A 57671-nucleotide genomic window follows, 5' to 3' on the forward strand; every position below is an offset into this window, starting at 1 on the left:
GGATCGGTGGGGCGGAAGAAGTCGGTGAGGAGGGTGGCGCACTCGCGTGCCAGTACGCCGTTGATGACCTCGGGGCGGTGGTTGAGGCGGCGGTCGCGCAGGGCGTCCCAGAGGGAGCCCGCGGCGCCGGCCTTGGTGTCGAGCGCGCCGTAGACGACGCGGTCGACCCGGGCGAGTACCGCGGCGCCCGCGCACATCGTGCACGGCTCCAGGGTGACGACGAGGGTGCAGCCCGTCAGCCGCCAGTCGCCGCCGCCCAGGGTGTGGGCGGCGGCGCGCAGGGCGAGTATCTCGGCGTGCGCCGTCGGATCCCCGTACGCCTCACGGGCGTTGTGGCCCCGGCCGAGCACCGCGCCGTCCGGTCCCAGGACCACGGCGCCGACCGGCACGTCCCCCGTCCCGGGCGCCTGTGCGGCTTCCGCGAGCGCCAGCCGCATGGGCTCGTGCCAGGGGTCGCGTACGGGGTCGCCTTCGAGGCCGCCCTCGGGGCAGGCGCCCAGGTCCGGGGGGATCTCCGGACCTGGGCGGGGGGACGCGGCGGTCGGCCGGTCGTCGTGCGCGGGGGTCATGGTGACAGTGTCGCGCCTGGGGTGTGATGGCTCAGCGGACGGCCTCCAGTACATCTGTGCAGCCGAGCGCGTCGGCGACCTCGCTCAGTGCGTCCTCGGGAGAGAGCGAGAGCAGTACCTTCTCTTCCATCCCGAGGTCGGAGAGGAGTTCCGCGTCGCCCAGCGGCCCCGCGGGGGCGGTCTCCGCCTCGGTCGCCGCTGCGCGTTCGGCCGCTCCGTCGTCGTCCTCGCTGCCCTCCGGTTCCCCTTCCTTCGTACCGTCCAGGTCCACGAGTTGGTCGAGGGCCGACGGGTCTTCCGGCTGGCGGCCGAGCAGCTCGTCCGAGAGCAGTATCTCGCCGTACGAGCTGCGCATCGCCGCCGCCGCGTCCGAGACGAACACGCGCGGGTCGTCCTCGCCGTCCACGCGGACGACACCGAACCACTCACCGTCCTGCTCGATGCAGACCAGCACCGTCTCGTCGTCTGTCGTGGCCTCCCGGGCCAGGTCGGCCAGGTCGGCCAGGGTTTCCACATCGTCCAGCTCTGTGTCGCTCGCTTCCCACCCGTCTTCGGTGCGCGCGAGCAGCGCGGCGAAATACACCGTGACTCTCCCACTGATTCAAGATGTGCCCGAGTGCTGACGAGGACCATGCCCCCGCCCCATCGGAATCGTGGCAGAAACCCGCGCCGTGCGAAGGGTCTTCGACAGTGCGTCGTCGCGCTGTTTCCCCGACTGTTGCCCGAACGTTTACCCAGGCGCTCGCCTGCGACGACTCACTGTGACATCTTGCGACTCACAGCTGTGGGGGCCGGGGGCCGCCCGGCGCGGCGGCAACCTGGCAGCGGCCCTGTTCCGGCCTGCTCCCGCGGCTCCGGCTCACCAGCGGAACGTGCGCATCCGCAGCGCCTGCCGGCGCCTGCGGGCCGCCCGTGAGCGGCGCGGGTGGACACGCTCGCGCAGCTCTTTCGCCTCGTTCAGCTCGCGGAGGAAGCGGGCGCGGCGGCGCAGCCGCTCGGTGTCCCCGCTGCGGTCGCCGTCCGGGCGGCGGTCCGTGCCCGTGCCGGGGCTCGCGCGGTGGTCGGGGTCCGTACGGACATGCGAATCCGTACGCAGGTCCGGACCCGGCCCCGGACCCCGACCTGGACGCGGACCCGTGCCCGGACCCGTGCGCAGATCTGGGCGGGCATCGGTACGCGGTTCCCTGCGGACGTCGATACGTGGATCTGCGCGGACGTCGGTACGCGGGTTCGCGCGGAGATCCGCACGGGTATCCGTGCGGCGGTCCTGGGCCGCGCGGAAGTCCGCTTCCCGACGGGGCCGGGAGATCTGTCCCGGCTGCCGGCGCGTCTGCTGCCCGGGCTCACGTGGCTCTGACATATGCACACCTCCGGTGTACTTGCCCACTTTCCCTGGTCCGCCCGGTGTACGCCAGTGCGCCCCGGCGTATCCGGGTGCCCCGTGTACGCGCCTGCACAGACGCGTACGGGCGCATGCGGGGGCGTACTTGGGGGCGTACGGGCGAAGAGGGGTAGACGTGGACCGGCCGCAGGGCGGACGTGGGCGGCCGACAGCAGGGCGCACCGCTTCGGGTACCGGCGGGTTCCACCGTGCGCGGCCTCGGATACTGTCGAACCATGCGGATCCACGTCGTCGACCACCCCCTGGTCGCGCACAAGCTCTCCACCCTGCGCGACGCGCGCACCGACTCACCGACCTTCCGCCGTCTCGCGGACGAGTTGGTGACGCTGCTCGCGTACGAGGCCACCCGCGACGTACGCGTCGAGGAGGTCGGGATCACCACACCGGTGACCGAGACCACCGGCGTGCAGCTCTCCCGGCCGCGTCCCCTGGTGGTGCCGATCATCAGGGCCGGCCTCGGCATGCTGGAGGGCATGGTGCGGCTGCTGCCGACGGCCGAGGTCGGCTTCCTCGGAATGATCCGCGACGAGCACACCCTGCAGGCCTCGACGTATGCGAACCGCATGCCCGACGACCTGTCCGGGCGCCAGGTCTACGTGCTGGACCCGATGCTGGCCACCGGCGGCACACTGGTCGCCGCCATCAAGGAGCTGATCCGGCGCGGCGCCGACGACGTGACCGCGCTGTGTCTGCTCGCGGCGCCCGAGGGCGTCGAGGTCATGGAGCGGGATCTGGCCGGTACGCCGGTGACCGTGGTGACCGCCTCGGTGGACGAGCGCCTCAACGAGCAGGGCTTCATCGTGCCGGGCCTGGGCGACGCCGGCGACCGGATGTACGGGACGGCCGGGTAGGGCGAGGCAGGGGTAAAGGCGGGACCCCGGGCAGGGCGGGAGGACCCGCACGGCAGGGAGGTCCGGTCGGGCGCCGGGCGGGCCGGGCCGTGACCGTGGAAGAGGGGCCGCTCAGCAGGTGGCTCCGGAGGCCGGGGCGGACTTGCCCGGCCGGGGCGAGGAGCCGGTCAGCTCGGCGAGGGCCGCAGTGGCCGCCTTCTTCTTCGCCAGGCGCTCGAAGCCCTTGCCGAGGACGAGATCGATGTCCTTGCCGTCGCGCTCGTCGTACCGGGTCCTGGTGTCCTCCAGCTGGGTGCCCAGCACCTGCAGGCGGTCCGACGTCGTCGCGCCGGGGGCACCGATGAGGACGCCCGCCTTTTCGACCTTCTGATCGAACTCCGCGGGGGCGTTCGCGACCTTGCCGATCTTGAAGCCGCGCTTCTTCAGCTCCTCGGCGGTGTCCTTGGCCAGGCCGCTGCGCGAGGTGGCGTTGAGGACGTTGACGGTGATCTCGCCGGGCTCGGGGAGACCGTCGCCGCCGGCCGCGTTCCTGCCGCCGGCGGCGGCCTTCGCGGTGGCGGCCGGGGAGGCGCACTTCGCGTGTTCGGCCGGGCGGCCGGCGGCGGCCTTGCCGGGGCCGGGGTCGCCTCCGGAGAAGATGTCGACGAACTGGAGCGTGCCCCATCCGAGTACCGCGACGGCCAGCCCCGAGGCGAGTGAGGCGGCGATGATCCGCCCCCGCCTGCGTGGCCTGCGCATCCGCGGGTAACGGTCACCCCTGATGCGGTACTGCCCGCCCAGCCCTGGGGGAGTGAGCATGCTCATGTGCGCAGGGTAGTGGCCGCAGGCTGAACTGCCTACTAGATGATCAATGGCTCCTCGATACGCCTACAAACACGTACCCGAACGGGGGAATGTGTGTGTCCCGAGCGTGCGCTTCGGCCTGCTTCGGCCCGGTTCGAGGACGCGGCTCAGTCCAGTTCGAGGACGCGGGCGTGCAGCACCTGGCGCTGCTGGAGCGCCGCGCGCACCGCGCGATGCAGCCCGTCCTCCAGGTACAGGTCGCCCTGCCACTTCACGACGTGGGCGAACAGGTCGCCGTAGAACGTCGAATCCTCCGCGAGCAGAGTCTCCAGGTCGAGCTGGCCCTTGGTGGTGACGAGCTGGTCAAGGCGCACCGGGCGCGGGGCCACATCCGCCCACTGACGGGTGCTCTCCCGGCCGTGGTCGGGGTACGGCCGCCCGTTTCCGATTCGCTTGAAGATCACACGGAAAGCCTACCGGGCCACCGGTACCGGGCGCAGCCCTGCGCCGCTGGTGCAATCCGGATGATCTCCGGTTGAGTGGGGAGAAGGTGGGCAGGCCGTAGGTGGACGGTGAAGAGCGCTTGCCTGCGGGCCCGGTGGTGTGCCCGTCGCGAGCCCAGTCGATCGACGCCCCGTTGTCCACAGGCTGTGGACAACGGGGCGCGTTGTTGCACGGGTCGGCGGATCAGCGGATGAGGTGTGCGCCCTTGTACGGCCCGGTGACCGGGCGGGATGCCGGGTCGGAGCCGGAGCCGGAGCCGGAGCCGGAGCCCGAGCCCGAGTCGCTGCCGGTGTCGGCCTCGGTCTCGGGGGTGGTCAGGCGCGCGGCGGCCGGGCGGTCACTGCCGTGGGGCAGTCCGCTGGTGTCCCAGGCGTAGTGACCGACCGCGTTGGCGATGGCCTTGACGTTGAGATCGAACGCGCGGGTGTTGATGTTCTTCAGGGTGTCGCAGGCCTGGTGGTAGCAGCCGTCGTACGCCGCTCCCGCCGTGCCGCCCCACAGCTTCTGCTGCTCGGCGGTCTTGATCCCCTCGGCGCCGGTGAACGTGCCACCGGCGGGGATGCCGGCCTCGATGAACGGACCGTAGTCGGAGCGGCCGGTGAAGTCGGAGCCCTGGGTGGTCGCGCCGCGGGTGGCGAGGAAGTCCACCAGGTCCTTCTCCAGCGTCGCCGAGCCCTCCGGGCCGGGGCCGGCGCCCGTGCTGTCCGAGTCGTCGCCGTCGTAGGCGAACAGTCCGTAGTTCGGGCTCGCGATCATGTCGAAGTTCAGATAGAGCGAGATCTTCGCGCGCTCGGCGGCGGGCAGCTGCTCCACGTAGTGCTCGGCGCCGAGCAGGCCCAGTTCCTCGGCGCTCCACAGCGCGAAGCGGACCTTGTTGGCGTGCTTGCCCTTGTGGTCGGCCCTGGCCAGCTGCAGAGCCGCCTCCAGAATGCCTGCCGAGCCGGAGCCGTTGTCGTTGATGCCGGGGCCCTCGGGGACGGAGTCGAGGTGGGCGCCGAGCATCACCGTGTTGTCCGGGTCGCCGCCGCGTGTCTCGGCGAGCACATTGTGGGTGGTGCGCTGCTCCTGGTGCTCCCGCACCTCCAGATTGACGACGACGTCGGAGGAGCGGCCCTCGGCGACCTGCTCGGCGAGTGCTTCGCCGTCCGCTTCGGTGATGCCGCCGGTGGGGATGCGGGCGGCGTCCGGGCTGCCGAGGGTGCCGTTGAGCGCGCCGCCCTCGTTGTTGTAGATCACCGCGCCGACCGCGCCCGCGTCGGCGGCGGCGGCCTGCTTCTGCGCGAACGAGCAGCCGCCCCGCTTGATCAGCGCGATCCTGTCGTCGTACGCGCCCTGGGCGTAGTCGCCGGCCTCGCACCCGCTGGAGCCGTCGGCGTCGACCGGTACCGCCGTGACGGGCGCCTCGATGCCGCCCTCCGGGGTGCTCTTCGTGTACGTCATCAGCGTGATGGGGACGTCACGCTGGTCCTCGCCGAGCACCTTGAGCTTCTCGGCGAGCGTCTCACGGTAGGTGAACTCGAACTTCTGGTACGTGACCTTGTAGCCGGCCGCCTTGAGCAGGGCCCCGGCGTAGCGCGCGGAGCGGTCGTGGCCCTTGGAGCCCGCGCCCCGGTGACCGTCGCTGAGCTTGGCGATGGCGCTGAGGGCCGTCAGATGCTTCATGGCCCCGCGCCCGCTGGTGCGCCGGACCAGCTTTCTGGCCAGCTTGTCGGCCTCTTTCGCGGACTGCTTGACCGGTTTCGGGGACTTGGCGAGGGGGCGCGGGGCGGACGGCTCGGTGGCGGTGGCTGCCGTGGACGAAGCGAGGAGCAGCGGGGTGGCCAGGGCGGTGGCGGCGAGCGCCGCCATGGATCTCCTGCGCAGCGTGTGCGGGGAGCGGGCGGAGCGGAGCGGTACGGACACAGTCGTGGTCCTTTCGGGGAACGGCTGTTCGACGTGTGGTGCTCTGGGCTCTCTGGTGCTCTGCGGTGCTGAGCTGGGCTGGGCTGTGCTTTTCTGTGCTCCGAGGTGCGGTGCTGTGCTCTGCGGTGCTCTCGGCGTTCCGGTCCGGAGCGTCCGGCATACGGACGCGCGGACTCGGTGAGAGGGAAGTTAGCGGGCGCCGGGCCCGGAGGGAACGCCTGTGCGTGTTCTGCCGGTGCCGCTGTGTGCGCGGTGTCGGTGCTGCTGCGGATGTCTTCCCGGCCGTGGCGCACGGGTACCGCACCGGCACTGGTGGCTCGGGAACGCATGGGGAGTGGACCCGCGTTGGTAGCGTGTAGCGTCCGACACCGCCCGCGTGCCGTCTCCGCGCCTCGCCGGCCACCGGCCGGGAGACATCCAGCCCCGCGCCCCTGATCAGGAGCCTTCCGTGACCAACCTCGCACTAGGACCCAGCTGGCTGGATCCGGACTTCCTGATCCAGACCTTCGGCCCGGTCGGGATCCTGGCGATCGTCTTCGCGGAGTCGGGCCTGCTCATCGGCTTCTTCCTGCCCGGCGACTCGCTGCTGTTCACCACGGGCCTGCTGATCGTGACCGACCAGCTGCACATGCCGCTGTGGCTGATGTGCCTGCTGATCGTGCTCGCCGCCGTGCTGGGCGATCAGGTCGGATACATGTTCGGCAAGAAGGTGGGGCCCACGCTCTTCAAGCGGCCGGACTCACGGTTCTTCAAGCAGGAGAACGTCGAGAAGGCGCACGAGTTCTTCGAGAAGCACGGGCCGAAGTCGCTGGTGCTGGCCCGGTTCGTGCCGATCGTGCGGACGTTCACGCCGATCATCGCCGGTGTCAGCGGGATGCGGTACCGGTCCTTCGTCATCTTCAACATCGTCGGCGGCACCCTGTGGGGTGCGGGCGTCACTCTGCTCGGCGCGGGGCTCGGACAGATCGACCTGGTGCATCAGCACATCGAGAAGATCCTGGTCGGCATCGTGCTGCTGTCCGTCGTCCCCATCGTGGTCGAGTACCTGCGGAGCCGCCGCAAGGGCGACTCGCCCGCCGAGGACGCCGCCGCGGACGCCCCCGTCCACGCGGGGAACCACCCCCCGGCGCCGGGCGCACCGGGCGCGCCGGGCACCCCCGCCGCCCCCTACGGCGCTCCCGGCTACGGCGCTCAGGGCCGGCACCCGGGCGCCCCGAACGCATACGCCCCGAATGCCGGCCACGGGCAGGGGCAGGGGCAGGGACAGCAGGACCACGGCCAGGGGTACGGCCAGCAGGGTTACGGCCCCGGTGGCCACGGCCCCGGCACCGGCCCCGGCCAGGGGCCCGAGGGCCCGATGCCTCCCGGCTCCCCCTACGGCGTCGGCCGCCCGCTTCCCCCGGAGGTCCCGTACGGCGGCACCGGCGGCGCTCCGCAAGGAGCTCCGCAGGGCCCGCCGCAGGGCGCCCCGTACGGCACCGGTGCGGCTCCCCAGGGACACCAGGCGCCCGGACACCACCAGGCGCCCGGACACCACCAGGCGCCCGGACATCACCAGGCCCCCGGTCACCACCAGGCGCCCCAGGGCCCCTCGGCGCACCCGGCAGCAGCGCCCCAGGGGCCGCAAGACGGTCCGTACGCGGGGCCGTACGACTACGACGAGGGCGGGGCGGTGATCAGGCTTCGGGAGGCGGGGTCGGGGTCGGGGTCGGGGTGCGGCGGTGGAAGGGCAGCAGGCGCTTCAGCAGCGGCCATGCGAGCAGCGCCGCGATCACCACGTACACCGTGACGGCGAACGGGGTGTTGACCAGTCCGGTGACGCTGCCGTCGCTGATCTGGAGCGCCCTGCGCAGTTGTTGTTCCGCGTTGGGGCCCAGGATGACCCCGATGATCGCGGGGAGCACGGGCAGCCCGTAGCGCCGCATCATCAGGCCGATGAGGCCGATGACGAGCAGGATCACCACGTCGATGGCCTCGCCGCCCACCGCGTAGGCGCCGACCGCCGCGAAGAAGAGGATGCCGGCGTACAGGTAGGGGCGCGGTACGCGCAGCAGCTTCGACCAGACCGGTGCCAGCGGCAGGTTCAGGACGAGCAGCATGACCATGCCCACGAAGAGTGAGGCGATCAGGCCCCACACCAGTTCGGGCTCGCGGTCGAAGAGCAGGGGGCCCGGCTGAATGCCGTACTGCTGGAACGCGGCGAGCATCACCGCGGCGACGGCGGTGGTCGGCAGCCCGAGGGTCAGCATCGAGACGAGGGTGCCGGCTGCCGACGCGGAGGCGGCGGACTCCGGTCCGGCGACGCCCTCGATGGCGCCCTTGCCGAACTCCTTCCGGTGCTTGGAGAGCCGCTTTTCGGTGATGTAGGAGAGGAAGGTGGGGATCTCCGCGCCGCCGGCGGGGATCGCGCCGAACGGGAAGCCGATCAGCGGGCCGCGCAGCCACGGCTTCCAGGTGCGCCGCAGTTCGTCGCGGCCCAGCCAGGGGCGGCCGACCGGGATCGAGGGGCCGGTTCCGCGCCGCAGATGCGCGGCGACCCACAGCGCCTCGCCGATGGCGAAGAGACCGACGGCGACGATCACGACGTCGATGCCGTCCGAGAGCTGGAGGCTGCCGAACGTCAGCCGCTGCTGGCCGGTCATCTGGTCCAGGCCGACGAGCCCGAGGGTCAGGCCGATCAGCAGGGAGGCGAAGCCGCGGACGCGGGAGGAGCCGAGGACGGAGGTGACGGCGATGAAGGCCAGCACCATGATCGCGAAGTAGTCCGGGGCGCCGATGTCGACGGCCAGGTTCGCCACGGTCGGGGCGAGGACGACGAGCAGGATCGTGCCGATCATGCCACCGGCGAAGTGGCCGACGGCCGCGGCGGCGAGCGCCTGGGAGCCGCGGCCCGCCTTGGCCATCGGGTTGCCTTCGATGGCGGCGATCACCGCCGCGCTCTCCCCGGGAGTGTTGAGCAGGATGGAGGTCGTCGAGCCGCCGAACATGCCGCCGTAGTAGATCCCGGCGAACATGATGAAGGCGGCCGTCGGGTCGAGCCCGTAGGTGACGGGCAGCAGCAGGGCGACGGCCATCGCCGGTCCGATGCCCGGCAGTACGCCGATGGCGGTGCCCAGCAGGACGCCTACCGCCGCCCACAGCAGGTTGAGGGGGGTCAGGGCGGTTCCGAAGCCGTCGATCAGGGAGTTGACGGAGTCCATCGGTTACATCACTCCCATCAGCGGTCCACCCGGCAGCTGAACACCGAGGAGGAGGTGGAAGACGGTATAGGTGAGGAGGGAGAGCCCGGCGGCGATCAGCGGGTCGCGGGTGAGGGCGTGGGTGCGGCTGCCCAGCGCGAAGGCCGAGCCCCAGAAGAGCAGCGCGCCGGCGACGGGGAAGCCGAGCGGGTCGATCAGCGCGGCGAAGGCCAGGAAGACGCCCGCGAGCAGCGCGACCGTCCGCCAGTCGGCCGGCTCGGCCAGATCGACGTCCTCGCCGCCCTCCGCCTCGCCGCGCCCGCCGCGCAGAACGTCCACCGCGAGCAGGACGGCGACGACGAGCAGCGCCGTACCGACGACGAGGGGCACCGTGCGGGGGCCTACGGGGCCGCGTGCCGAGGCGACCGTCTCCATGGTGAGCGCGTCGGTCAGGACGAGGATGCCGACGGCCAGCAGCAGGCCGCACACGCCCAGTTCGGAGTAGGCACGCAGACCGGTGGGCCGGGGGCGCTCGTCCGGGCGCGGGGTTCCGGTGTCGTTCGCCGTGCTCACTGTCCCAGCTCCTTCAGAACGGAGTCCACGCGCTCGTTCTCGCTCTTGAGGAAGCGGCCGTACTTGTCGCCGGGGAGCCAGGCGTCGTCCCAGCCGTTCTTGCGCAGCGACTCACGCCACTCCTTCGAGCGACGCAGCTCGCTCATGAAGTGGATCAGCTTGTCCCGTTCGGCGTCGGTCAGGCCGGGCGGCGCCATCATGCCGCGCCAGTTGGTGAACGACACGTCCACGCCCGACTCCTTGAGGGTGGGTGCGTCGAAGCCCTTGACGCGCTCCGGTCCGGTGACGGCGAGCAGCCGCAGCTCGCCGGATTTGATCTGGTCGCGGTACTCGCCCAGTCCGGAGACGCCGAACTTCACCTTGCCGCCCAGTACGGAGGCCAGCAGTTCGCCGCCGCCGTCGAAGGGCACGTAGTTGACCGACTTCGTCTTGATGCCGGCCGCGCGGGCCATCAGCATGGGCGCGAGATGGTCGGGGCCGCCCGGTGAGGAGCCGCCGCCGACGGGCATGGACCGCGGGTGCTTCTTCCAGTCGGCGAGGAGCTGCTGGAAGGTCTTGTACTTGGAGTTCTTGGCGACGACCACGATGTCGGGCTCCTCCGTCAGCCGGGCGACGGGTGTCGCGTCGGCGAGTGTGGAGGGCGCGTGGTTGGTGTGGACGGCGCCGACCACGCCGAGCCCCATGGACATCGTCAGCTTGCCGTTGCCGCGCTCGTTGACGAGGCGGCTGAGGCCGACGGTGCCGCCGGCGCCGGGCAGGTTGAACACCTCGATGTTGTGGTTGAGCCCGGCGTCCTCGGCGTTCTTGGCGGCCGTACGGGCGGTGATGTCGTAGCCGCCGCCGGGGGTGTTGGGCACCATGAAGCGCAGGCCGGGGATGTTCGTGCCGCTCGTTGCGCCGCTGCCTGAGGTGATCAGCGGCGGTACGAGCAGCACGACGACCGCGGCTGCCAGGGGGGAGAGAAGGGCGCGCGTACGCACGCGGAACACCGCCTTTCCAGGGCAGTCCGGGGGACGGGGGTGGGGGAGGCCCACATGCTGCCTGGGTGGCGGGGCGGTGTCTGCCCTCGTACGGCAAGAAAAGTATTGGTCGTTGTGGTCGTTGTGGTCCCGGGGTCGGAGCGACCGGATGGTGGGGGTTCGGGGGATTCCGGCTACGCCGTCAGTTGGCGTCCTCTGCCGGGACCAGCGCCGTGTCGATCGCGTCGGGTGTCGGGTAGCGGGGCAGGTGGTGCTCCAGTTCCAGCCGTCGCAGCAACCTGCCGACCGGCACGTGCGCGCACACCAGCACCAGCCAGCCGGCCCGGGAGAGCGCCGTGGAACGGGCCCGCAGCAGGACCCGCACCACCGAGCAGTCCAGGAACGTCACCTCCCGCATGTCCACCACGACCCGGGGCGGCTCGGCGTCCGAGAGGGCCCGGAGGAGGTCGGTCTCCAGCTCGGGCAGTGTCGCGATGTCCAGTTCGCCCCTTGCGCGTACGGTCCGGAACCGGGCGTGACCCGGGGTGTCGGAGCGCGGGACGGCGACCATGGAGACCCCTTCCACTGACGAGCAGCACGGCGGTGCGGCGGTGCGGCGGTACGGCGATGCGGCGATACGGCGATATGACGTGCGGTGGTGCGGTGCGGTGGTACGGCATACGGCGGGGCGGCCGATCGGGCCGTGCAGATGCGGCGCCGAGGCCGGTGTGGTCCGTGCGCCTGCGGCGACACGGCCGTTCGGCCGGGGTCCGGGGCCGAACATATGCACTCTAAGCACGTCGTGAGGACGCTGAGGCGTGAGTGCGGACACCGAACCCCTCAGTGCCTCGATCTCACCCGTCCGAGTGATAGCGCGGTGTCGTGGTGTGGGCAGGGGGCGCATGGAGGGCGCATGACGTGTGCCCCATGAGGGCAGGGCTGAAGGATGCGACGTGAGAGGAGAGATGAGGCGCGCGCCACAGCCGAGGCACTGGCCGCGCACTTCGGGCTGGAGCCGCTGCCACGCGAGGGCGGCCGGTTCCGCCGGCTGTGGGCAGGACCCGAACGGAGCGACGGCCGGCCGGAGGGCTCCGCGATCGTGATGCTGCTGACCGACGCACCCGACGACTACTGCGCGCTGCACCGGTTGTCGAACGACGAGGTCTGGCACTACTACCTCGGCGCACCGCTCCAGCTGCTGCTGCTCCCACCCGAGGGCACGGCGGCCGTCGACACTCCCGTGCTCGGGCCCGATGTGCTCGGCGCCGGGCACCAGGTGCAGCTGACCGTACCGGCGGGCACCTGGATGGGCGCCCGGGTCATGGCGTCCGGGGCGGACGAGGCCGACCGGTCGGGCGGGGCGTGGACGCTGTTCGGCTGCACGATGGCGCCCGGCTACACCGACGCGGGCTATGAGCACGGGGACGCGGAGGCGCTCGCCCGGGCCTATCCGCGGCACGCGCGGCTCATCCGGGAGCTGGCCCGATGAGCCCGGCGGAACCCCCGCCCGAGGCGGAGCGGCGCACCGTGTTGGTGACCGGCGCATCCGGCGGAATCGGGCGCGGTGTCGCACTCCGGTTCGCCGCGGCGGGCGCCCCGGTGGCGGTGCACTACCGCAGCGACACGGCAGGGGCGCGGCGGACGGTCGAGCTGATCGAGCAGGCGGGCGGCACGGCTCGCGCCGTGCACGGCGAACTGGCCACCGAGGACGGCTGCCGCGCCGTCGTCGAGGAGGCCGCCCGGTGGCATGGCAGGGGCATCGGCGCGCTGGTCAACAACGCCGGCGTGCAGCCCGTACGCCCGCTGCGGGGGATGACTGCCGAGGAGTGGCGCGCGGTGGTCGACACCAACCTCTCCAGCGTCTTCGCCTGCACCCAGGCGGCGGCACCGCTGCTCGCCGAGCAGGGCGGCGGCAGCATCACGCACATCGCCTCCATCGAGGCGGCGCAGCCCGCGCCGGGGCACGCGCACTACGCCGTCTCCAAGGCCGCCGTCGTCACGCACGCCCGGGCAGCCGCGCTGGAATACGGGCCGCTCGGGGTGCGGGTGAACACCGTCTCACCTGGTCTGGTGGAGCGGGACGGCATCGAGGAGCAGTGGCCGGAGGGCGTACGGCGCTGGCGGGCGGCGGCCCCGGACGGCCGTCTGGGGACGGCGGAAGAGGTGGGCGATGCCTGCGTCTTCCTCGCCTCACCACGGGCCCGCTGGATCAACGGCCACGATCTGGTGCTGGACGGCGGGGTGTCGGCACGGCCCTCCTGGTGACCTCGGCCGCCGCGCCAGGGCGGCGCTCCCCGCTCAGGTGCCGGACTGCCCGCCCTCCTCTCCCACGTACTCGCGCAGATGCTGGGCGGTCAGCGTGCCGGCCGAGGCGATGAGTTCGGCCGGAGGGCCGGTGAACAGGACCTCGCCGCCGTCGTGGCCGCCACCCGGACCCAGGTCGATGATCCAGTCGGCGTGGGCCATCACCGCCTGGTGGTGCTCGATGACCACCACCGAGTTGCCGTCCTCGACCAGCCGGTCCAACAGGGCCAGCAGCTGGTCGACGTCGGCCATGTGCAGCCCGGTCGTCGGCTCGTCCAGGACGTAGACGGCGGCCTTCTCCGCCATGTGGATGGCCAGCTTGAGCCGCTGGCGCTCGCCGCCCGAGAGGGTGTTCAGCGGCTGGCCCAGCCGCAGATAGCTCAGACCCACGTCGGCCAGCCGGCCGAGGATCGTCGCCGCCTGGCCGGTGGGGAAGAACTCGTGGGCCTCGGCCACCGACATGGCCAGCACCTCGCTGATGTTCTTCCCGCGCAGCGTGTACCCCAGCACCTCAGGTGTGAAGCGCTTGCCCTCGCACTCCTCGCACACCGAGGCGACCCCCGCCATCATCGCCAGGTCGGTGTAGACGAGCCCGATTCCGTTGCAGTTGGGGCAGGCGCCCGCCGAGTTCGCCGAGAACAGCGCCGCCTTGACGCCGTTGGCCTTGGCGAAGGCCGTACGGATCGGGCCCAGCAGCCCCGTGTAGGTCGCCGGATTGCTGCGGCGCGAGCCGCGGATCGGTGACTGGTCGGCCACCAGTACGCCGTCCCGCCCGGACAGATAGCCGTGGATCAGCGAGCTCTTGCCGGAGCCCGCCACACCGGTGACGACCGTCAGCACGCCCAGCGGTATGTCCACATCGACGTTCTTGAGGTTGTGCCGATCGGCGCCCCGGATCTCGACCCTGCCCTTGGGTTCCCGTACCGTCTCGCGCAACCGGGCCCGGTGGCCCAGATGGCGGCCGGTGAGGGTGCCGGAGGCACGCAGCCCCGGAACGTCCCCCTCGTAGCAGATCCGGCCGCCGTCGGTGCCCGCGCCGGGGCCGAGGTCGACGACATGGTCCGCGATGGCGATGACCTCAGGCTTGTGCTCGACCACCAGCACCGTGTTGCCCTTGTCGCGCAGGAGCAGCAGCAGGTCGTTCATCCGCTGGATGTCGTGCGGGTGCAGGCCGATGGTGGGCTCGTCGAAGACGTAGGTGACGTCGGTGAGGCTGGAGCCGAGATGGCGGACCATCTTGACGCGCTGCGCCTCACCGCCGGACAGCGTGCCGGCGGGCCGGTCCAGGCTCAGATAGCCCAGGCCGATGTCGACCAGCGAGTCGAGTGTCTGGCACAGCGTGTCGCGCATCGGCGCCACGGAGGGATCGCTCAATCCGCGCACGAACGGGGCGAGGTCGCTGATCTGCATGCGGGCGCAGTCGGCGATGTTCACGCCGTCGATCTTCGAGGAGAGCGCCGCCTGGCTGAGTCGGCTGCCGCCGCACGCCGAGCAGTCGGCGTAGACGACGGCCCGGTCGGTGAACTCCCGGATGTGGGCCTGCATCGCCTCGCGGTCCTTGGACAGATAGATGCGCTGGATGCGGGGGATCAGACCGTCGTAGGTGAGGTTCGTGGTGCCGACCTTGACCTTCGTCGTCGGCTGGTACAGCAGTCCGTCCCACTCCTGCTGGGTGAAGTCGCGGATCTTCTTGTCCGGGTCGAAGAAGCCGCAGTTGACCATCACCTGCCAGAACCAGCTGTCCACGGCGAAACCCGGAGCGGTGACCGCGCCCTCGCGTACGGACAGCTCCCGGTCGACGACCTGGTCGATGTCGATGGTCGTGGTCTCGCCCATCCCCTCGCACTCGGCGCACATGCCCTCCGTGCTGTTGAAGCTGAACGCCGTCGAGGTACCGATGTGCGGGGTGCCCAGCCGGCTGTAGATGATCCTCAGCATGGTGAAGGCATCCGTGGCGGTGCCCACCGTGGAGCGGGAGTTGGCGCCCATCCGCTCCTGGTCCACGACGATCGCCGCGCTCAGGTTGCGCAGGCTGTCCACCTCGGGGCGGCCCAGGCTCGGCATGAACGACTGGATGAAAGCGGTGTACGTCTCGTTAATCAGCCGCTGGGACTCGGCCGCGACCGTGCCGAACACCAGCGACGACTTGCCCGATCCCGAGACTCCGGTGAAGACCGTCAGCCTGCGCTTGGGCAGATCGAGGGAGACGTTCGCGAGATTGTTCTCCCGCGCACCCCGCACCTCGATCACATCGTGGCTGTCGGCGGGTACGAGCGGGATGGTCTGAGCCGGCATGTGTTTGCTCTCCTCGGTCCCTGGCCAGGCGCCCCGCACCTGGCCAGTCCTGCTGAAGCGACTGGTCGGCCAGCCTAGGCGCGAGGTCTGACAATCGGCTCGGCGCTGCCGTGCGTAACGCCTTGGCCCGTGCGGGAGTTGGGGACCGTGTGCCCCCCTCCGCCGCCCTGCCCGCCGTCTCCGTGGCCCTTTTCACCTCCGATCTACGGCTGCGCGACAACCCCGTGCTGCACGCCGCGCTGGCCGGTGCCGAGGCGGTGGTGCCGCTGTTCGTGCGGGACCGCGCCATCGAGCAGTCGGGTTTCGCCGTGCCCAACCGGCGGGCCTTCCTCGCCGACTGCCTCACCACCCTGGACGAGGGGCTGCGCGAGCGCGGTGGCCGGCTCGTGGTGCGCTCCGGTGACCCGGCGACGGAGACGGCGCGGCTGGTGCGCGAGTGCGATGCCCGCGAGGTGCACATCGCGGCGGGTGTCAGCGACTACGCGCAGCGGCGCGAGACGCGACTGCGTACGGCCCTGGAGGAGGTGGGGTGTGCGCTGCGGGTGCACGACGCGGTGACCACCGTGGTCGCCCCCGGCACGCTCACCCCCACCGGAGGACGGGACCACTTCGCCGTCTTCACCCCGTACTTCCGGCGCTGGGCCCGGGCAGGACGGCGGTCCCCGCTCGCCGCCCCGCGTACCGTCCGGGTGCCCGAAGCGGTGGGGTCGCTCCCGCTGCCCCGCGGACAGGACGTGCGCGGTACGGCGCCGGGGCTCGCACGCGGCGGTGAGCGCGCGGGGCGGGAGCGGTGGGCATCCTGGCGACGCAAGGGCGGGCTCGACCGGTACGGGCAGCGGGACGGCGGCCAGAGCGATCTCGGCGCCGACGCCACCTCCCGGCTCTCCCCGCATCTGCACTTCGGCTCCCTCTCCCCCGTCGAGCTCGCTCACGAGGCGGCGGCCAAGGGCGGGGCGGGCGCCGACGAGTTCGTACGGCAGCTCGCCTGGCGGGACTTCCACCACCAGGTGCTGGCGGCCCGCCCTCGGGCCGCGCACGCCGACTACCGCCCGCGCGGTGACCGCTGGCGGACCGACCGTGGCGGCGGTGCCGCGGCACAGGAGGTCGACGCCTGGCGGGCGGGCCGTACGGGCTATCCGCTGGTGGACGCCGGTATGCGGCAACTGCTGCACGAGGGGTGGATGCACAACAGGGCGCGGCTGCTTGCGGCCGGTTTCCTCACCAAGACGCTCTATGTGGACTGGCGCATCGGCGCCGCACACTTCCTCGCCCATCTGGTGGACGGCGACATCGCCAACAACCAGCTGAACTGGCAGTGGGCGGCGGGAACCGGCACCGACACCCGGCCCAACCGGGTCCTCAACCCGCTCACCCAGGCCCGCACCTGCGACCCTCAGGGCGTCTATGTGCGCCGCTGGGTCCCCGAACTGGCGCACATCCAGGGCGCGGCCGTGCATCAGCCGTGGCGGCTGCCCGCCGCCGAGCGGGCCTCGCTCGACTACCCGGACCCTGTCGTGGACCTCGGCGAGGGACAGGCCCGCTTCCGGGCCGCAAGGCAGCCGGACTGAGGCCTCACCAGCCGGTCAGCAGCAGATGGTTGACCGCCAGCGCGGTCGCCGCCTGGGCCGTCAGCCAGTACCGGGCCCCCCGGTGGGGCAGCAGCACGGCAGCGGGCAGCAGCCAGGTGAGGAAGGGCAGCCAGATCCGTTCGGTCTCCGCCTTGCTCATGCCGGACAGATCGGCGACAGCGATCGTCAGCAGGGCCGCCAGCACCAGTACGGCGAGCCGGTCACGGCTGCGGTGCCCCTCGTTCGGGGGGTCGCACACCGCGTGCCGCTCCCGCCACAGTGCCGCCGCCCGCCGCCCCGCCGTCGTACCGGCGACCAGTGCCCGCCGCGTCCCGGCCACCACCGCGGGCCCGACAGCCGTCACCGCGCAGGCGAGATTGGCCCACACCCAGTAGCTGTACGGCCTGATGCGGGCGGCGCCCTGGTAGTAGCGCTCGGTCAGCAGCTGGTACCCCTCCCACCAGTTGAAGCCCGCGAAGGTGAAGACGGTGGCCACTGCTGCGACGCCCGCCAGCACCCATGGGAGCGGCCGCAGGGTGCGCGACAGTGCGAGGACGGTGAGGCCGAGAAGCGCGCACAGGGTGAGCCCGTACGACAGGTAACAGGTGAGTCCGAACAGCAGCCCGGCACCGAGCGCCGCCGTGCGCGGCGCTCGGACGGCGCGCTCGCCCGTCCGGGCGGACAGGGCCAGCAGGGCGAGCGCCCAGGCGGCCACCGCGGTGAAGTATCCGTCGGCCGACACTCCCACCCACACGGCGGTGGGGGCCAGCACGAGGTACGGGGCGGCCTTGCGCGCCAGTTCCTCGCCGGTCAGGGCACGCAGCGCCACCAGTACGGCGGCAGCGGCCGACGACCCGACGGTGATGACCCAGGCGGACGCCCACGGGCCGCCGCCCAGCCCCACGCGGTCCAGCCCGACGAAGGTGAGCACGGCGGCGGGCGGATGGCCGGCCACATGTGGAACCCAGTTGTCGGGGGAGTGCAGCAGGATGTGGTCGGTGAAGGTCCGCAGGGCCGCGCCCACGTCCCCGAAGCGGTCGACCTCCTGCAGGTACTCGTAGGCGGAGGTCAATTGGTTCTCCACGCCCCGGTGCCAGCCGTCCACCAGGGCGAGCGACCAGATCCACGCCATCGAGGCGCCCCAGGCGGCCGCGAGCAGCCGGCGCCAGGGCAGCCGGGCCGCGAGCGCGGGCCCGTACCCGATCACCGCTGCCGCGACCAGCAGCGCGGCCGGGCACCCCGGCCCCAGGTGCGGTTCGAGCTTGGCGTAGTACGGCGGCCAGTGCACCCGCAGCGTGCCGTGCTCCCGCTCGATGGCCCCGCCGATGACGACGGCGGGGCCACCAGCGCCCCGGCCACCGCCACGGCCCCGGCGTCCGGCACCAGATCCCGCAGCCCACGCACGCGCCCGCGCCCGGGGCCGCGCAGCCCGCGCCCGGGGCCGCGTACGGCGGGGTCGGCACCCGGGGCCGAGGGGCCGGAGGAGTCGGGGCGGGCGGGGAGCTCCGGGCGGTCGGGGGACGCGGAGCGGCCGGGGCGGGTCGCGGAGGGTTCGACAGGCACAGGGGCACGTTAGGCCGCGCGGGGCCGCACGGCGGCCACCGGCGGAGGATGTCAGCGTTTCGTCATGGGTCGGTTCCCCCTCCCGGGCCGTACCGGCGCTTACCGTCACCCCATGGGCGATCACCGCACCCTCTCCCGGCTCCGGTCCGTCCGGCAGCACTCCGCCCGGCTCCCGTCGGACCCCGGCTTCTGGCGCAGTCCGCTGCGCGGTCCATGGCTGACGGCGGTGCTCGGCGTCGTACTGCTGGCGGGCGTCACCGTGCTGTTCGTCACCGGCCTGTTGTCCTACGCCGCCTACAACCCGGATGTGGCGCCCTCCAACGACCGCACGCCGGATCGCGGGCTGCTCGGCTTCTACCTGTTCGCCTGGCCGACCGATCCGCACTGGCTCTACCGGCTCACCCAGGGAGTGCACACCACCCTCGGCGTGGTGCTGGTGCCGGTGCTGCTGGCGAAGCTGTGGTCCGTCATCCCCAAGTTGTTCACCATGCCGCCCGCCCGCTCCGCCGCGCACGCGCTGGAGCGGATCTCGCTGCTGCTGCTCGTCGGCGGTGTGCTGTTCGAGTTCGTGACGGGGCTGCTGAACGTGCAGCTCGACTACCTGTTCCCCGGATCGTTCTACCCGCTGCACTTCTACGGCGCATGGGTCTTCTTCGCCGCGTTCGTGGTGCATGTGGCGCTGCGGCTGCCGAAGGCCGTGCAGGTGCTGCGGGAGGGGGCACCGCGCGACTTCGCCTCGGGCCGGGGCGCCGGGAAAGGAGCAGGACGCGACGGACACCGTGACGGGCCCGGTGACGGACACCGCGACGGGCCCGGTGAGGGACACGGCGGCGGGCAGCGGGGGGACGAGGGGGTGCGCGAGCCGGACCGCGACACCGGACTGGTCGCGCCTCGCCCGGCCGCCCCCACGCTGACGCGGCGCGGAGCGCTCGGCGCGGTGGGCGGCGGCTCGGTGCTGCTGCTGGGTGTGACGGTCGGGCAGAACTTCGACGGCCCACTGCGCCGTACCGCGCTGCTGGCCCCGCACGGCGGCCCCGACCCCGGCACCGGCGCGAACGCCTTCCAGATCAACAAGACGGCCGCCGCTGTCGGCGTCACCCGCGAGGAGGCCGGTGAGCGCTGGCGGCTGACCGTCGAAGGCCCGCACGGGCGCAGACTGCGCTTCTCGCGGGCCGAACTGCTGGCGCTGCCCCAGCACTCCGCCGCGCTGCCCATCGCCTGCGTGGAGGGCTGGTCGACCTCGGACCAGCACTGGACCGGTGTCCGGCTGCGCGACCTGGCGGAGCTGGCCGGTTGCGACCCCGGGGACGGGCTGCCCGGTGTCTTCGTCGCTTCGCTGCAGCGCTCCGGCGCGTTCCGGCACGCGGGCCTGCGGGACAACCAGGTACGCGATCCACGGTCTTTGTTGGCGCTACGGGTGGGCGGTGAGGACCTCTCGCTCGACCACGGCTATCCGGCCCGCGTCATCGTCCCGGCGGCGCCCGGTGTGCACAACACCAAATGGGTGAACCGGCTGGCGTTCGGAGCGGACCGATGAGGGGCCGGGCCCAGGGGCCCGCCGCGGGCGGCCGGATGGAGGCCGGGCCCGCACGGGGCGCCGGACGGCTGCGCCGCACGATGGGCAGCCCGCTGCAGATCGCCCTGCTGCTGGCCTCGTTCGTGCTCACCGCCTACGCGGGTGCACGACTGCTGGCGGACGACTGGCTGGGCGTGGCCGTATGGTTCCTGGGCGCGGCGCTGCTGCACGATCTGGTGCTGCTGCCGCTGTACTCGGTGGCCGACCGGGTGCCCAGGCTCGCGGGCCGGTACGTGAACCACCTTCGGATTCCGGCCCTGTTCTCCCTTCTGCTGCTGTTGGTCTGGTTTCCGCTGATCACCGGACCGGCCGACCGGTACGCAAAGGTCACCGGGCGGCCGGAGGGCAACAACGGCTATGCGATGCACTGGCTGTGGCTGACGGTCGCGCTGTTCGCCGTTTCCGGCATCTGGCTGGCCGCGCGGACGGCGTTCGAGAGGAGACATCGGCGGCGGGTGGTTCAAGGGCGCCGCAGGGCGACGAAAGACCGCCCGCCGCACTCCCACTGACCCGCCGCCGACCACCCGGCGGGCAGTGCGTACCGCAGCAGTGCGCGGGTGCCCAGCCGGGCCCAGGGGAACAGCTGTCCCCCGTCGGGGTGGGGGCACGTGCCCCGCCCGTCGTCGATGCGCACCTGTGCCCGCTCGTCCACATCCACGGGCGAGGTCTCGGCCAGCAGCAGTCCGTGCGGGGCGAGGAGCCGGACGCAGCGCTCCAGCAGTGCCTCGGGGTCGCCGCCGATGCCGAGGTTGCCGTCCAGCAGCAGTACGCTCCCCCACCGGCCCTCGCCGGGCAGCGGGTCGAAAACCGAACGGCGCAGTGCCGTACCGCCGAGACCGACCGTGCGGGCGACGGCTGCCGGGCTCACATCGATGCCCAGGACCCGGTGGCCGAGCGAGGAGAGGGCCGCGACCAGCCTGCCCGGCCCGCAGCCCACGTCCAGCACCGCGCCCTCGCAGCGGCGCAGCACCGACATGTCGGCCGCGTCCGCGCTCGCGCACCAGCGCTCCACCTCCAGCGGCAGCAGCCAGCCGTCGCTGCGGCGCAGGAACAACGGTCCCCGGCCGGTGCGCAGCGCGTCGGCGTACGGGTCGGCGTTCCAGGGCGCTATCGCTTCGGCTGCCGTGTCCGCCGTGTCGGTGGTGTCGGTCGTGTTGTCGGTCGTTCCGGCTGCTCGGGCTGTTTCGGCTGCTTCGGTCGCTTCGACCGTCGTTTTCGCCGCAGCAGTTGCCGCAGCAGTTGCCGCAGCAGTTGCCGCAGCAGTTGCCGTGGCTGTCGTCGTGGGCGGACCCGTGGTGTGTGCGGTGGCTGTCATGGGGCGGCCGTCCGGTGCGTTGCGGCGCTGTTCGGGCGGGTCCGGCTCGCGGGGACGGCCGGGGCGTGCTCGGGGCGCAGTGCGGCGAGTGCGGCGGCGGTCGCGGCGAACCGGCTGCCGGGGGCCTCGGCGGCGACCTGTGCGGCGTCCTCGGCGGTGTCCACGTCGCGCAGCGGCGGCAGTCGGCGCACCCGCAGTCCCTTGTGCGCCAGTCGGGCGAGCTGGGCCCGTCCTGTCGTCGGGGTGGACATGGGAACTCCGCGCAGCAGTGCGGGATCGGGGCGGGCCAGACCGAGCGCCCAGAAGCCGCCGTCCAGTGCCGGGCCGAACCAGGCGTCGCACTCCTGCCAGCTGTCCGGGCCGAGTGCGGGCGCCAGCAGCGCGGGGGTCAGCTGGGGGGTGTCCATGCCGACGAGCAGCGCCGGTCCGGTGCCCGCTTCGGCGAACGCTCCGGCGAGCCGTTCGTCCAGCCCGCCGGAGCGCTGCGGGACGACGTCGAAACCGTCCGGCAGCCAGGTGCCCGGCCGCCCCGACAGCACCAGCACCCGGCGCCTGGCGGGCATGGCGCGTACGGCCTCCAGGGTGTCGTGCAGTGCGGCTGCGGCCAGCCGGGCCGCCTGCTGCGGCGTACAGGGCGGACACAGCCGGGTCTTGACCTTCCCTGGCACCGGCTCCTTGGCGATGACGAGCAGCGTGGTGGTCCCCTCGGCGGGGCGGGAGGGCGGCGTCACCGGGCGACCCCCTCTCCGGCGGCGGCGGGCTCCTGGAGCACCGTCCGCATGTCGCGTACGGCGTGCCAGGTGCCGCGCCAGGTCCCGGTGACCTTGGACTTGCCGGTGCGGGGGCGGTAGGGCACGTCGCGCTCCTCGATCCGCCAGCCGGCGTCGGCGGCCCGTACGACCATCTGCAGCGGGTATCCGCTGCGCCGGTCGGACAGTTCGAGCGCCAGCAGGTCCGCGCGGCGGGCGGCGCGCAGCGGGCCGAGATCGTGCAGCCGGACGCCGGTACGGGCGTACAGCATGCGGGAGAGCGCGAGATTGCCCGCGCGGGCGTGCGCCGGCCAGGCAGCGCGCGTCTGCGGGCGCCTGCGGCCCAGCACCAGGTCGCTGCGGCCCTCGCGCACGGCCTCGACGAACGGCACCAGCAGGCCGGGGTCGAGAGAGGCGTCGCAGTCGCAGAAACAGACGATGTCCGCCTCGGCGGCCGTCAGCCCTGCGTGGCAGGCGGCGCCGAAGCCGCGCCGGGGCTCTGAGACGACAGTCGCGCCCCTCTCGCGCGCTGTCGCCGCCGAACCGTCCGTCGAACCGTTGTCCACGACGATGGCCCGCCAGCCCGGTGGGATCCGCTCCAGCACCCAGGGCAGCGCCTGCTCCTCGTCGAGGCAGGGAAGTACGACATCGACACCGGGCACGGGCGTGGCCTCCTTCGGGCGGGTTCGACTACGCCGCACACCCTACGGAGCCATACCGGACATTCCAGACTTCACCTCCTTACGAAACACGGACATCGCCCGTGCTGCCGTCGGCCCGTCTCCCCCTCGCAGCTGCGTGGTGCCACCCTGAGGCCATGCAGCCACCACCCACCGGGCGGGTCCTGGTCGTCGACGACGACCCCACTGTCGCCGAAGTCGTCACCGGCTATCTGCACCGCGCCGGGTACGCCGTCGACCGCGCGGAGACGGGCCCCGGTGCCCTGGAGCGTGCTGCCGCGCACTGGCCGGACCTCGTCGTACTCGATCTGATGCTGCCCGAGCTGGACGGCCTGGAGGTCTGTCGACGGCTGCGCGAGAAGGGACCCGTGCCGGTCATCATGCTGACCGCGCTCGGCGACGAGGGCGACCGGGTGCTGGGTCTGGAGGTCGGGGCGGACGACTACGTCACCAAGCCGTTCAGTCCGCGGGAGCTGGTGCTGCGCGTCGAGTCCGTGCTGCGCCGCAGTCGGCACGCACAGGACGTACCGCGCCCGGCACCGCCGCTGCGTGCCGCGGGGCTGACCGTCGACCCGCGCGCCCGGAGCGCCACCAAGGACGGCGTCGAGCTCTCCCTCACCGTGCGGGAGTTCGACCTGCTGGCCCATCTGCTGCGGCACCCGGCACGGGCCTTCTCCAGGGAGGAGCTGATGCGCGAGGTGTGGGGCTGGGACTTCGGCGACCTCTCGACGGTCACCGTGCATGTGCGCCGGCTGCGCGCCAAGATCGAGGAGGACCCCGCGCGCCCCCGGCTGATCCAGACCGTGTGGGGCGTGGGCTACCGGCTCGACCCGGGCGCCACGCGGCCGGGCGCTCCGGTGCGGGGGGACTCCCACGCGCGGCCGGGCGCTCCCGTGCAGGAGGACTGAACCACCGTGCGCGACATGCTCCTCATCGCCCTGTTCGCCTTCCTGGGTGCCGCCGGGGCCGGACTGCTGGGTGCCCTGGCGCTGCGTGCGCTGCGGCACCGGTCGCTCGTCGTCTCGCTGACGATCGTCCCGACAGTCGCCGTGATCGCCATGCTCGCCGGGACACTGGCCGTCGCCTGGGCGATGTTCCTGTCCCGGCACGACCTGTTCGTCGTCACCACCGTCGTCGCCATGGCGGCCGTCGTCTCGCTGGCGACCGCGCTGCTGCTGGGCCGCTGGGTGGCGGCGCGCAGCAACGCGCTCACCCTTGCGGCGCGTTCCTTCGGGGACGGGGGCAGCTTCCCGGCGCCCGGCGCGGCCGAGGCGGGCGACCCGGCGGAGTTCGCGGCGCTCACCCGCGAACTCGCCGCCACCAGCGAGAAACTGGCCGCCTCCCGGGACCGCGAACGCGCGCTGGAGAGTTCGCGGCGGGAGTTGGTCGCCTGGATCTCGCACGATCTGCGTACCCCGCTGGCCGGACTGCGTGCCATGTCGGAGGCGCTGGAGGACGGCATGGTGGAGGACACCGGACGCTGTCTGCGGCAGATCCGTACCGAGGTGGAACGGCTCAACGCCATGGTCGGCGACCTGTTCGAGCTCTCCCGCATCCACGCGGGCTCACTCGCCCTGACCACACACCAGGTCAGCCTGTCCGAACTCGTCGAAGAAGCACTGGCCGGCGCCGACCCGCTCGCCCGGCAGAACGGCGTCCGCCTGGTGGGTGACGCGGTGGCCGCCGTACCCGTCGAGGTGGACCCGCACGAGATGACCAGGGTGCTCGGCAATCTGCTCGTCAACGCCATCCGCCGCACCCCCGCGGACGGCACCGTGGCCGTGCACGCGCGCACCGCGGAGGAGAACGAGAAGGTCGTCCTGTCCGTGACGGACGGCTGCGGCGGCATCCCCGAGGAGGACCTGCCCCGCGTCTTCGACACCGGCTGGCGCGGCACCCACGCCCGCACGCCCCCGGGCGCGGGCCTGGGACTGGCCATCGTGCGCGGCATCGTCGAGGCCCATCAGGGCACGGCAGCGGTCCGCAACGTGACCGGCGGCTGCTGTTTCGAGCTCACCTTGCCGAGGGCGCTGCCGAGCGCGGAGACGGGGTGACGGGGCGGGTCCCGCCCGTGGTGTCGCGTTGCTCGGAAGAACGCGACGCCCGCGGGGCCTCGACCGACGCCCGCAGGGCTCCGGCCTCCGTGCCGGACGGTGCCCTCATGCCGGCCGCCGCGAACTCCTTCATCCCCTCCGCGAAACCGATGCGCGCGCGCCATCCCAGTTCGCGGGCGGCCCGCTGCGAGGACGCCGTGATGTGCCGTACGTCGCCCAGCCGGTACTCGCCCGTCACCACGGGGTCCGGGCCGCCGTGGAACTCGGCCAGCGCGGTGGCCATCTCCCCGATGGTGTGCGGGTCGCCGCTGCCGGTGTTGTAGGCCGCGAAGGAGCCGGGGCCGTGGACCGCCCCTCCCGTGTGCGCCGCCCCTCCCGCGTGCACTGCCTCCAGCGCTGTGAGGTTGGCTGCGGCGATGTCCCGCACATGGACGAAGTCCCGGCGCTGCGCGCCGTCCTCGTAGACGGTGGGTGCCGCCCCGCGGGCGAGCGCCGAGCGGAAGAACGAGGCGACCCCCGCGTACGGGGTGTCGCACGGCATCCCGGGCCCGTAGACGTTGTGGTAGCGCAGCGACACCGCACGCCCGTCGACGGCCCGGGCCCACGCCGCTGCCAGGTGCTCCTGCGCGAGCTTGGTGGTCGCGTAGGTGTTGCGCGGGTCCAGCGGCGCGTCCTCATCGACCAGCCCGGGCCGCAGCGCGGCGCCGCAGTCCGGGCACGGTGGTTCGAACCGTCCGGCGCGCAGGTCCGGCACCGCGCGCGGCCCCGGCCTGACGACGCCGTGCCGGTGACACTCGTAGCGGCCCTCGCCGTAGACGACCATGGAGCCGGCCAGCACCAGCGCACGCACGCCCGCCCGCTCCATCGCGGTCAGCAGCACGGCGGTGCCCAGGTCGTTGCAACTGACGTACTCGGGGGCGTCGGAGAAGTCCTTGCCGAGCCCGACCATCGCCGCCTGATGGCACACCGCGTCCACGCCGCGCAGCGCCTCGTCGGCGGCGTCCGGGTCGCGTACGTCACCGCGCAGCTGCCGCACACCGGGCACGGCGGCTGGTGGTTCGGCAGCTCTCCCGTGCGCCGAGGGCAGCAGGGCGTCCAGCACCACGACCTCGTGGCCCGCGACCGTGAGGGCCTCCACGACATGGGAACCGATGAACCCGGCACCGCCGGTGACAAGAACGCGCATACCGCCACGCTAGGCGCGCGGGGGCGCCGCGGACCGGTACGCGGCGCCCGTGTCACCGCTCCGTAAGAACCCCGCCGCTACCGGACCGGCGCTGCGCGGCCGGTGCTTCCGCCGCGTTCGGTGCCCCTGGTGTTCCCGGTGTTCCCGGTGTTCCCGGTGTTCCCGGTGTTCCCGGACCTCCGGGTGCGGCCGGTGTCCGCCGGCGGCGCAGGCCGAACGCCCCGACAGCAGTGGCCAGCAGCGCCGCTGCCAACGGGACGAGGAGCCCCGCACGGTAGCCGTCCAGCAGTGCAGCGGATGTCCGCGCACCGGTGCCCGCGGCGTTGGCCGCTGCCGCTCCGGAGAGGCCGAGCGCGGCTCCGAACTGGACGGAGGCGAACAGCAGGGCGCCGGCCACTCCCTGCTCCTCCTCGGCGATCGAGTCGGTCGCCATGATGGCCAGCGGCCCGTAGGCCAGCGCGAAGGCGAGCCCGACCAGGAGCAGGCCCGGCAGCATCACCGGATAGGGCCACTGCGCACCGACCGGCAGGAACCAGGCGTAGGCCGCGGTGGCGGCCAGCAGCCCCGCGAAGGCCACCCGCGCACTCCCGAACCGGTTGACCAGCCGCGGCACGACGGTGGGGGCGAGCACCGCGTCCACACCGGTCACCAGCATCGCCAGGCTCGTCTCCAGGGTCGTCCAGTCGCGCAGTTCCTGGAGGTAGAGGACGACGAGGAACTGGAAGCCGAAGAAGGCGGCTGCGAAGAGCAGCGCTGTCGCGTTGGCGCGCACGAGGGGGGCCGAACGCAGCATGCCCAGCCGTATCAACGGTGCGGCAGTGCGCCGTTCGATCAGCACGAACAGTACGAGAAGTGCCGCACCGGCAGTCAGCACGGCCAGTGTCCGTGGCCAACCGCTGTGCGAAGCCCGTTCGATGCCGAACACCAGCAGCACGAGCGCCGCGGTGACCGTCACCCCGCCGGCCAGGTCGAAGCTGCGGCGCGGTGCGGAGCCGGTGCGCTGCCCGCCCTCCGCGCCGGGCCCGGTCCCGGGCCCGCGCGGGACGAGCACCAGCGTGGCGGCCAGGATCAGGGCGGAGAGCGCGACAGGGGCGAAGAACACCCAGCGCCAGCCGAGCATGGTCAGCAGTCCGCCGAGGACCAGCCCGGTGGAGAAACCCGCCGCACCGGTCCCGGAGTAGATGAGCAGCGCCTTGTTCCGCCGCCTGCGCTCGGTGAAGCTCGTGGTGATCAGGGACAGTCCGGCCGGTGTCATGAACGCTGCCGCGACACCGGTGACGAAGCGGGCCGCGATCAGCGTCCAGCCCTCGCTCGCCAGGCCCGCCAGCGCGGAGAAGGCGAGGAAGACACCGAGCGACAGCACGAACATCCGCCGTCGGCCGTACAGGTCGGCCGCCCGCCCGCCCAGCAGCATGAAGCCGCCGTAGCCGAGCACGTAGGAGCTCATGACCCACTGCAACTCGCCGATCGGCATGCCGAGCTCGGCGCGGATGACGGGCAGGGCCACGTTGAGCATGGCGACATCGATGCCCTCCAGGAAGACGGCACCGCACAGCACCAGCAGGATGCCCCTTTCACGGGTGGACATCCGGGTTTCTGAGGAATCACGGGATTTCTTGAGAGTTGGCACGCTCTTACCCTCCGCCGGGCGGGCGGGGGGAACAACGGCGAACAACGCAACGTTGCGTTCAGCCGGACTGAACGATCCGGACTGAACGATGCGGGGGCGTCACGGGGATGGAACGCGATGAAGTGGCGTGCCTGCTGATCCTGGCCGAAGAGCTGCACTTCGGCCGCACCGCGGAGCGCATGCACCTCTCCCGTGCCCGCGTCAGCCAGCTCGTGCAGCGGTTGGAGAGACGGGTGGGCGCTCCGCTGTTCCACCGTACGAGCCGCACCGTGACCCTCACCGGACTGGGGCGACAGCTGCGCGACGACCTCGCGCCGCACCAGCGCGCCATGGACGAGGCGTTGGCACGCGCCGCGGCGACGGCCGCGCGGCGGGCGGGAGAGCTGCGGGGCGTCCTGCATGTGGGCTTTTCCGGGCCGCTGGCCGGTGAGGTCGTGATGCGTGCGGCGAAGCTTCTGGGCGAGCGGTGGCCCGGCCTCGCCGTGGAGCCCTGCGAGGTGCCATTGGCCGACCCGTTCGGGAAGCTCAGGGCGGGCGCCTTCGACGTGCAGTTGGCCGAACTACCGGCCGGGGAGGCCGACCTGGTGGAGGGGCCCGAACTGTTCAGCGAGTCACGGGTGCTGGCCGTGCCCGCCGGGCACCGGCTGGCGCTGCGCGGCGAGGCGTCCCCGGAGGACCTTGCCGAACTGGGGGAGACGCCCCTGCTGACCCTGCGCGAGGGGGTGCCGGTGCTCTGCCGCGAGCAGTTGGCCCCCGCGCGGACGCCCGGGGGCCGCGCGATCCCGCCGGGGCTGCCGGTCACCAGCGTGCAGGAAGCCCTGGTGCTGGTGGCGGCGGGCAAGGGCGCCCTGCTGTCGGGCGCGCACACGGAGACGTACTTCGCCCATCCCGGGGTCTGCTACGTCCCCGTACCGGAGGCCGCGGCACTGGCGTACGGGCTGGTGCGCCGGCGCGGCCCGCTGGCGCCCCGGTTGCAGGCGTTCACGGAAGCGGTGGCCGGGACGGCACCGCCCGCCGGACGGCCGTAGGGGGCGGTCGGGCCGCCCCCGGCGGGCAGGGCCGCAGGAGCTCCCCTGGGGCCCTGCCCGCCGCGCGGTCACTGCTCGTGGCGGAAGACTCCCGCGCAGGCCGCTGCGTACGCCGACCGGGCCGCGCGCTCGGCGGCTGCCCGGTCGAGCGGGGCGCCGGTGGTCAGCAGTTGGTAGTACAGCGGCGCGGAGACGGCGCGGATGACCTGTTCGGGGTCCGTGTCCGCCGGCACCTCGCCCCGGTCGGCGGCCTGCCGCACGCAAGGGGCCCACTCGGCGACCCGTGCCGCGTAGAACCGGTGCAGTGCCTCGGTGGCGGTGGTGTCGCATGTCGCGGCGGCGATGACGGCCTTGAACAGCGCACCCTGGCGGGGGTCGGTCAGGGTGCGGCACACCAGTGCGGCGTTGGCCGAAAGGTCGTCGAGCAGGGCGCCCGTCTCCGTACGGGGCTCGGACTGCTCGGCCATGTCGTCGAGCAGGTCCGCCAGCAGCGCGGTGACAGTTCCCCAGCGCCGATAGACGGTCGTCTTACCGACCTGCGCGCGGCGGGCGACCTCGGCGAGGTCGAGGTGGGCGAAACCGTGCTCGGCGAGCGCGTCCCCGGCGGCGCTCAGCACCGCTTCGCGCACCCGCGCCGTGCGCCCTCCGGGGCGCACCGTGCCGGGCACGGCGCCGGTGTCCGGGGCGGTCGTCTTGCGCCGGCTCTCCGGCCCAGATGTCACAGCGGGTCTCCAGTTCCCTTAACGGCTTCTCCCTGTTACGGTACTGGCAACGGTTAACGGAACTGCGGTCCCGCTAACACCTGGCCCGTGCGCGCAGAAGCATGTACGCGGGCACCTGTAAAGAGGAAGAGGGAACGAGCCATGGAATACCGACAGTTGGGCGCTTCCGGCCTGCGGGTCCCGGAGCTGAGCCTGGGAACCGGTGCCTTCGGCGGCCGGGGCCCGCTCTTCGGGGACTGGGGCGACACCGACGCCCGCGCCGCCCGCCGCCTGGTGGACATCGCCCTCGACGCCGGGATCACGATGTTCGACAGCGCCGACGTCTACTCGGCCGGTGCCTCCGAGGAAGTGCTGGGCCAGGCCGTCAGGGGGCGGCGAGACCAGGTGCTCATCTCCACCAAGGCGGGCCTGCCCATGGGCGAGGGGCCCGGCGAGTACGGCACCTCACGGGCCCGCCTCATCAGGGCGACCGAGGACGCCCTGCGCCGCCTCGGCACCGACTACATCGACCTCTTCCAGCTCCACGCCCACGACGCCGCGACCCCGCAGGAAGAGGTCCTCGCCGCTCTCGATCAGCTCGTCCGCGAGGGGAAGATCCGCTACACCGGGGTCTCCAACCACTCCGGTTGGCAGCTGATGAAGTCCCTCGCCACGGCCGACCGGCACGGCTACCCCCGCCACGCCGCACACCAGGTCTACTACTCCCTCATAGGCCGGGACTACGAGTGGGAGCTGATGCCCCTGGGGCTCGACCAAGGGGTCGGCGCCCTCGTGTGGAGCCCACTGGGCTGGGGGCGGCTGACCGGAAAGATACGGCGCGGGCAGCCGCTGCCCCCGAAGAGCCGCCTGCACCGCACCGCCGCCTTCGGCCCGCCCGTCGACGACGAACTCCTCCACCGCGTGGTCGACGCGCTCGACGCCGTCGCGCAGGAGACCGGCAGGACGGTGCCGCAGATCGCGCTCAACTGGCTGCTGCGCCGTCCGACCGTCTCCTCCGTCATCGTCGGCGCCCGCGACGAGGAGCAGCTGCGCCAGAACATCGGCGCGGTCGGCTGGAGCCTCACACCCGAGCAGGTCGCCAGGCTGGACGAGGCGAGCGCCAAGGACGCGGCCTACCCCTACTTCCCGTACCAGCGGCAGGAGGGCTTCGCCCGGCTCAGCCCGCCGCCCGTCACCCTCAACCAGCCGACTCCGGCCGGTCCCCAGGCGGCGTGATCCGGGACGGTTCGGGTCGGCCCGGCCGCCGGGCCGCCAGGAACTCGGCGAAGGTGACCGTCCCCGTGGCGTGGTCCGGGGCCAGATTGCCGCCCCGGCGGAAGGCACGGGCCGTACGACCGGGAAGGGGGAGGTCCACCACGCGGCGGGACCGCCCGGTCGTACGAAGCGTCGCCTCGGCCAGTCCCCGTGCGGTGTGCACCGCAGGCCCTCCCATGTCCGGCACCCGGCCGGCGGGCTCGCCGCGCACCAGTTCGGCGAGGCGGTGGGCGACCTCGGTGACCTCCACCGGCTGGCAGCGGAAACCGGCGGGCGAGAGGACGAAGGGCAGCCGCCGCTGCGCGGTGGTCACCCTGGCCACCAGATCGTGGAACTGCGTGGCCCGCAGGATCGTGTACGGCAGCCCGGAATTCTCCAGCAGTCGCTCGCTCGCGAACTTGGCCTTGTAGTACGGCAAGGGAACCTGGTCGACGCCGACGATGGAGATGTAGACCAGGTGCGGAACACCGGCCTGCTGCGCCGCCTCGACCACTCGGGAGAGCACTTTCGCCTCCCGCCTCTGGTCGGTGGCACAGTGCACGATCGCCCGCACACCGCTGACGGCGGCGGCCAGCCCGACGCCCTTGGTGAGGTCGCAGACCGCCCACTCGCAGGGCCGCTCGTCCTCCGCCGGACGCGGGTGCCTGCTCATGACGCGTACGGGGACACCGTCCGCCAGCAGCTCGTCCACGAGCGGACGGCCGAGGGTGCCCGTGCCACCGGTCACCAGTACGGGCCCGTCGACGGGGGCGGGCTCAGGACCGGGGCCAGGGCCGGCGCCCGGCCCGGAGGTCTGGTCGGCCGGGCTGTTCGAGTCGTTCGCGGGGGCCATGGAACGCGTACCTCCCGGGTCGGCGTCGCGCTGTCTTCCTGGGGCTCATGGACTCATGGGACTCGTGGGAGTCGCGCTGTCCTCATGAGAACGGGACAACGGCCCCAAAGGTGACAGCCCGCCGGGCGGGAGGCCCCCGGAAGGGTCACAGCTCCTGCGAGGTGAGCCACGGCCGGATCTGGCGACGGGCGTGGTGCAGCCGGGACTTGACGGTGCCCAGCGGGATGCCGAGCCGGTCGACGATCTCGGCGTAGTCCATCTGGCACAGATCGCGGTAGACCAGCGGCGCCACCAGATGCGGACTCTCCTGCTCCAGCCGCTCCAGCGCTTCGAGGAGATCCACGCGGGAGCCGGCGATCACACTCGTCGTACGCGGATCCGGGCGGTGCTCCGGCGCCCCCGTCTGGTGGGGGAGCGCGGGCTGCTCGACCGCGCGGCGCTTGAGCTCGCGGTACTTCTGGCGTGAACAGTTTGCAACGATCGTGTGCAGCCAGGTGCTGAAACGGCTGCGACCTTGGAAGCGCTCGATGTGCCGGGACACCTGCAACAGGACGTCCTGGGCGGCCTCCTCGGCGTCCTCCCGGAAGAGCAGGAACCGGCCGCAGTGCCGCACCACGTCGGGGCGGATGGCGCGCAGCAGGGCGTCCAGTGCCGCGCTGTCGCCGGTCGCCGCACGGGCGGCGAGGGCTTCGGTGTCGTTGGGCGCGGGCGGTTCACCGGCCGTCGGCGGACCGCCGCCGGCCGCCGACGGACCACCGGGCGTCGACGGACCGCCGGAACCCACTGGCTCAGGCCGTCCGGATGGCTGGTTCACGGCGCGGGGAGAGGACGGTGGGCACATCCAGGCATCATAAGGGGCATGCCTTCACCTGATCAGATCGGCCGCTACCGGGTCGACCGTCGTCTCGGCTCCGGCGCCTTCGCAGTCGTGTGGCTCGCACACGACGACCGGCTGGAGGCGCCCGTCGCGGTCAAGGTGATGGCCGACAACTGGGCCCACCGCATGGACATCCGGGACCGCTTCCTCGCCGAGGCGCGGCTGCTGCGCAAGGCGTCGTCGGGCGGTGTCGTCCAGGTCTTCGACGTGGGGGAGCTGGACGGTGAGAAACCGTACTTCGTCATGGAGTACGCGGACCGGGGAACGGTCGCCGACCGCATGGCGGCCGGACCGCTGCCGGTGGACGAGGCGGTACGGCTGACCGCCGAGGCGGCACGTGGCGCCGAGGCCCTGCACGAGGCGGGGGTGGTGCACCGCGACATCAAGCCGTCCAATGTGCTGTTGACCAGCGGGGGTCCCCAGGGGCGCGAGCGGGTGCTGGTCGCGGATCTGGGCCTGGCCAAGAACCTCGCGCACGCCTCGGGGCTCACCGTGGTCGCCGGCTCGGTCGGATACATGGCACCCGAGCAGGCCGAACCCTTCGAGGGCATCGACGCCCGTGCGGACATCTACAGCCTGGGCGCCGTGCTCTACCACCTGGTGACCGGCGCCACCCCGGGAACGCCGGACCGGGTGATGCCGCTGGACGAACTGCGACCCGGACTGCCCTGGGCGGTGACGGAGGCGGTCGCGCGGGCGATGGAGCCCGACCGCGAGCGCCGCTGGCCCACCGCCGCCGCCTTCGCGAACGAGCTGGACCGTATCGCACACGAGTTGGAGCGGGCTGCGGACGGAGCGGAGCGGACCGGGGACGACCCGGAGCCCGGGACGCCGGGCCGGAGCCAGGCCCCGGATCCGGCCCCGGACGGACGTGACGGCAGCGGTGCCGGATCGTCCGTCGGCGCCGACCGCCACGCGTCCGCGGCCGCCCCGCTCTCCTCCCTCGCCGTACGCCCCGCGTCCCAGGGAGCCGGACAGCCGCCCGCGGTCGCGACGGAGTCGCCGTCCCCCGCGCCGGGCGGCGCTGCCTCCGAGGTGTCCTCCGAAGTGTCCTCCGGAACCTCCTCCGAGGCGTCTTCCGAGGCGTCCTCCGGGCCTTCGTCAGAGGCGCCGGGGTCCGCCGCGAGGGAGGCGCCGGGGCCGGACGCGTCCGCGGCGCGGGACGTGCCTCCCGCCGTGAGCGCGCCCGCGCCGGAGCCGCAATCGCAGTCGAAGCCGCCCGAGGGTGACCGGTTCCGGACCGCTGCCGCGGAAGACGGGGCGCCGCGCCGTCGCCGCAGGTGGCGTGCCGTGGCCATGGGAACCGTCGTCGTCGTGCTGACGGGCGTGGGGGTGGCCAGCGCGGTACTGGCGCCCGACGGTAAGCGGAAGCCGTCGCAGGTACGGGTGAGCGACGCCAGCGGCCGGATCAGCGTGCGGATTCCGGGGGAGTGGGCGAAGGAGACGGCTGACTCGGGCTGGCACCCGTCCTCGCTGGGTCTGCCTGTGAAGGACGCTCCCGGGCTGCTCGTCGCGCAGGACGTGAGCCGCTGGCAGGACCTCACCTCGGCCACGAACGGGGTTTTCGTCGGGCTCGGTTCCACCCCCGAGGACGAGGACAAGAGCGGCGCCAGCGCCCAGGACAGCGGTAACGACACCGGCAACACCGACAACGCAGATGGTGCGGACAGTGCGGCGGAGACGCTGCCCGCCAAGGTGGCCGAACTCGACCACCGGGGCTGCCAGTACTCGGGGAGCAGCAAGTTCAAGGGCGCGGACTGGCAGGGGCACGTTCGTACGTGGTCGGCCTGCGGCTCTCCCGGGCACTCGCTGAAGGAGATCGGCCTGACCTCTCGGCAGAAGGGCAAACCGCCGGTGTACGTGCAGATCCGGTGCGACGAGGACTGCTCGGCCAGAACGGATCAGGTGTTGAACAGCCTGCGTGTCAACGGCTCTTAGTTCGCTCCCACCCGTCCCGTTGAGCGACTTCCGACTCATCTGCCCCAGCACCGTGTCCCCCACATCGGGGGCCTGTGAAAAAAGGTCGCGGCGGCCGTGAACTTTCCCGCCAAGCCGGTCATCTAACGCGGTGTACGGCGCGAAGGCCCGGGGACACGCTGGGTACGAGAGCCGGCAAGCGTGTGATGCCGCCGGGCAGTTGGACGACCGCGAGACGCGACGACCAGGGAGTGACGGCAGCCATGACGAAGCGCCAGGACCCGACGACGACCCCGCAGCTCTCCTCGACCCCGCAGCTCCCACGGATCTCGCCGCACGCGTCGGCTGCGTCGGCCTCGTCGGCCTCGTCGGCTTCGTCGACTCCGCAGACCTCGCCGCCCGGCGCGCGATACGCCCCGTCCCGGCGGCGCCGCCGGGTGGCTCGTGTCGCCGCCGCCGCGACGGCGGTGCTGGCGGCGGGCGCCCTGGTGGTCGGCTGCAGCAACGACTCGGAACCCGACCCGCACAAGGTCAGCGGCGAGGCCACGCCCGCAGGCGGTGAGGATTCGGACGGCGCCTCCAAGGGCGGTGACGGCACGAGCGGCAGTGAGGCCGGCAGCGGCGAGGACGGAGCCGCGGGGGGTTCGGAGGGCAGCGACTCGGACGGGTCGGGCGGATCCGGTTCGGGCGGCGACGACTCGTCCTCCTCGGCCTCCTCCTCGTCCGGCGGGAGCGGCTCGGGGTCCGCCTCCGGGTCCCGGTGCCACACCTCGGACCTGAAGGCCTCCTTCGGGCGGAACCATCCGGGTGCCGGACAGAAGAATTTCGCCGTCATCCTGACGAACCGGTCCGACAGCACGTGCACCGTACGCGGATACCCGGGGCTCGCGTTCGTCAACAGCAGCGGCGAGCAGGTCTCCTTCGACCCGAACCGGACGGGCGGCCAGGTACGGACCGTCAAGCTGTCGCCCGGCAAGAGCGCATGGGCTTCGCTCTCGTACACCAACCCCGAGATGACGAACGTCACCACCGTCACGCCGAGCGCCGCGAAGATCACCCCGCCCGACGAGCGGGCCTCGTTGCGGGTGCCCTGGTCCGGCGGACCGGTCACGAACACCGGCAAGGCGTCCGTACCCAAGATCGGCCCGCTGGCCCCCGGCACCGGCGGCTGATCCCTCCCGCTCCCCCCTCCCGTCCCCTCACGCCTTCCCCTTCCGGTCCCCTTCCCCCGTCCGATTCCTGGATGGCGTACGCCGACAGGTGGTCGGGCCTGCCGCGTGGTACGGATCCCGCCCGTACCCACTTCCAGCGCTCCCGACTGGCCGGGAGCCCTCTCTGGGGCGAGATTGGGAGCGTGCGGCAGAGGCAGGCCGGGACGGAGACGGCGACCGGGTACGACGACAGCGGCGGACGGCTGTGGCGCGTGGCGCGGCAGCTTCCCGCTGTGCTGTTCGCCCTGGGCATCGTGCTGGAACTGGCGACACCCAGGGATGTGGCCATCTCGGCCCCCTTCGCCGCAGCCCCGTTGGCTGCCGCGGCCGTCCTCTCCCTCTGGGGCACCGTCCTGACGAGTGTCCTCTCCTCCGGCGCCACCATCCTGTTCGCCTTCTTCCACGACACGGGCAGCACTGTCGAGGCCGAGGCCAGGTCCGTCACCAATCTGACCGTCTCCGTCCTCGCGGTGGGCGTCAACTATGTGCTGCGACGCAGCGGCAGCCGACTGGCTTCGGCGCGCGGTGTGGCCGAGGCGGTCCAGCTCGCCGTGCTGCCCGCTCCGCCTTCCCATGTCGGCGACCTGGCGGTGGCCACCCGCTACCGTGCGGCACAGGCCGAGACCCGGGTCGGCGGGGACTTCTACGCGGCCGAGGAGACCCCGTACGGCGTACGGCTGCTGCTCGGTGACGTACGCGGCAAAGGACTCGACTCGGTGGCCGCCGTCGTCCTCCTCGTGGGGGTCTTCCGTGAGGCCGCCGAACAGGAGGAGACGCTTTCCGACGTTGCCGTCCGGCTCGACCGGGCCCTCCGGCGGGAGGGACGGCGCCAGCCCGGCACGGCAGGGCTGGAGGGCTTCAGCACGGCCGTGCTGGTGGAGATCTCGGGCCCGTCAGGCAGTCCGGCCGCCTCCTGCAGCACAGCTCCGGCCGCCTCCGGCAGTACAGCTGGTGGCGGCCCCGCGCGCGGCGGGGGCTCCGTGCTGCGCCTCGTCAACCGGGGCCACCCCGCACCGCTTCTGCTGCACCAAGGCAACGCGTCCCTGCTGGAGCCGACGGTTCCTGCGCTCCCGCTCGGGATGTCCGATCTGGGGGCGTGGCCGGAGCACATCGACGAGTTTCCCTTTCCCCGGGGTGCCCAGCTGCTCCTCTACACCGACGGCCTGTCCGAGGCCCGCGACTCCGCCGGCGACTTCTACGACCCGGTCGAACGGCTGTCCAACAGCTACTTCGCCCATCCCGAGGAGTTGCTGGAGACGGTGCTCATCGACGTCGCGGCCCACACAGGTGGCCGTTCGGTGGACGACTTGGCACTGCTCGCCGTCGCCCACGATTCCTCGACCCCGTAGGACGCCGGCGGACCGGGCGGCCACCGCCAATTACCGGGAACAGCTTGGAATCACAGCCACTGTTCTATTAACGTCCGATAACGCAGCACGGTCGTCACTGTCGTCACGGAAGACGGCACCGTGCGCCGTCGCCGAATCCCGCATACGGGGCACCAGCAGCGTCCAACTGCCTGGACCGCACCGTGGGAACCGGGGAACCACCCCTTCTCGTCAGCCGGACGAGGAGGATGGGGTGAATCGGACGCCCTTGCGTGAGGACGCCCGTAGGAGACCTTCCTGCTCCGAACCCGTCAGCTAACCCGGTAGGCGAGAAGGAAGGAAAGGAGAGCGCCCCCGTGGCCTCCAGAACGCAGGGCTTCGCCGGCCAGGCCCCCGAGGTCGTCGCGTACGACCCGCACCTCGACCGCGCCGGCACCCCCACCAACTATGGCCCCTCCACCCCCTCCACCCCCTCCACCCCGTACGGCTCCGCAGCCGCGCAGCCGGCCGCCCCCGCCCGGTCCGCCGGTCCCCACGTACCGTCCGAGGCGCCGACGGAGGGCGAGCCGTGGGACGAGTGGAACCCCACCGAGGAGTCCACCCGGTCCCTGCGCGGTCGGCACCGGGTCGCCAAGCAGCGCGCCAGCGGTATGGCGCGCGGCGGTGCCGTACTCGGTGTCGGCATGATCGCGGCGGTGGGTGCCGGTGGTATGGCCACCGCGCAGGACAAGGACCCCGGGGCGATATCCGTGCCGGACCTGGACACGGCGGCCGACGCCGTCCGCGACCTCCCCGACCAGCTGCCCGATGCCGAGGACCTGCCCGGCATCGGCGCCCTGGTCGCCGACGACGAAACGGACGGCGCCACGGGATCGGACGGCACCGGGGACGGGTCCGCCGGTCCCCTCACCCAGGCCGGGCTCTCCGCCGAGGACAAGGCGGCGGGCAGGACCGACGCCGGCGAGGCGCTGCGGGCCCGCATCCTCGCCCAGGCCGAACAGCACCGTGCCGCCGCCGACGAGGAGGCCCGCGAGGAGGCCGCACGGCAGGCGGCGAGCGAGGCGGCGGCGGAAGCCGCGAAGCGGGCGGACGCCGAGAAGGCCGAGGAAAAGGCCGAGGCCGAACGCGCGCGGGAGGCAGCGGCCGAGAAGAAGCGGGAGGCCGCCGAACGGGCTGCCGAGCAGCAGCGCAAGGCGGAGGCCCGGCGCCGTGCCGAGCTCGCCCGCAGCTACACGGCGCCGCTGGCCTCGTACCAGCTCACCGCCGGGTTCGGGCAGGCAGGCGGCATGTGGCAGAACGACCACACCGGCCAGGACTTCGCCGCGCCCAACGGCACCCCCGTCAGGGCTGTCCACAGCGGCACGATCAAGGAGGCGGGCTGGGCCGGTTCGTACGGCTACCGCATCGTGCTGGAGCTGGAGGACGGGACCGAACTGTGGTTCTGCCACCTGTCGTCCATGACCAAGTCGGCGGGCGACAAGGTCGGTACGGGCGATGTCATCGGCCGCGTCGGCTCCACCGGAAACTCCTCGGGCCCGCATCTGCACGTCGAGGTGCGGGCCGGTGGCGGCGATCCGGTGGACCCGCTGTCGTGGCTCCGCGACAAGGGCGTCAACGTCTGAGGCGGTGCGGGTGCCGATGTCCCGTGCCGCCCGAGTGCCATGTCCGCTGCGGCCCCTCGGCCCCTCGGCCCCTCGGCCCCTCGGCCCCTCGGCCCCTCGGCCCCTCGGCCCCTCGGCCCCTCGGCCCCTCGGCCCCTCGGCCCCTCGGCCCGTCGACCCGATGGGCTGATGGGCTGAGGGCCGAAGGGCCGCCGGGGGCGGCCCGGTGCGCGGTCTGTGTCACCGTCCGCCACCGCGTTACGGTCGCGGCATGCAGATGAATGCCGACAACAAGATCGGTCAGCTGTCCGTCTCGCCGCTCGTGCTCGGCGGCAACGTCTTCGGCTGGACGGCCGACACCCCCACGTCGTTCGCGGTGCTGGACGCCTACACCGACGGCGGCGGCAACACCATCGACACGGCCGACGTGTACTCGGCCTGGGTGGAGGGCAACCAGGGGGGCGAGTCCGAGACGGTCATCGGCGAGTGGCTCGCCGCGCGCGGCTCGGCCGTACGGGACGGTGTCGTCATCGCCACCAAGGTCGCTCGTCACCCCGACCACACAGGGCTCGCCCCGGCCACCATCAAGGCCGCCTGCGAGGACTCGCTGCGCCGACTGCGGACCGACCGCATCGATCTGTACTACACGCACTTCGACGACGAGTCGGTGCCGGTCTCCGACATCATCGGTGCTCTCGACGACCTGGTCAGGGAGGGCAAGGTCCGCGAGATCGCGGCCTCCAACATCTCGCCGTCCCGCCTCGACGAGTCGCTCGCGTTCAGCGCCCGGGAAGGCGTCGCCCGGTACGTGGCGCTCCAGCCGCACTACAACCTGGTCTCGCGCGACACCTACGAGGGAGAGCTGGAAGAGCTCGCCCGGCGCGAATCCCTCGCCGTACTGCCGTACTACGCGCTGGCGTCCGGCTTCCTCACCGGCAAGTACCGTCCGGGTGAGGCGGCACCCGAGGGGGCGCGCGCCGGCAACGCCGCCCAACTCCTCGCCACCGAGCGCGGGCAGCGCGTCCTCGCCGCGCTGACCACCGTGGCCAACGCGCACCAGGTCTCCGAGGCCACCGTCGCCCTGGCCTGGCTCGCCGCCCAGCCGACCGTCACGGCCCCCATCGCCAGCGCCCGCACGGTCGAACAGCTGCCCGCGCTGATGGCCCTGGCCGACCTGCGGCTCACCAACGACGAACTGCGCCTGCTCACGGACGCGTCGGCGTAACCCTCCCCGGCCTCGGGACAGGGAGGGAGTCGGGCGGGACTGGGCGCCGGCTCAGCCCCGCCGCGGCTGCCCGTACACCCGCTCGACGCCGAGCCGCACCACCTGCCGCTGGTCCGCCACCATGGCGGCCCGGTACTCGTCCCAGTCCGGGTGCTCGCCCTGGATCGCGCGAAAGACCTCGATCAGCTCCTCGACGGTCGCGTCGTGCGGATCCCGCGCGACGGGCGTCAGCTCCGCCGTCCCGTCCACCACCGTCCACGCCCACCCGTCGCTGCTCGTCACGTGGTAACTGGCCCGCGGATCCCGCGCGAGATTCCGCGCCTTGGCGCGGTTCGCCGTGACGGAGACGCGCAGCAGCCGCCTTTCCGGGTCATAGGTGTGGTTGACGTTCGAGAGCTGCGGCCTGCCGTCCCGCCGCAGCGTGGCGAGCACCCCGCGGTCGTACTCCGTCAACAGCCCGAGCAACACGCCCTCCGCCTGCTCGGCATTTTCCTCCGCGCCGCCTGTGTTACCCGTTCCGGTCATAGGGATCCTCCTGGAATGGTTTGCCTTCAGAGACAAATGGCAATCCAAAGCTCCGCGAAGCAACTTGAGGATGTGGTCATCCGCGGTACACCACACATCGCCTTCAACCAACCCCCTGCCAAGCCTGTGGACATGAGACCACCGTCCCCACACCACCAGCGTATGCCCTGTCGGGCGACAACAATCAGCCCAAGCACCGGGCACGCAGCCAAGTTGGCCGCCTGGCGAAGGGCCACAGATCGAGCCGTGACCGGCTGAGCAGGGGTAAGCCCGGGCCGTACATACGGCCTCTCGCCTCTCCGTCTGGTGGTGGACGACCGCGCCGCGGCGCCCTTGGAGTTGCTGGAGCCACCGGATGTACTCCCTGGGTGAATCACTCTTGCTGTCGGAGGCCGAATCCGGCAGGCGCAGCAAAGCCATAGGCTTGCAGACATGAGTGAGCGTGTCGCCAAGCGCGTAGTCGTGGCAGGGGCAGTGGTTGACGGGGGACGGTTTCTTGCCGCGCGTCGGACAGCCCCACCGGAATTTGCGGGTAGGTGGGAGTTGCCGGGAGGGAAGGTTGAGTCAGGAGAGTCGGCTGAAGCAGCCCTGGTACGGGAGTTGCGGGAAGAGCTCGGAGTCGAGGTCGAGGTCGAGGACCGTCTTCCGGGTGAGTGGGAGCTCAAGGCGGATCTCGTCTTGCACGCCTGGTGGGCGCCTCTACGCAAGGGCGAACCCCAGCCCCTGCAGGATCATGATGAGCTGCGTTGGCTCGCCCGTGAGCAGGCATTTGACGTGGACTGGCTGGAGCAAGATCTGCCGTTTGTGGAAGAGGTCGTGCGCCGTTTGGGCGGAACGACGGAGTGACAGCAGACCGCTGAGATATCGTTTTCCTATGTGTGCGTAGGGGAGTAGGACAAGATTTCTCCCGGCGCATCGTGTTGCAATTTCCAGTTGATCTGCATGGGCTTCGATCCGGAATGGCTCACATATTCAGCCGGCCCCAGGAATGTGAACGGGGCCGCGCCAACCTCGTTATTGTTATACTTTCGCACGAAGAGGAATACTTCTGATCCGGACTCTTTGTGAGTCTGGTAGCGAATTCCACTCTTCGTGTGTGGGGCCGTAGTCTTCTGTGATTCCCAGTGGAAGAGTCGTGCGTCGATCGCGTAGTCGTTGTAGCGGATATCTTCTTTGAAGTCCTTTTCTTCCTTCACCAGGGTAACGAACAGGACGTCAACGTTGGCTTCTTGGCACCACTCAACCCCAGATTGGGACTGCGAGGGCCAAGGACCCGTGAAGGTTGTCTGACCAATTGCCGTGAGAATTTCTGCCCTTGTGTATGTGGAGTGCACCCGGAGGGGCAGCTGGTCACGGGGAGGGTCCAGACAAATAGGGGAGTGTTCGATCCGCTTCTTGCCGTACTCAAGAATCTCTCGTGCTTCTGCTCGGACAAACGGCTGGTGTGCGAGATGGTCGAGAGCCTCTTGGTACGAGGAGAAGCCTGAATCCCGTGAGCCCGCATCCCACAGATTGAGGATCAGCATTCGAGCGTAAAGCTGCTGTGTCGCCGAGAGGTCCTCATAGCGCGGTGCGTCTAGGCTCAAGAGAGAGTGGTAAGCATCAGCGCGCTCGGGGTCGTCTACATGCAGAAGCTTGGACATGCGCTTGAGTAGCTTTTCCTCGCCTTTCGGCTCCTCCTCAGTGAGAAGCTTGGCACTTCGCCGTGCTTTGGTCCACGAGTTGCCGTTGCGGTAGATATCTGTGATATCTCGCATGCTGCTTTCGAGATATTGAGCGATGGTTTCTGGCTGATTCTTCTTCACCTCCTTGACGATTTGTGGGAAGTTTAGGCGCGCTTTGATGTTACTGATGATCAATTCCTTGGACTTGCGATCTAGGATGATCTCGCATCCGTCAGGAAGCCCGTAAGAATCGTTTTCGATACTCTTAATGAGTCGGCTCTTACGTAGCCCAGTGACTGCGGCAAGGCGTGCCTCAAAGTCATATGCGCGTCCATGATGGCCTACGAAATCGAGAACAGTGAGGAATTCCTTTTGAGGCTTACGCCGTAGTCCCCTACCAAACTGCTGAAGATAGACAGTAACGCTTTCAGTTGGCCGAAGGAAAAGCAGCGTATCGACGTCTGGGATGTCCAGCCCCTCATTGAACAGGTTGACGGCGAAGAGTGCTTGAATTGTTCCACTGCGCAGGCCAGCAAAAGCTGACTCTCGGTCACTTGAGGGCGTGCTTCCATCTAGCGCTTTAGCGTTTAGTCCGCGCTGCTGGAAATATTCCTCCATGAATCGAGCATGCTGTACGGAGACGCAGAAGCCGAGTGCTCGCATCGACGTGGGGTCAACAATTTTATCGTAGACCTCCGTATAGACCAGACGTGCATGCTCGTCTGTCGCCAGGAGTACCTGCGTCAATTCTTTACTGTCGTAACCGCTTCCTCGCCAATTTAGGTGCTCAAATTGAGCGGAGTCGTCGGCGATTCCGTAGTAGTGAAACGGGCTGAGGAGATCACTGTCGAGCGCTTCCCAGAGGCGCATTTCAGCTGCAATACGACCTTCAAAATATAGGTCGTGTACGTTTTCGCCGTCATGCCGCTCTGGTGTTGCTGTGAGTCCCAGCAAGATGCGCTCTCCTGCATGAAATCGATCAATCACCTTCTTGTAGGTATTGGCCGCCGAGTGGTGGAACTCGTCAATGACGAGAGCGTCAAAGTGTCCAGGCTCGAATGATTCGCGGAAGCTCGCATTGCTGAAGGATTGAATGCTGGCGAAGATGTGCTTTCGCTCTACGGCTTTGCGGCCATCTACGTGGAGCTCTCCAAAAGTGCTGTCGCCGAGGACTTTTCGGTACGTCGCTAGTGATTGCTCAAGGATTTCCTTCGTATGGGCTATGAACAGCAGTCGGGGTTTTTCTTCGTTCTTCTCGCAAAGCGACTTGTAGTCAAGTGCGGCCATGACGGTTTTGCCTGTGCCTGTTGGGGCTACTAGTAGAGCACCTGTCTTCTTGTGAACTTCGCGTTCTGCCTTGAGCCGCTCAAGCATATCCATCTGGTGTGGCAGCGGCGCTATGCTCTCTGAGGACGCCTTCGTATTACCGATAGGAATCCACTTGCGCTTCTGGATGGCTGCCGAAAGGCGATCGCTATCGGTGTCTGGGTCGTAGGGCTCAAACGTCCCTGACTCCCAATACTCTTCGAAAGTATTCGTGAAGGTGTCAAGGACTCCTTGAGCGGAGACAGGGGAGACCCTCACGTTCCACTCGAGCCCCGTACTTAGCGCAGATTTCGACAGGTTCGAGCTTCCGATATACGCGGTGTGGAAACCTGTATTGCGATGAAAGAGCCATGCCTTCGCATGTACGTTAGAACCGGAGGATTCATAGTTGATACGAACCTCCGCGCCAAAATCGCGAACTAGTCGATTGATGGCTTTCGGGTCGGTTGCCCCCATGTAGGTCGTGGTGAGGATACGAAGCGGGGTGCCACGTTCCTTGGCTTCGCGCAGGGCGGGCCGGATGTGGTACGTACCTGACCACTTGATGAAAGAGCAGAGGAGGTCAATGGCGTCTGCTGACACGATCTCGTTGCGTAGCTCTTCCCCCATTTTCATCGCATCTCGCTGATTGGTAATGAGCGTCGCTTCCGACATAGGAGTGCTTGGGCGCGGCATAGGCGAGCTGTCGACCCCCTTACTAAGCCCGAGCAACTGTCGGGGGCCATCAGCGAGCAATCCTCCCGGAGGGGCGTCGTTATCCAGACGCTTTAGTAGAAGATTGGTATAGACGACTCGCTCAAGCGAAGAGAGCCCAGCTAGCTTCTCCTCTATGGCGTCGGAGATGTGGCGCGCCAGTATGCGGGGAGACGAGTCTGGAGCGACCGGAGCCTCCTCGGTTGCCCATCCCTCGGCCCGCAACTTATCGAGATGCGACTGGAGCTGTTGGGTGATCAGCTGCTCATAGAGACCTGCGATGAGTTGCTCGTGGTTCCGCGAGTCGGACATGTCCCCCCTCTGGGCCGCAAGTTCTACTGAACGTTGTACCAGCGGGCTACGACATGAGGCTCCTGATCACGTGAATGTGCAGGGCGACGCCGCCATCATTGGCCGTAGGGCCGCTGTAACACAGGCTGGAGACGGGGCGCGACTCAGGACTGCGACTCAGCAGGCACCTCACCGCCCCACCTGATACCCCGCCCACATCGGTGTCGTCGGGCGGCTCAGGGCGAGGGCGGCGCTGGTGGTGGGGGGGCCGGCCAGGGGGCGGTTGGTCCAGAGGCGTTGGAGGAGTTCGTGCTCGCGGGCGGCGAAGTCGGGGGCGGTGGCGCCGTTGTCGGCGCGGGAGCGGAGTTGGGCCAGGGCGGTGGCGTCGTGCTGGTAGGCGGTGACGGTGCGGGCCGCCTCGGGGCCGTGGCTGCGGCGGGCCATGGCGCGGGCCATGGAGCGGGCCCGCATGGAGGAGAGGGACCAGGGTTCCGGTTCGCTGAACCAGCCGGCCGCGGCGTAGGCGGGCAGGGTGTCCCGTACGACGCGCAGCTCGTGCAGCCGGGACCAGATGGCCAGCCAGGTCAGCGCGCCGAAGACGGGGATCATGAAGAGGCCGTACACGGCGAGGAACGTGTAGTTGGCGAAGGACGCGGAGCCGTTCCAGATCGCGTGCAGCAGCACCGCCGTGAACCAGCCCAGCAGCGGCAGTATCCAGCGCAGGGCGCGCCGTCGCCGCGGCAGGGCGGCGATCATGCCGAAGGCTATGCCTGTCATCGCCGTGAACAGCGGGTGCGCGAAGGGCGCGAAGATGATGCGGATGAGGAAGGTGCCGGCCGTCGCGGACTTGGAGAGGCTCTCGGGGTCCAGCATCGTGTCCTCCCCGTACGCGGTGCCGAGGTAGAGGATGTTCTCCGTGAAGGCGAAACCGGCGGCGGTGATGCCGGCCGCGGCGATGCCGGAGACGACGCTGTCGAGGTGGTGGCGGCGGAAGAGGAAGAGCAGCAGGATGGCCCCCGCCTTGGTCGTCTCCTCGACGACGGGGGCTATGACGGTGGCGCCCAGCGTGTCCGCCTGGTGCGGTGAGTCGACGACGACTGAGGAGGCCAGCCAGTCGGTGGCGAAGCCGTTGGCGAGGATGGCCACCAGTGTCGCCGCGCAGGCGCCCCAGGCGAAGGCGAAGAGGTGGTTGCGCCACGGCGCGGGCTGCGGCGCGTTCAGCCAACGGAAGGCCGCCAGCAGCAGCGGTACCGGGAAGAGCGCCAGTCCGAATCCGACCAGCAGGCCCTGCGTCCCCGTCTGTTCGCGGACCAGCGCCAGGATCATCAGTCCGCACAGCCCGAGCAGCACGATGACTGCTGTGGCGCGCAGGGGACGCTGATTGCGCTGCCACCAGGACGGCACCGGGTGCGTCTGCATGGTGTGCGCGGGCCCCTCGTGCTCGGCTCCGCCACCGCCCGTGGGGGTGGTACGCATGTTGTCCGTGGACGACGGGTGGGGCGGGGCGGGTGAGTGGGCCGCGGGGTACGGGTACGGGTTCGGTGCCGGGCCCGGGCCCTGGCCCGGTGACGCGGCCACCTCCGGGTAGTGCGGGCCCGCCGGCGGAACGGTGCCGGCCGCCCGGGGGGCTCCCATCGCGCCGGTGCTCTCGCCCGCAGCGGGCTTCGGCCCACCGGGTGCGGGGGGCTGCGGGGTCGCCGCGGGTACGGCCGGAGGCGTCGCGCCGTACGGGGCAGGGCCGCCGTGTGGGGTCGTGCTGTGTGGGGCCGTGCCGTACGGGGCCGTGCCGTACGGAGGCGCGCCGTACGGATTCGTACCAGGGGGGCTCTGCGGCGTCGGCGCGTACGAATCCGCTGGCGCGTACGGATCCGCGGGCGCGTAGGGGTTCGCCGGTGCCGGGTCGTGCGTGGTCGCGGGCATCGGCGGGGGCGTCCGGGCGGGCTCGGGCTGTGCCGACTGCGTGCCGTCCTCGGGCCGCGATCCACCCCGCTCCGTCTCCGGTACCCGGTCCTGGGGGCTCTCCGGCCGGCCAGGAGATGCGGGCGGGACGGACGCGGGGCCGTCGGAAGGCCCGGGCGTCCTCGGGTTCGGCGGCGCGCCGGGGGCGCCGTTTGCCTCGTCATGCACCCATTGACAGTAACCAGTGTGGGTGACGACCGCTGCGGCAGCGCCACAACCGGTGTCCGGCGGCCGTCACGCCTCAGCCACCGTTGCCGGGGGCCGGGCGGGTGTCACCGTCGCGGCGTACCGCGCGCGGCGCTCAGCGGCGGCGGAAGAGCAGGTCGCGGACCTTGTGGCCCTTGTCCACCCCCTGCCCCTCGAAGCGGGTGAGCGGGCGGTTCTCGGGCCGGGGCGCGAAACCGCCGTCCGCCTGGGTGTTCTCGTACTCGGGGTGGGCACTGAGTACGTCGAGCATCTGCTCCGCGTAGTTCTCCCAGTCCGTCGCGCAGTGCACGAGCGCGCCCGACCGCAGCGGTCCGGCCGCGAGGTCGAGGAACTCGGGCTGGATCAGGCGCCGCTTGTGGTGGCGGGCCTTCGGCCATGGGTCGGGGAAGTAGATCCGCAGTCCGGAGAGCGAGTCGGGGGCCAGCATCTCCCGCAGCAGGATGATCGCGTCGCCGTTGCCCACCCGTACGTTGCCGAGGCCCTGCTCGTCGGCGAGGCGCAGCAGGTTTCCCTGGCCGGGGGTGTGGACGTCCACGGCGAGGACGCCGGTGGCCGGGTCGGCAGCCGCCATCCGGGCCGTGGCCTCGCCCATTCCGAAGCCGATCTCCAGCACGACGGGCAGCTCCGGGTCGCCGAAGAGTTCACCGAGGTCGAGCTTGCGCAGCCCGTCCACGTCGAACCCCCACTGGGGCCACAGCCGCTCCAGCGCCGCGCGCTGCCCCTTGGTCACCCGGCTGCGGCGCGGCTGGAAGCTGCGGATACGACGCTCGTGGTGCGACCCTGCCGGGTCGGGTGAGGGCCCGGCACCGGGCGGGAACATGCGCGCCATCACCCGTGATGCCCGTCCGCCACCGGGCCCGGCCGAGTCGTCGTCGGCCTGCCGCGGACCGTTGTGAACGTCCTTGGAGCCGTCATCATCAGCGTCCTTCGGTTCGTCTCGGGGGCCTGCCGGGTCGACCGGAGTACGGCCCTGGTCGGGCTGAGGGGCGGGGTGCACCCGGCCATCGGCGTGGGCGTGGGCGAGGGCATGCGGGACGGCGGGGTCGTCGGGTTGGGGGAGGTTTTTGCTGTCGGACACGATGTCTCAATTTTACGGGGAGGCGGCCAGGCGGAGGCGCGAGGCTCCGACAGCCACCGTGGGCACCCGCCCACCGTAGGCATCCGCCCACCGTAGGCACCCACCGTGGGGCCCCGCCCAGCGTAGGTGCGCCCGCGAACGGAACGAGGCCCGCCCGCGGGCGCCGACCCCGTGGCCCGTGGTCAGCCGCCGCCCAGCGCTCCGGCCACCCGGCGGGCGATCTCCCGTCCGATGGGCAGTGAGGCGGTCGCCGCCGGGGACGGTGCGTTGAGGACGTGGACGGTGTGCGGGCCCTCGGCGAGGAGGAAGTCGTCGACGAGCGTCCCGTCCCGCAGTACGGCCTGGGCGCGTACGCCGGCGGGTGCGGGGCGCAGATCGGCTGCCGTCACCTCGGGCAGCAGGCGCTGCACGGCGGCGGTGAACGCCGGGCGGGAGAGCGAGCGCCGTACCTCGCCGGCTCCGTACCGCCAGTGGCGGCGGGCCATCCGCCAGGCGCCGGGGTGGGCGAGGAGCCCGGCCACTTCGGCTGGGCGTACGGTCGGCCACGCGTATCCCTCGCGGGCCAGTGCCGGGACGGCGTTCGGGCCGACGTGTACGCCGCCGTGCACGCCGCGCGTCAGATGCACGCCCAGGAAGGGGAACGCCGGGTCGGGCACCGGGTAGACGAGTCCGCGCACCAGATGTTCCCGCTCGGGTGCCAGTTCGGAGTATTCGCCCCGGAACGGGAGGATGCGGGCCTGTGGGGTGTCTCCGGCGAGTCGGGCGATGCTGTCGCAGTGCAGCCCGGCGCAGTTGACCAGGGCGCGCGTCCGCACCACCGCACCGTCGGCTGTGCGGACGGCGACCCCGCGGCCCGGGCGGCGGTCGATCGCGGTGACCTGGCCGGCGGCGCCGTACCGGGTCTCGGTGCCCGCGTCCTGTGCCAGCCGGGCGAGCTGGGCGGCGACGGCGGCGAAGTCGCACACGCCCGTCGTGCCCACATGGATGGCCGCGAGGCCGCGTACATGTGGTTCGTGCTCGGCGATCTGGACCGGCCCCAGCTCCCGTACGGGGATGCCGTGCTGTCTGCCGCGTTGGATCAGGGCGTGCAGCCGGGGCAGTTCCCGGTGTTCGGTGGCGACGATCAGCTTGCCGGTCACCTGATGCGGAATGCCGTACTCCGCACAGAACTTCACCATCTCCGCCGCGCCTTCGAGCGCGAACCGCGCCTTGAGGGAGCCGGGCGGATAGTAGATGCCGCTGTGGATCACGCCGCTGTTCCGCCCGGTCTGGTGCCGCGCGGGGCCGGGCTCCTTCTCCAGGACGATGACCCGGGTGCCGGGCGCCCGGCGGGTGAGGGCATGGGCGGTGGACAGGCCGACGATGCCCGCGCCGATCACGAGCACGTCGCAGTCGAGTCTTCCGGACGTCGAGGACACGCCCCCCATCATGAACTGCCTCCGCCTTCCCGGCTCACGTGCCTCCCCGGCTCACCCGTCGGCCCTCCTCACGCCGGGGTCATCAGCAGCGGTCGCGCCCGCTCGCGCAGCTCGGCGACGCGGGGCTCGTCCCCGTACGGCTCCAGGCGGTGCAGTAGATCGCGGACGTACTCCGTGGTGCGTGCCGAGGAGATCCGGCCGGCGACCTCCACGGCGCGTACCCCGGCGGCGCAGGCGGCATCCAGGTTGCCCGACTCCAGCTCGGCGACGGCCGAGACGACGAGCCGCAGCCCGTGCGAGCGGACGAACTCCTCCTTCGGCTGGGAGAGCGCCTTCTCGGTGAACCGGCGCACCTGGCGGGGCGCCTTGAGATCGCGGTAGCACTCCGCGGCGTCGGCGGCGAGCCGGTCGTAGGAGTAGAAGTCGAGCCAGGAGGGATCCGCGTCGCCGTCCCGGGAGCGCTCCAGCCAGCTCTCGGCCGCCGACAGGGCGGCGGCGCACGCCTGTGCGTCGTTCGCCTTGGCGTGCGCGCGGGCCTCGACGAGCTGGAAGAAGCTCATCGTCCGCGCGGTGGCCAGTCCGCGGTTGCGCTCCAGCGCGGCCTGCGCCAGGTCGACGCCCTCGTCCGCGAAGCCCCGGTAGGTCGCCTGGAGCGACATGGAGGCGAGGACGTAGCCACCCAACGGCACGTCGGCGGCGGCCCGGGCGAGCCGCAGCGCCTGGATGTAGTACCGCTGCGCGGCCTCCTGTTGCCCGGTGTCGAACGCCATCCAACCGGCGAGCCGGGTCAGTTCGGCCGTCGCGCCGAACAGGGAGCGGCCCACCTCGTCGGTGTAGGCGCCGAGCAGCAGCGGCGCGGCGTCCACCCGCAGGCACTCGGGGACCATGGACGAACGCCAGTCCCCGCCGCCGTACTTGGAGTCCCATCGGCGCGCCTCGTCCGCTGCCTCACGCAGCTTGGAGACATCGGTGTGACCGACGCGCAGCGGGGTGCCGCCCCCTTCCGCGTCGCCGTCCCGCCCGTCCCGGCCCTCGCGCAGCCGCCCTTCGGCGACAGCCAGGAGCCCGCCGGCGGCGGGGGAGTCCGCTCTGGCCCCGTCGCCGGACGGGTGGGCTCCCTCCAGATATTCGACGTGACGGGCGACCGAGCTGTCGGCCGGGGTTATGAGCCAGCGCGAGGCCGGGGTGGCGTACGCGCTCACGGCGAACGAGCCGGCGAGGGACTGCCAGATGCTGCCGCCGCCGCGCCGCCCGGCGAGATCGAGACGGTAGAGGTCGGTGGCCGACTTGACGGCGGCTCCGACGTCACGCGGGAAGGCCAGCCCGACCTCGGGGGTCGGATCGGCGTCCGCGAGACCGATCTCGTGCAACGGCACCGGACGACCGAGCTTGCTGCCGATGGCAGCCGCGATGAGGTGGGGCGCCGCACCTTGCGGCACCATCCCCTTCGAAACCCAGCGGGCCACCGACGTCTTGTCGTACCGAAGAGTGAGGCCGCGTTGGGCCCCCAGATCGTTGACCCGTCGGGCGAGTCCGGCGTTGCTGATCCCTGCGAGGGCGAGGACGGTGCCGAGTTTCTCATTCGGCCCGCGTGACTCCCTGGACATGCGCACCCCTGACCACACCGACGACCGCCCCGCGGCTGCGGCGCGGGGCCCCCTCCCGTCACTGCGCACTGCGCGGCGCGGAAAGCACTGCGAACACAGCGTAGTTCGCCGGATCCCGACCGTTAAGAGGCGTCATGCCGGATGGCGAGATCTATGTCCGTACGCGTGTACGTGCGGGGGTCACGTGCCACCCCCATACTGCCCCGCTCGGACCGGCCGGAATCGTGCGCGCCGTCCGTGGGACGCACGGCTTCGTCGGCGCCGGTCGCCGTGCCCCGGGTGTGTGGCTGTGCGCCTCGTCATGCGCCTGCCGGACACGAAGGAGGGAGAGGTTCGATGGGAGTCGCGTGGGTCGGCCCGCTGTACATGGTCAGTGGGCTGGGGGACACCGCCGCCTCATTCCCCGCGGGTGGCGGTCCGGGCCGGGAGGTGCGCAACGCCCCTTCCGGCCCGGCAACGGGACGGGGATGGAACGAGGCCCGAGGGGTGGGTGCCTCGCCGGGGAGGCCGTGCGGAATCCCCGGCCACGGAACCGTGGCGGAACGGGCGCGGCGCCGCGCCGCAGCCGCCCGGACCTCCGCGCCGCATACGCGCGGACGTGGGGTTTCCGTGGGTAACACGGCGGGCGGGGAGCGGGTTCTCGAGCGCGCTCCCCGCCGGGCGACGCTGCCTCCCGGCCGCTCCTCGATCTCTCCCGCCGCGCCCCGGCGGACCTGCCGTGCGCCGTGTTGTGCCGTCCTGTTCCGCCCTGGGCCCCGCTGCTCGCTTTTGAGCGTCTCGGCCGTCCGGACCGCGTGCCCGTCGTCCGGGGGCGCTGCTCCGGCCGGCCGGGCGGGCGCTGCGCCGACGCGGCACCGACCGGGACGCCGCTTGCCGTGTGCCCCCTTCCCTGCTTCCGTGCCCCGCGCATGCGACGGGGGTGCGCGCCCCGCGTACACGTCCCGTGCGGATCGTGTCCTTCCGTCGCGCTCACCCCGGTTGCCTTCGGTACGCCGCCCGTTCGCCGTTGCGTGGCAAGCGGTCAAGACGGCTGTCACGGCACGGTGGGGACCGCTCATATTTGGCCGAATGACATCGGTCGCGTGTGCGGTGCCGGATGCGGACGCCAGTGGTATATGCCGCTGCCGTTCCGGCAACGCGCGGACTCCTCGGGGGCGCTGTGCGGCGGAAGAGGAGCAGCGTACTGCGCTCAGGTATGCGCCCCTTACACGCCTCTCGTGCGCCACTCTCGTGGCACCATAGCCGCAACGGCAGCGGTTTCCGGGCGGCAGGCACCCGCCGCCCCGGACGCCCGCGCGGGGTGCGGCAGACAGCCGCGGAGTGACGCGAAGGCAGGCGGCGATGCGTTGGTTGGTGGGGTGGAGCAGCGCTGCGGCAGCGCCCGCCGGTCGTCGCGGGTCCGCCCGCTCCACCGCCAACGGAGGCCGCAGGGCAGCCGGTTACCCCGACCCGCACGCCGACTCCCGTACCGGCCACCACGTCGACCACAACGCCGGCCGCAGCTCCGGCCACAACTCCGGCGACGCGTACGGCTCCCATGATCCGTACGACTCGTACGGCCCCTACGGGCACGCGCCACACACCGCGCACCTCCCCGACGGAAGTGACGGTGTCCTCCAGCCCGTCGGCGCCCAGGTGTTGTGGGGCGGCCCCGATCCGCTGTGGGCCGTCGGTGACTGGCGGCCCGACGAGATCCGCGTCGTCGAGGCCCGACCCGGCGACCGGCTGGCGGTGTTCGGCTGCTGCGGCGCCACCGACGAAGAGCTGCGCCTCGGACTGATCGCCGCGCGCGGAGGAGCGTTTCGCCACCTGACCGCGTGGCCCGGCAGCTACACCACCGTCGCCTGCGTGGGCCGCCGCATCACCATCGCCGCGGACCTGGCGGGCGCCCGGCCCGTCTTCCACGTCCCCTGGGCGGGCGGTACCGCCTATGCGACGGCCGCGCTGCCGCTCGCCGACCTCGTCGAGGCCGAGCTGGACTTCGGCCACCTGGCCGCTCTGCTGGCCTGCCCGGAGGCCCCGGAAGCGCTGGGCGAAGGCACCCCCTACCGCGAGGTGCGGCGGGTGCCGCCGGGGCACGCACTCATCGTGCGGGACGGCGGCAGCCGGGAGGTCACCAGTTACGAGTCGTCCGCCTCGCTCGTGGTCGGCGCCCCGCCCGTCGACCCGGAGGCCGCGGTCGCCGGTGTACGGGACGCGCTCGTCGAAGCCGTACGGGCCCGGCTCACCGCCCCGCGGCACGCGGCCGAACACGACATCGACGTAGGCGCCGTACGCGATCCGGGCCCGGTGCCCGGTATGGGCCCCGCCGACCGGCAGCGGGCGCGCGGTGGCCCGGCACCCGGTGTCGGCGCCGATCTGTCCGGCGGGCCCGCCTCTGGCACCCTCGCACTGCTTGCCGCCGGGCTGCCGGGTACACCGGGCACCGTCTTCGGCTCCGGCGCGGCCGGCGCCGGCGAGCGGCTGCTGGCCGTCACCTTCAACGACCTCACCCTGGGCGGCGCCGCCGATCCGAGCGGCACCGCGGGCGCCGACAGCCACCTCGCCGAGTTGGAGCGGGCGCACACCATCGCGGACAACCCGCGGCTGCGCCATGTGGTGGTCACCGGCGGCGAAGAGACCCTGCCCTACGCGGACCTGGCCAACGGTCCACTGACCGACGAGCCGGGGCCCTCCCTGGTGACCGCCGAACGCCATCGGCACCGCCTCGGTGCGGGCAGCGCCGACCACTTCCTCGGCGTGGGCGCCCGCCAGGTCATCGACGCGCACCCGGCCCGCCTCGCCGATCTGCTGCTGGACCGGCGCCGCCGCCATCTGGTGCGGCCCGTCGCCGCGTTGGCCCGCGCCGAGGGACAGGCGCAGGGCCAGGTCGGGGGCCGGTCGCTGCGGGTGCCCGTCACCATCTACCGGGCTGCGCGCAGGCTCGCCCGTACGCCCTACCGGGACGGGGTGGTGGAGACGGCGGCGCAGCTGCGCGACAGTTCGTTCACCGCTGCCGCCTTCGCGCCGTACCCGGAAGGCGGCGAGAGCGCGGTGGACGCCTCCGTCGCCGCGCTCACCTGGTGCCGCCCCGGGCCTGCCGCGCGCTGGCTGACAGGGGAGGCGCTGGCGGAGGTCTCGCTGCGGCTGGAGGCCACCGCACAGTCCCGGCCGTCCGTCGAGCGGCCCGGCGAACGGCGGGCTCGGGCCGCGCTCGCCCGCGCCGCAGCCGACCACCGGGTACTCGAACAGGCGGTGGAGATCCGCAACCAGCGGCTGCACTCCCCGTACTTCGACAATCAGGTTGTCCGTGCGGCCAGAGAGCTGCCCGAAGCGCTGCGCGTACGCCCAGGGGCGCGCGCCTCCATACTGCGCGCGGCACTCGCGGGTGCCGGTGTGCACGATGTCCCTCCTGGTTGGGGCGCCCCCACCCACGCCACCCACCACGCCGCCCTCCGCACGGGTGTACGGCTGGCCGCCGAACAGCTCCTGGAACTGTTCCGGGCGCCGCTGCTGGCCGAGGCCGGTCTGGTGGAGGCCCGCGTGGTACGCCAGGCCATCCAGCGGGTGGCCCGCGGCGAACAGCTGCCCGTGGAGGGCATCGCCGACCTGGTCTCCATGGAGCTGTGGCTCAGCCGTCTGCTGGCCCGGCGCGGCACCTGCTGGACCGGTGCCGCCGCGCCCCGTCACCGTGCCGCGGCGGCGGGCGTCCACCCCGACGCCCGCTACGAACGGATCCTCCCGCCGACCCCGGGGTGACCCGGCGAGCCCCCGCCGCCGCCGGCCGGTTCGAGCCCTGCCAGGGAGCACACCAGGCGGAGCCCCATGGAAAAAAGCACGCGGCTGTGTCGGCGCCTACAGGGACAATGGGCGCGTGCGGTATCTGATCCTGGGGGCGAGCGAGGCCCGCGACGAGGCCGGACGGCCTCTCCCACTGGGCGGGCAGCGGCTGCGTGCGCTGCTCGCCGCCCTCGCGCTGCACACCCACAGCCGCGCGCCCGCCTCTCCGGAGACGCTGATCGACGAGGTGTGGGGGAACGCGGAGCCCGCCACCATGCCCGAGAACGCCCCGGCCGCGCTGCAGGCGCTCGTGGGCAGGCTGCGCCGGGCCCTCGGCAAGGACGCCGTCGAGTCGCTGCCCGGCGGCTACCGGCTGCGGGTCGACCCGCAGCGCGACGAGATCGATCTGATCCGCTTCGAACACCTGGCCGTCGAGGGGGAGCGCGCCCTGGAGGCCGGCGACGCCGAACGGGCCTCCGCCGTGCTCCGTGAGGGCCTCGCGCTGTGGCGCGGCCCCGCGCTCGCCGACCTTCCCCATCGAGCCCCCGTCGCGGCCCGCGCCGAGGCGCTGCGGCACACCGCCCTCCAGCGCCGCCTCGCCGCCGACCTCGCGCTGGGCCGGGCAACGCGGGTGCTGCCCGAGTTGCGCGAGCTGGCGCCCGAACATCCGCTCGACGAGCCGTTGCAGACGCTGTATCTGCGTGCCCTGCACGAGAGCGGTCGTACGGCCGAGGCGCTGGCCGCCTACGAGTCCGTACGCCGGGGCATAGCCGCCCGGCTGGGTGCCGACCCGGGGCCCGAACTGCGCGCGCTGCACACCGAACTGCTGGCCGCCGGCACCCCGGGCACCGCCGCCACCTCACCGGCTTCCCGCCCGGCGGCACCCGCGTCGGGCCCGGCGGCTCCCGCGTCGGGCCCCGCAGCTCCCGCGTCGGGCGCGGCGGCGGGCACCGGTGCCGCGCCGGTCGACGCCGAGGGCACCCGCGCCATGCCCTCCCGTCACCAGGGCGAGTACGCCTCACCGGGGGCCGCCGAGCATCAGCGTGCCGAAGCCGCCGCCCGGACACCGCTGGGCAACCTCCGCGCCCGGCTGACCAGCTTCGTCGGACGGGAGCCCGACATCGCCGCCATCGGCGCCGACCTCGGTGCCTCCCGGCTGGTCACGCTGATCGGCCCGGGCGGCTCGGGCAAGACCCGGCTGGCCGAACAGATCGCCGCGACAGCGGCATGCGCCGAAGCGGCGCCCTATCCGGACGGCACCTGGCTGGTGGAGCTCGCACCGCTCGACCATCCCGCCGCCGTTCCGGGTGCCGTGCTCAGCGCCCTCGGACGGCGGGTGACCGCACTGTCCACGGCCGCCACCGAGGGCACCCGCCCGCTGGGCGGCGAGGGAGACGCCACGGCGCTGCTGGTCGAACACCTGGAGCAGCGCCGCCTGCTGCTGGTGCTCGACAACTGCGAGCACGTGGTCCACACCGCAGCCACCCTCGCCGAGACGCTGCTGGCGCACTGCCCCGGCCTCACCGTGCTGGCCACCAGCCGTGAACGTCTCGGCGTGCCGGGCGAGAGGGTGCGCCCGGTCGAACCGCTGCCGCCCGCGTCCGCACACCGCCTGTTCGCCGACCGCGCCGCCGCGGCCCGCCCGGGGTTCCGTACGAGCGAGGACCCGGAGGCCGTGGCGGAGATCTGCCGCCGTCTCGACGGACTGCCCCTCGCGATCGAACTGGCCGCGGCCCGGCTGCGCTCGCTCACCCCGCGCCAGATCGCCGACCGTCTCGACGACCGCTTCCGGTTGCTGACCAGCGGCAGCCGTACCGTACTGCCCCGGCAGCAGACCCTGCGGGCGGTCGTCGACTGGTCCTGGGACCTGCTGGACGAGCGCGAACGCACCGTCGTACGGCGGCTGTCCGTCTTCGCGGGCGGCTGCACCCTCTCGGCCGCCGAACACGTGTGCGCGGACGGAGCTCCGGAGGACGCGGAAGGGCCGGCGGCGCCGGACGCCCGCCCGGAACACGGACGCCTTCACCCCGACGACGTCCTGGACCTGCTCTCGGCCCTCGTGGACAAGTCCATCCTCGTCGCCGACCAACCGCCCGCCCTCTCCGGTACCGGCGTGCGCTACCGCATGCTGGAGACGATCCACGACTACGCCCGCGAGCGCGCCGCCGAACACCCCGACGACCGCGAGGCGGCCGAGGAGCGGCACACCGCCCAGATCCTCCGCTTCTCCAGCGCGGCCGAACCCCGTCTCCGCTCCGCCGAACAACTCTCCTGGCTGCCCCGGGTCGAGGCCGACCTGGACAACATCCGTGCGGCGCTGCACCGCTCGCTGCGCAACGGCGACCGCCGTGCGGTCGTCTCCCTGGTCCGCGGCACGGGATGGTTCTGGTGGCTGCGCAACTACCGCGACGAGGGCGCGCACTGGGTCGAGGCGGCCTTGTCGATGCTTCCCGCCGGAAGGGACGAGCGCGACGAGGACGGGGAAGTGCTCTTCCGGGAGCTCCAACTGCTCCACTACTTCCTGCTGGCCGAACACCACACCCAGGAATTCCTCACCGACCCGCGCCACAAGGCCGTCGCCGAAGAAGTCGTCGCTACCTTCCGCGAACCGGGCCCGGTCGCGGCCCGCTTCCCCGGAATGCTCTGGCCGTTCACCGGCTACCTGATCGAGGGAAACAAGGGCGTGGCGGCCCTGATGGAGGTGTCCGTCGCCAACTGCCGACGCCACAGCGAACCGTGGGACCTGGCGGTCGCACTGCTCTTCCGCGCCCATGTGCAGATGGACCTGCCCGGGGGAGTGCCCGCGACCAAGGACGACCTCCCGGAGATCAGCGCCCTGGCGGAGAGCACCGGCGACCGCTGGCTGCTGAGCCAGATGTGCGGATTGCGCGCGGAAGTCGCCCTCCAGGAGGGCCGCTACGACGACGCCCGCGCCGAGTGCGAGGTCGCCCTGCGCCACGCACAGCAGCTCGGCGCCCTCACCGAGATGCCGCTGCTGCTCGCACGCATCGCCGACATCTGGTTCCGGCGCGGCGACACCGAGCAGGCCGACCAGCTCGCCCAGCGCGCCATCGAGGACGCCGAACGGCTGGGCATCAAGGACGCACTGACCATCGCCGTCTTCGTCCGCGCCGTCGCGGCGACCGAGGCCGACGACATCGAACGGGCCCGAAAGCTCCACACCCAGGCCCGCAAGCATGCGTCCATCGGCACGCCGCCCGCGATGTTCGAGGTCATGATGTGCGTGCTGGACGCCCGTATCACCGCCTGTGAAGGGGCCGAGCTGCTGCCCGAGGCCATCCGGAAGATCCGCACCGCCATCCGTACCGGGCTGGAGGTCGGCATCCCCGAGAACCTCATCGGCCAGGCCCTGCTGACCGCCGGCTACATCCTGCACCTGGACGGTCGCCATACGCTGGCCGTCCAGTTCGCCGACGCGGCCCAGCGGCTGCGGGGCGACCTGCCCGCGAGCGTTCCGGAGCTCCGGCTCGACGGCACGATCCGCGC

General features: G+C 71.8%; 43 protein-coding genes, 2 pseudogenes and 1 riboswitch. Of the genes and pseudogenes, 19 read left to right on the forward strand and 26 right to left on the reverse strand.

Features of this window, described 5'->3' with window-relative positions; genetic code table 11:
* From tadA to KBY19_RS17875, 3 genes are all read right to left on the reverse strand, one after another.
* The coding region (gene tadA / locus KBY19_RS17865; RefSeq protein WP_210966159.1) for a tRNA adenosine(34) deaminase TadA at nt 1-569 on the reverse strand (569 nt) is incomplete at its 3' end.
* Between the two features lie 31 nt (nt 570-600).
* A complete protein-coding gene (locus tag KBY19_RS17870) occupies nt 601-1152 on the reverse strand; it encodes a hypothetical protein (protein ID WP_210966160.1) in 552 nt (183 codons plus the stop codon).
* 276 nt (nt 1153-1428) lie between these two features.
* Nucleotides 1429-1929, reverse strand: a complete 501-nt coding sequence (locus KBY19_RS17875) for a hypothetical protein (RefSeq protein ID WP_099882548.1) — start codon at nt 1927-1929, stop codon at nt 1429-1431.
* Between the two features lie 257 nt (nt 1930-2186).
* On the opposite strand from KBY19_RS17875, the gene upp reads away from it, so the two are divergent.
* A complete protein-coding gene (gene upp, locus KBY19_RS17880; RefSeq protein WP_099882546.1) occupies nt 2187-2822 on the forward strand; it encodes a uracil phosphoribosyltransferase in 636 nt (211 codons plus the stop codon).
* A gap of 111 nt (nt 2823-2933) precedes the next feature.
* On the opposite strand, the gene KBY19_RS17885 is transcribed toward upp, so the two are convergent.
* From KBY19_RS17885 to KBY19_RS17895, 3 genes are all read right to left on the reverse strand, one after another.
* Nucleotides 2934-3626: a LytR C-terminal domain-containing protein gene (locus KBY19_RS17885; RefSeq protein ID WP_185017531.1), complete on the reverse strand. Its 693-nt coding sequence runs from the start codon at nt 3624-3626 to the stop codon at nt 2934-2936.
* A 146-nt stretch (nt 3627-3772) separates the two neighbouring features.
* Nucleotides 3773-4069, reverse strand: coding sequence for a type II toxin-antitoxin system VapB family antitoxin (locus KBY19_RS17890; RefSeq protein ID WP_003999914.1), 297 nt, complete (start codon nt 4067-4069; stop codon nt 3773-3775).
* A gap of 223 nt (nt 4070-4292) precedes the next feature.
* A complete protein-coding gene (locus KBY19_RS17895) occupies nt 4293-5957 on the reverse strand; it encodes a M28 family metallopeptidase (protein WP_210966175.1) in 1665 nt (554 codons plus the stop codon).
* 502 nt (nt 5958-6459) lie between these two features.
* On the opposite strand from KBY19_RS17895, the gene KBY19_RS36560 reads away from it, so the two are divergent.
* Nucleotides 6460-7800 carry a VTT domain-containing protein gene (locus tag KBY19_RS36560; RefSeq protein ID WP_307843541.1) on the forward strand — a complete coding sequence of 447 codons (1341 nt, stop codon included), beginning with the start codon at nt 6460-6462 and terminating at the stop codon, nt 7798-7800.
* Here KBY19_RS36560 and KBY19_RS17905 read toward each other — a convergent pair.
* From KBY19_RS17905 to KBY19_RS17920, 4 genes are all read right to left on the reverse strand, one after another.
* Entirely contained in the window at nt 7688-9211 is a 1524-nt protein-coding gene (locus tag KBY19_RS17905) for a tripartite tricarboxylate transporter permease (RefSeq protein WP_210966161.1), read from the reverse strand. The genes KBY19_RS36560 and KBY19_RS17905 overlap by 113 nt on opposite strands.
* A gap of 3 nt (nt 9212-9214) precedes the next feature.
* Nucleotides 9215-9763 carry a tripartite tricarboxylate transporter TctB family protein gene (locus tag KBY19_RS17910; RefSeq protein ID WP_099882538.1) on the reverse strand — a complete coding sequence of 183 codons (549 nt, stop codon included), beginning with the start codon at nt 9761-9763 and terminating at the stop codon, nt 9215-9217.
* Nucleotides 9760-10743 (reverse strand): tripartite tricarboxylate transporter substrate binding protein, encoded by a 984-nt coding sequence (locus KBY19_RS17915; protein WP_099886616.1) that lies wholly within the window; start codon nt 10741-10743, stop codon nt 9760-9762. The genes KBY19_RS17910 and KBY19_RS17915 overlap by 4 nt, the downstream gene beginning before the upstream one ends.
* Before the next feature lie 181 nt (nt 10744-10924).
* Nucleotides 10925-11293 (reverse strand): STAS domain-containing protein, encoded by a 369-nt coding sequence (locus KBY19_RS17920; RefSeq protein ID WP_185017525.1) that lies wholly within the window; start codon nt 11291-11293, stop codon nt 10925-10927.
* Between the two features lie 375 nt (nt 11294-11668).
* Between KBY19_RS17920 and KBY19_RS17925 the strand changes: the two genes are divergently transcribed.
* Nucleotides 11669-12211 (forward strand): cupin domain-containing protein, encoded by a 543-nt coding sequence (locus KBY19_RS17925; RefSeq protein WP_099882533.1) that lies wholly within the window; start codon nt 11669-11671, stop codon nt 12209-12211.
* Nucleotides 12208-12987 carry an SDR family NAD(P)-dependent oxidoreductase gene (locus KBY19_RS17930; RefSeq protein WP_099882531.1) on the forward strand — a complete coding sequence of 260 codons (780 nt, stop codon included), beginning with the start codon at nt 12208-12210 and terminating at the stop codon, nt 12985-12987. Before KBY19_RS17925 ends, KBY19_RS17930 begins: the two co-directional genes overlap by 4 nt.
* A 33-nt stretch (nt 12988-13020) precedes the next feature.
* Here the strand turns inward: KBY19_RS17930 and KBY19_RS17935 are convergent, their stop codons facing one another.
* On the reverse strand, nt 13021-15321 hold the full coding sequence (locus tag KBY19_RS17935; RefSeq protein ID WP_099882529.1) for an excinuclease ABC subunit UvrA: 2301 nt from the start codon (nt 15319-15321) through the stop codon (nt 13021-13023).
* Nucleotides 15322-15470: 149 nt separating this feature from the next.
* Here KBY19_RS17935 and KBY19_RS17940 point away from each other — a divergent pair, with 149 nt between their 5' ends.
* Entirely contained in the window at nt 15471-16889 is a 1419-nt protein-coding gene (locus tag KBY19_RS17940; protein ID WP_307843542.1) for a deoxyribodipyrimidine photo-lyase, read from the forward strand.
* Nucleotides 16890-16893: 4 nt separating this feature from the next.
* Here the strand turns inward: KBY19_RS17940 and KBY19_RS17945 are convergent.
* Nucleotides 16894-18275, reverse strand: a pseudogene (locus KBY19_RS17945) (hypothetical protein).
* A 289-nt stretch (nt 18276-18564) separates the two neighbouring features.
* On the opposite strand from KBY19_RS17945, the gene KBY19_RS17950 reads away from it, so the two are divergent.
* Both KBY19_RS17950 and KBY19_RS17955 read left to right on the forward strand, forming a co-directional pair.
* Entirely contained in the window at nt 18565-19989 is a 1425-nt protein-coding gene (locus tag KBY19_RS17950; protein WP_210966162.1) for a molybdopterin-dependent oxidoreductase, read from the forward strand.
* Between the two features lie 80 nt (nt 19990-20069).
* Nucleotides 20070-20537 carry a hypothetical protein gene (locus tag KBY19_RS17955; protein WP_247691113.1) on the forward strand — a complete coding sequence of 156 codons (468 nt, stop codon included), beginning with the start codon at nt 20070-20072 and terminating at the stop codon, nt 20535-20537.
* On the opposite strand, the gene KBY19_RS17960 is transcribed toward KBY19_RS17955, so the two are convergent.
* From KBY19_RS17960 to KBY19_RS17970, 3 genes are read right to left on the reverse strand one after another with little or no spacing between them, the layout of a single operon-like run.
* The gene (locus KBY19_RS17960; protein WP_247691106.1) at nt 20489-21343 is read right to left on the reverse strand and encodes a bifunctional 2-polyprenyl-6-hydroxyphenol methylase/3-demethylubiquinol 3-O-methyltransferase UbiG; all 855 of its coding nucleotides are present in this window, start codon (nt 21341-21343) and stop codon (nt 20489-20491) included. The genes KBY19_RS17955 and KBY19_RS17960 overlap by 49 nt on opposite strands.
* Nucleotides 21340-22074, reverse strand: coding sequence for a DUF2064 domain-containing protein (locus KBY19_RS17965; protein ID WP_099882519.1), 735 nt, complete (start codon nt 22072-22074; stop codon nt 21340-21342). The genes KBY19_RS17960 and KBY19_RS17965 overlap by 4 nt, the downstream gene beginning before the upstream one ends.
* On the reverse strand, nt 22071-22754 hold the full coding sequence (locus KBY19_RS17970) for a glycosyltransferase family 2 protein (protein ID WP_180289683.1): 684 nt from the start codon (nt 22752-22754) through the stop codon (nt 22071-22073). Before KBY19_RS17970 ends, KBY19_RS17965 begins: the two co-directional genes overlap by 4 nt.
* Nucleotides 22755-22909: 155 nt before the next feature.
* Between KBY19_RS17970 and KBY19_RS17975 the strand changes: the two genes are divergently transcribed.
* Complete coding sequence (locus tag KBY19_RS17975; protein WP_247691107.1) at nt 22910-23680, forward strand: response regulator transcription factor; 771 nt, start codon at nt 22910-22912, stop codon at nt 23678-23680.
* A 6-nt stretch (nt 23681-23686) separates the two neighbouring features.
* A complete protein-coding gene (locus KBY19_RS17980) occupies nt 23687-24826 on the forward strand; it encodes a sensor histidine kinase KdpD (RefSeq protein ID WP_099882515.1) in 1140 nt (379 codons plus the stop codon).
* On the opposite strand, the gene KBY19_RS17985 is transcribed toward KBY19_RS17980, so the two are convergent.
* Complete coding sequence (locus KBY19_RS17985) at nt 24786-26012, reverse strand: NAD-dependent epimerase/dehydratase family protein (protein ID WP_210966163.1); 1227 nt, start codon at nt 26010-26012, stop codon at nt 24786-24788. The genes KBY19_RS17980 and KBY19_RS17985 overlap by 41 nt on opposite strands.
* A 52-nt stretch (nt 26013-26064) precedes the next feature.
* A complete protein-coding gene (locus tag KBY19_RS17990) occupies nt 26065-27600 on the reverse strand; it encodes an MFS transporter (RefSeq protein ID WP_210966164.1) in 1536 nt (511 codons plus the stop codon).
* Nucleotides 27601-27749: 149 nt separating this feature from the next.
* Here KBY19_RS17990 and KBY19_RS17995 point away from each other — a divergent pair, with 149 nt between their 5' ends.
* The gene (locus KBY19_RS17995) at nt 27750-28670 is read left to right on the forward strand and encodes a LysR family transcriptional regulator (RefSeq protein ID WP_099882509.1); all 921 of its coding nucleotides are present in this window, start codon (nt 27750-27752) and stop codon (nt 28668-28670) included.
* Between the two features lie 68 nt (nt 28671-28738).
* Here KBY19_RS17995 and KBY19_RS18000 read toward each other — a convergent pair whose 3' ends face one another.
* The gene (locus KBY19_RS18000) at nt 28739-29392 is read right to left on the reverse strand and encodes a TetR/AcrR family transcriptional regulator (RefSeq protein ID WP_307843543.1); all 654 of its coding nucleotides are present in this window, start codon (nt 29390-29392) and stop codon (nt 28739-28741) included.
* Between the two features lie 141 nt (nt 29393-29533).
* On the opposite strand from KBY19_RS18000, the gene KBY19_RS18005 reads away from it, so the two are divergent.
* Nucleotides 29534-30607, forward strand: coding sequence for an aldo/keto reductase (locus tag KBY19_RS18005; RefSeq protein WP_185017515.1), 1074 nt, complete (start codon nt 29534-29536; stop codon nt 30605-30607).
* Here KBY19_RS18005 and KBY19_RS18010 read toward each other — a convergent pair.
* Together KBY19_RS18010 and KBY19_RS18015 are read right to left on the reverse strand one after the other, a co-directional pair.
* The gene (locus KBY19_RS18010) at nt 30570-31478 is read right to left on the reverse strand and encodes an SDR family oxidoreductase (protein WP_185017513.1); all 909 of its coding nucleotides are present in this window, start codon (nt 31476-31478) and stop codon (nt 30570-30572) included. The two genes, KBY19_RS18005 and KBY19_RS18010, sit on opposite strands and share 38 nt — an antisense overlap.
* Nucleotides 31479-31623: 145 nt before the next feature.
* On the reverse strand, nt 31624-32319 hold the full coding sequence (locus KBY19_RS18015) for an RNA polymerase sigma factor (RefSeq protein WP_099882503.1): 696 nt from the start codon (nt 32317-32319) through the stop codon (nt 31624-31626).
* A gap of 18 nt (nt 32320-32337) precedes the next feature.
* Between KBY19_RS18015 and KBY19_RS37530 the strand changes: the two genes are divergently transcribed.
* The 5 genes from KBY19_RS37530 to KBY19_RS18040 all read left to right on the forward strand — a co-directional run bounded on the left by KBY19_RS37530 (nt 32338) and on the right by KBY19_RS18040 (nt 39637).
* Nucleotides 32338-34293, forward strand: coding sequence for a serine/threonine-protein kinase (locus KBY19_RS37530; protein ID WP_210966165.1), 1956 nt, complete (start codon nt 32338-32340; stop codon nt 34291-34293).
* Nucleotides 34294-34535: 242 nt separating this feature from the next.
* Nucleotides 34536-35444: a DUF4232 domain-containing protein gene (locus tag KBY19_RS18025; protein WP_210966166.1), complete on the forward strand. Its 909-nt coding sequence runs from the start codon at nt 34536-34538 to the stop codon at nt 35442-35444.
* A gap of 182 nt (nt 35445-35626) precedes the next feature.
* Complete coding sequence (locus KBY19_RS18030) at nt 35627-36832, forward strand: PP2C family protein-serine/threonine phosphatase (RefSeq protein WP_307843544.1); 1206 nt, start codon at nt 35627-35629, stop codon at nt 36830-36832.
* Nucleotides 36833-36951: 119 nt separating this feature from the next.
* Nucleotides 36952-37156, forward strand: a riboswitch (cyclic di-AMP (ydaO/yuaA leader).
* Between the two features lie 11 nt (nt 37157-37167).
* Nucleotides 37168-38433, forward strand: a complete 1266-nt coding sequence (locus KBY19_RS18035) for a M23 family metallopeptidase (RefSeq protein ID WP_307843545.1) — start codon at nt 37168-37170, stop codon at nt 38431-38433.
* Nucleotides 38434-38689: 256 nt separating this feature from the next.
* Entirely contained in the window at nt 38690-39637 is a 948-nt protein-coding gene (locus tag KBY19_RS18040; protein WP_099886611.1) for an aldo/keto reductase, read from the forward strand.
* 51 nt (nt 39638-39688) lie between these two features.
* On the opposite strand, the gene KBY19_RS18045 is transcribed toward KBY19_RS18040, so the two are convergent.
* On the reverse strand, nt 39689-40162 hold the full coding sequence (locus tag KBY19_RS18045) for a PPOX class F420-dependent oxidoreductase (RefSeq protein ID WP_210966168.1): 474 nt from the start codon (nt 40160-40162) through the stop codon (nt 39689-39691).
* Between the two features lie 432 nt (nt 40163-40594).
* On the opposite strand from KBY19_RS18045, the gene KBY19_RS18050 reads away from it, so the two are divergent.
* Entirely contained in the window at nt 40595-41008 is a 414-nt protein-coding gene (locus KBY19_RS18050) for an NUDIX domain-containing protein (RefSeq protein ID WP_210966169.1), read from the forward strand.
* Between the two features lie 26 nt (nt 41009-41034).
* Here the strand turns inward: KBY19_RS18050 and KBY19_RS18055 are convergent, their stop codons facing one another.
* The 5 genes from KBY19_RS18055 to KBY19_RS18075 all read right to left on the reverse strand — a co-directional run bounded on the left by KBY19_RS18055 (nt 41035) and on the right by KBY19_RS18075 (nt 50405).
* Nucleotides 41035-44157 carry a DUF3427 domain-containing protein gene (locus KBY19_RS18055; RefSeq protein ID WP_210966170.1) on the reverse strand — a complete coding sequence of 1041 codons (3123 nt, stop codon included), beginning with the start codon at nt 44155-44157 and terminating at the stop codon, nt 41035-41037.
* Between the two features lie 168 nt (nt 44158-44325).
* Nucleotides 44326-45555, reverse strand: coding sequence for a PrsW family intramembrane metalloprotease (locus KBY19_RS18060; RefSeq protein WP_247691116.1), 1230 nt, complete (start codon nt 45553-45555; stop codon nt 44326-44328).
* Nucleotides 45556-46396: 841 nt separating this feature from the next.
* Nucleotides 46397-47380, reverse strand: coding sequence for a tRNA (guanosine(46)-N7)-methyltransferase TrmB (gene trmB, locus KBY19_RS18065; RefSeq protein WP_307843546.1), 984 nt, complete (start codon nt 47378-47380; stop codon nt 46397-46399).
* Between the two features lie 182 nt (nt 47381-47562).
* A complete protein-coding gene (gene lhgO, locus KBY19_RS18070; protein WP_210966171.1) occupies nt 47563-48810 on the reverse strand; it encodes an L-2-hydroxyglutarate oxidase in 1248 nt (415 codons plus the stop codon).
* 56 nt (nt 48811-48866) lie between these two features.
* Entirely contained in the window at nt 48867-50405 is a 1539-nt protein-coding gene (locus tag KBY19_RS18075; protein WP_099882482.1) for a sporulation protein, read from the reverse strand.
* Nucleotides 50406-51746: 1341 nt separating this feature from the next.
* Between KBY19_RS18075 and KBY19_RS18080 the strand changes: the two genes are divergently transcribed.
* On the forward strand, nt 51747-54143 hold the full coding sequence (locus KBY19_RS18080; RefSeq protein WP_210966172.1) for an asparagine synthase-related protein: 2397 nt from the start codon (nt 51747-51749) through the stop codon (nt 54141-54143).
* Nucleotides 54144-54438: 295 nt separating this feature from the next.
* Nucleotides 54439-55896 (forward strand): annotated as a pseudogene (locus KBY19_RS36570) (BTAD domain-containing putative transcriptional regulator); the annotation flags it as partial.
* Nucleotides 55897-57671: the final 1775 nt, after the last annotated feature.

Source organism: Streptomyces sp. B15, assembly GCF_018070605.1.
Lineage (GTDB): Bacteria > Actinomycetota > Actinomycetes > Streptomycetales > Streptomycetaceae > Streptomyces > Streptomyces smyrnaeus.

Coding starts and splice junctions, on each gene's coding strand:
- KBY19_RS17950 (WP_210966162.1), top strand. CDS start 18,565: ATGGGCGATCACCGCACCCTCTCCCGGCTCCGGTCCGTCCGGCAGCAC.
- KBY19_RS18045 (WP_210966168.1), bottom strand. CDS start 40,162: ATGACCGGAACGGGTAACACAGGCGGCGCGGAGGAAAATGCCGAGCAG.
- KBY19_RS18025 (WP_210966166.1), top strand. CDS start 34,536: ATGACGAAGCGCCAGGACCCGACGACGACCCCGCAGCTCTCCTCGACC.
- KBY19_RS17975 (WP_247691107.1), top strand. CDS start 22,910: ATGCAGCCACCACCCACCGGGCGGGTCCTGGTCGTCGACGACGACCCC.
- KBY19_RS18055 (WP_210966170.1), bottom strand. CDS start 44,157: ATGTCCGACTCGCGGAACCACGAGCAACTCATCGCAGGTCTCTATGAG.
- KBY19_RS18015 (WP_099882503.1), bottom strand. CDS start 32,319: ATGTGCCCACCGTCCTCTCCCCGCGCCGTGAACCAGCCATCCGGACGG.
- KBY19_RS17930 (WP_099882531.1), top strand. CDS start 12,208: ATGAGCCCGGCGGAACCCCCGCCCGAGGCGGAGCGGCGCACCGTGTTG.
- KBY19_RS17960 (WP_247691106.1), bottom strand. CDS start 21,343: ATGACAGCCACCGCACACACCACGGGTCCGCCCACGACGACAGCCACG.
- KBY19_RS18050 (WP_210966169.1), top strand. CDS start 40,595: ATGAGTGAGCGTGTCGCCAAGCGCGTAGTCGTGGCAGGGGCAGTGGTT.
- KBY19_RS17990 (WP_210966164.1), bottom strand. CDS start 27,600: ATGTCCACCCGTGAAAGGGGCATCCTGCTGGTGCTGTGCGGTGCCGTC.
- KBY19_RS18005 (WP_185017515.1), top strand. CDS start 29,534: ATGGAATACCGACAGTTGGGCGCTTCCGGCCTGCGGGTCCCGGAGCTG.
- KBY19_RS17895 (WP_210966175.1), bottom strand. CDS start 5,957: ATGGCGGCGCTCGCCGCCACCGCCCTGGCCACCCCGCTGCTCCTCGCT.
- KBY19_RS17920 (WP_185017525.1), bottom strand. CDS start 11,293: ATGGTCGCCGTCCCGCGCTCCGACACCCCGGGTCACGCCCGGTTCCGG.
- KBY19_RS18040 (WP_099886611.1), top strand. CDS start 38,690: ATGAATGCCGACAACAAGATCGGTCAGCTGTCCGTCTCGCCGCTCGTG.
- KBY19_RS18075 (WP_099882482.1), bottom strand. CDS start 50,405: ATGTCCAGGGAGTCACGCGGGCCGAATGAGAAACTCGGCACCGTCCTC.
- KBY19_RS17985 (WP_210966163.1), bottom strand. CDS start 26,012: ATGCGCGTTCTTGTCACCGGCGGTGCCGGGTTCATCGGTTCCCATGTC.
- KBY19_RS17955 (WP_247691113.1), top strand. CDS start 20,070: ATGGGCAGCCCGCTGCAGATCGCCCTGCTGCTGGCCTCGTTCGTGCTC.
- KBY19_RS18060 (WP_247691116.1), bottom strand. CDS start 45,555: ATGCAGACGCACCCGGTGCCGTCCTGGTGGCAGCGCAATCAGCGTCCC.
- KBY19_RS17885 (WP_185017531.1), bottom strand. CDS start 3,626: ATGAGCATGCTCACTCCCCCAGGGCTGGGCGGGCAGTACCGCATCAGG.
- lhgO (WP_210966171.1), bottom strand. CDS start 48,810: ATGATGGGGGGCGTGTCCTCGACGTCCGGAAGACTCGACTGCGACGTG.
- upp (WP_099882546.1), top strand. CDS start 2,187: ATGCGGATCCACGTCGTCGACCACCCCCTGGTCGCGCACAAGCTCTCC.
- KBY19_RS17905 (WP_210966161.1), bottom strand. CDS start 9,211: ATGGACTCCGTCAACTCCCTGATCGACGGCTTCGGAACCGCCCTGACC.
- KBY19_RS37530 (WP_210966165.1), top strand. CDS start 32,338: ATGCCTTCACCTGATCAGATCGGCCGCTACCGGGTCGACCGTCGTCTC.
- KBY19_RS18010 (WP_185017513.1), bottom strand. CDS start 31,478: ATGGCCCCCGCGAACGACTCGAACAGCCCGGCCGACCAGACCTCCGGG.
- KBY19_RS18080 (WP_210966172.1), top strand. CDS start 51,747: ATGCGTTGGTTGGTGGGGTGGAGCAGCGCTGCGGCAGCGCCCGCCGGT.
- KBY19_RS17875 (WP_099882548.1), bottom strand. CDS start 1,929: ATGTCAGAGCCACGTGAGCCCGGGCAGCAGACGCGCCGGCAGCCGGGA.
- KBY19_RS17995 (WP_099882509.1), top strand. CDS start 27,750: ATGGAACGCGATGAAGTGGCGTGCCTGCTGATCCTGGCCGAAGAGCTG.
- KBY19_RS17925 (WP_099882533.1), top strand. CDS start 11,669: ATGCGACGTGAGAGGAGAGATGAGGCGCGCGCCACAGCCGAGGCACTG.
- KBY19_RS17935 (WP_099882529.1), bottom strand. CDS start 15,321: ATGCCGGCTCAGACCATCCCGCTCGTACCCGCCGACAGCCACGATGTG.